The sequence below is a fragment of the Gordonibacter massiliensis (ex Traore et al. 2017) genome (assembly GCF_019731765.1).
In the GTDB taxonomy this organism is placed as follows: Bacteria; Actinomycetota; Coriobacteriia; order Coriobacteriales; family Eggerthellaceae; genus Gordonibacter; species Gordonibacter massiliensis.
On sequence record NZ_JAASIO010000001.1, the window covers coordinates 578,908 to 636,578 of the forward strand.

At 64.3% G+C, this 57,671-nt stretch carries 40 protein-coding genes (1 of these 40 running past the window's edge); 22 read left to right on the plus strand and 18 right to left on the minus strand.

Going from position 1 to position 57,671, the window contains the following annotated elements; translation table 11 throughout:
* The first annotated feature begins 50 nt into the window (after positions 1–50).
* On the plus strand, positions 51–2,198 hold the full coding sequence (locus tag HCH03_RS02420) for a molybdopterin-containing oxidoreductase family protein (protein ID WP_221688204.1): 2,148 nt from the start codon (positions 51–53) through the stop codon (positions 2,196–2,198).
* 85 nt (positions 2,199–2,283) lie between these two features.
* On the opposite strand, the gene HCH03_RS02425 is transcribed toward HCH03_RS02420, so the two are convergent.
* From HCH03_RS02425 to HCH03_RS02440, 4 genes are all read right to left on the minus strand, one after another.
* Positions 2,284–3,771: a YfcC family protein gene (locus HCH03_RS02425; protein WP_221688205.1), complete on the minus strand. Its 1,488-nt coding sequence runs from the start codon at positions 3,769–3,771 to the stop codon at positions 2,284–2,286.
* 103 nt (positions 3,772–3,874) lie between these two features.
* Positions 3,875–4,495 (minus strand): NUDIX hydrolase, encoded by a 621-nt coding sequence (locus tag HCH03_RS02430; protein ID WP_221688206.1) that lies wholly within the window; start codon positions 4,493–4,495, stop codon positions 3,875–3,877.
* A gap of 143 nt (positions 4,496–4,638) precedes the next feature.
* Positions 4,639–5,388, minus strand: a complete 750-nt coding sequence (locus HCH03_RS02435; RefSeq protein WP_221688207.1) for an NAD-dependent protein deacylase — start codon at positions 5,386–5,388, stop codon at positions 4,639–4,641.
* A gap of 758 nt (positions 5,389–6,146) precedes the next feature.
* On the minus strand, positions 6,147–6,611 hold the full coding sequence (locus tag HCH03_RS02440; RefSeq protein WP_080144348.1) for an Hsp20/alpha crystallin family protein: 465 nt from the start codon (positions 6,609–6,611) through the stop codon (positions 6,147–6,149).
* Positions 6,612–7,105: 494 nt separating this feature from the next.
* Here HCH03_RS02440 and HCH03_RS02445 point away from each other — a divergent pair, with 494 nt between their 5' ends.
* The 5 genes from HCH03_RS02445 (at position 7,106) to HCH03_RS02465 (ending at position 14,363) form a co-directional block, all read left to right on the plus strand.
* On the plus strand, positions 7,106–7,774 hold the full coding sequence (locus HCH03_RS02445) for a cytochrome c3 family protein (protein WP_221688208.1): 669 nt from the start codon (positions 7,106–7,108) through the stop codon (positions 7,772–7,774).
* The gene (locus tag HCH03_RS02450; protein ID WP_221688209.1) at positions 7,767–9,506 is read left to right on the plus strand and encodes an FAD-dependent oxidoreductase; all 1,740 of its coding nucleotides are present in this window, start codon (positions 7,767–7,769) and stop codon (positions 9,504–9,506) included. Before HCH03_RS02445 ends, HCH03_RS02450 begins: the two co-directional genes overlap by 8 nt.
* Before the next feature lie 1,026 nt (positions 9,507–10,532).
* Positions 10,533–11,954: a helix-turn-helix transcriptional regulator gene (locus HCH03_RS02455; protein WP_221688210.1), complete on the plus strand. Its 1,422-nt coding sequence runs from the start codon at positions 10,533–10,535 to the stop codon at positions 11,952–11,954.
* A gap of 413 nt (positions 11,955–12,367) precedes the next feature.
* Positions 12,368–12,901 carry a metallophosphoesterase family protein gene (locus tag HCH03_RS02460; RefSeq protein ID WP_221688211.1) on the plus strand — a complete coding sequence of 178 codons (534 nt, stop codon included), beginning with the start codon at positions 12,368–12,370 and terminating at the stop codon, positions 12,899–12,901.
* Between the two features lie 151 nt (positions 12,902–13,052).
* A complete protein-coding gene (locus HCH03_RS02465; protein WP_221688212.1) occupies positions 13,053–14,363 on the plus strand; it encodes a hypothetical protein in 1,311 nt (436 codons plus the stop codon).
* 510 nt (positions 14,364–14,873) lie between these two features.
* Here HCH03_RS02465 and HCH03_RS02470 read toward each other — a convergent pair.
* From HCH03_RS02470 to HCH03_RS02480, 3 genes are all read right to left on the minus strand, one after another.
* On the minus strand, positions 14,874–15,572 hold the full coding sequence (locus HCH03_RS02470; RefSeq protein ID WP_246599466.1) for a beta-class carbonic anhydrase: 699 nt from the start codon (positions 15,570–15,572) through the stop codon (positions 14,874–14,876).
* A 216-nt stretch (positions 15,573–15,788) separates the two neighbouring features.
* Complete coding sequence (gene ngr, locus HCH03_RS02475) at positions 15,789–16,397, minus strand: nigerythrin (protein ID WP_080144353.1); 609 nt, start codon at positions 16,395–16,397, stop codon at positions 15,789–15,791.
* Positions 16,398–16,585: 188 nt separating this feature from the next.
* Entirely contained in the window at positions 16,586–18,175 is a 1,590-nt protein-coding gene (locus HCH03_RS02480; protein WP_221688213.1) for a hypothetical protein, read from the minus strand.
* Between the two features lie 162 nt (positions 18,176–18,337).
* Here HCH03_RS02480 and HCH03_RS02485 point away from each other — a divergent pair, with 162 nt between their 5' ends.
* From HCH03_RS02485 to HCH03_RS02500, 4 genes are all read left to right on the plus strand, one after another.
* Positions 18,338–22,924: a hypothetical protein gene (locus HCH03_RS02485; protein ID WP_221688214.1), complete on the plus strand. Its 4,587-nt coding sequence runs from the start codon at positions 18,338–18,340 to the stop codon at positions 22,922–22,924.
* A gap of 799 nt (positions 22,925–23,723) precedes the next feature.
* A complete protein-coding gene (locus tag HCH03_RS02490; protein WP_221688215.1) occupies positions 23,724–25,211 on the plus strand; it encodes an aminopeptidase in 1,488 nt (495 codons plus the stop codon).
* A gap of 244 nt (positions 25,212–25,455) precedes the next feature.
* Positions 25,456–26,847, plus strand: coding sequence for a sodium-dependent transporter (locus tag HCH03_RS02495; RefSeq protein ID WP_221688216.1), 1,392 nt, complete (start codon positions 25,456–25,458; stop codon positions 26,845–26,847).
* Positions 26,848–26,953: 106 nt separating this feature from the next.
* The gene (locus HCH03_RS02500; RefSeq protein WP_221688217.1) at positions 26,954–28,300 is read left to right on the plus strand and encodes an RNA-binding domain-containing protein; all 1,347 of its coding nucleotides are present in this window, start codon (positions 26,954–26,956) and stop codon (positions 28,298–28,300) included.
* Between the two features lie 20 nt (positions 28,301–28,320).
* On the opposite strand, the gene HCH03_RS02505 is transcribed toward HCH03_RS02500, so the two are convergent.
* From HCH03_RS02505 to HCH03_RS02530, 6 genes are all read right to left on the minus strand, one after another.
* Entirely contained in the window at positions 28,321–29,352 is a 1,032-nt protein-coding gene (locus tag HCH03_RS02505) for a 4Fe-4S binding protein (protein WP_221688218.1), read from the minus strand.
* Positions 29,352–29,933, minus strand: coding sequence for a 4Fe-4S dicluster domain-containing protein (locus tag HCH03_RS02510; protein WP_221688219.1), 582 nt, complete (start codon positions 29,931–29,933; stop codon positions 29,352–29,354). Before HCH03_RS02510 ends, HCH03_RS02505 begins: the two co-directional genes overlap by 1 nt.
* A 148-nt stretch (positions 29,934–30,081) precedes the next feature.
* On the minus strand, positions 30,082–30,888 hold the full coding sequence (locus tag HCH03_RS02515) for a DmsC/YnfH family molybdoenzyme membrane anchor subunit (RefSeq protein ID WP_221688220.1): 807 nt from the start codon (positions 30,886–30,888) through the stop codon (positions 30,082–30,084).
* Positions 30,888–31,472, minus strand: a complete 585-nt coding sequence (locus tag HCH03_RS02520; RefSeq protein WP_080144362.1) for a 4Fe-4S dicluster domain-containing protein — start codon at positions 31,470–31,472, stop codon at positions 30,888–30,890. The genes HCH03_RS02515 and HCH03_RS02520 overlap by 1 nt, the downstream gene beginning before the upstream one ends.
* Positions 31,472–34,309: a molybdopterin-containing oxidoreductase family protein gene (locus HCH03_RS02525; protein ID WP_221688221.1), complete on the minus strand. Its 2,838-nt coding sequence runs from the start codon at positions 34,307–34,309 to the stop codon at positions 31,472–31,474. Before HCH03_RS02525 ends, HCH03_RS02520 begins: the two co-directional genes overlap by 1 nt.
* Before the next feature lie 68 nt (positions 34,310–34,377).
* Positions 34,378–35,088: a hypothetical protein gene (locus tag HCH03_RS02530; RefSeq protein ID WP_221688222.1), complete on the minus strand. Its 711-nt coding sequence runs from the start codon at positions 35,086–35,088 to the stop codon at positions 34,378–34,380.
* Between the two features lie 279 nt (positions 35,089–35,367).
* On the opposite strand from HCH03_RS02530, the gene HCH03_RS02535 reads away from it, so the two are divergent.
* The 3 genes from HCH03_RS02535 to HCH03_RS02545 all read left to right on the plus strand — a co-directional run bounded on the left by HCH03_RS02535 (position 35,368) and on the right by HCH03_RS02545 (position 39,587).
* Entirely contained in the window at positions 35,368–36,156 is a 789-nt protein-coding gene (locus HCH03_RS02535) for a TorD/DmsD family molecular chaperone (RefSeq protein ID WP_221688223.1), read from the plus strand.
* Between the two features lie 65 nt (positions 36,157–36,221).
* Positions 36,222–37,844, plus strand: a complete 1,623-nt coding sequence (locus tag HCH03_RS02540; RefSeq protein ID WP_221688224.1) for a helix-turn-helix domain-containing protein — start codon at positions 36,222–36,224, stop codon at positions 37,842–37,844.
* A 222-nt stretch (positions 37,845–38,066) separates the two neighbouring features.
* On the plus strand, positions 38,067–39,587 hold the full coding sequence (locus HCH03_RS02545) for an IMP dehydrogenase (protein WP_221688225.1): 1,521 nt from the start codon (positions 38,067–38,069) through the stop codon (positions 39,585–39,587).
* Between the two features lie 265 nt (positions 39,588–39,852).
* Here the strand turns inward: HCH03_RS02545 and HCH03_RS02550 are convergent, their stop codons facing one another.
* From HCH03_RS02550 to HCH03_RS02560, 3 genes are read right to left on the minus strand one after another with little or no spacing between them, the layout of a single operon-like run.
* Entirely contained in the window at positions 39,853–40,374 is a 522-nt protein-coding gene (locus tag HCH03_RS02550) for a hypothetical protein (RefSeq protein ID WP_185904166.1), read from the minus strand.
* 42 nt (positions 40,375–40,416) lie between these two features.
* On the minus strand, positions 40,417–40,758 hold the full coding sequence (locus HCH03_RS02555) for a 4Fe-4S dicluster domain-containing protein (protein WP_221688226.1): 342 nt from the start codon (positions 40,756–40,758) through the stop codon (positions 40,417–40,419).
* 2 nt (positions 40,759–40,760) lie between these two features.
* Positions 40,761–42,998, minus strand: coding sequence for a molybdopterin-dependent oxidoreductase (locus HCH03_RS02560; RefSeq protein ID WP_221688227.1), 2,238 nt, complete (start codon positions 42,996–42,998; stop codon positions 40,761–40,763).
* Between the two features lie 119 nt (positions 42,999–43,117).
* Here HCH03_RS02560 and HCH03_RS02565 point away from each other — a divergent pair, with 119 nt between their 5' ends.
* Entirely contained in the window at positions 43,118–44,737 is a 1,620-nt protein-coding gene (locus tag HCH03_RS02565) for a helix-turn-helix transcriptional regulator (protein WP_221688228.1), read from the plus strand.
* Here the strand turns inward: HCH03_RS02565 and HCH03_RS02570 are convergent.
* Positions 44,734–45,684, minus strand: a complete 951-nt coding sequence (locus tag HCH03_RS02570; protein WP_185904170.1) for a LysR family transcriptional regulator — start codon at positions 45,682–45,684, stop codon at positions 44,734–44,736. The two genes, HCH03_RS02565 and HCH03_RS02570, sit on opposite strands and share 4 nt — an antisense overlap.
* Before the next feature lie 438 nt (positions 45,685–46,122).
* Here HCH03_RS02570 and HCH03_RS02575 point away from each other — a divergent pair, with 438 nt between their 5' ends.
* From HCH03_RS02575 to HCH03_RS02590, 4 genes are all read left to right on the plus strand, one after another.
* Positions 46,123–47,403 (plus strand): MFS transporter, encoded by a 1,281-nt coding sequence (locus tag HCH03_RS02575; RefSeq protein ID WP_221688229.1) that lies wholly within the window; start codon positions 46,123–46,125, stop codon positions 47,401–47,403.
* Between the two features lie 338 nt (positions 47,404–47,741).
* On the plus strand, positions 47,742–49,085 hold the full coding sequence (locus tag HCH03_RS02580) for a phenylacetate--CoA ligase family protein (protein WP_221688230.1): 1,344 nt from the start codon (positions 47,742–47,744) through the stop codon (positions 49,083–49,085).
* Positions 49,086–49,297: 212 nt separating this feature from the next.
* The gene (locus tag HCH03_RS02585; RefSeq protein ID WP_221688231.1) at positions 49,298–49,954 is read left to right on the plus strand and encodes a LysR family transcriptional regulator substrate-binding protein; all 657 of its coding nucleotides are present in this window, start codon (positions 49,298–49,300) and stop codon (positions 49,952–49,954) included.
* A 521-nt stretch (positions 49,955–50,475) separates the two neighbouring features.
* Positions 50,476–51,759, plus strand: a complete 1,284-nt coding sequence (locus HCH03_RS02590) for an ATP-binding protein (RefSeq protein WP_221688232.1) — start codon at positions 50,476–50,478, stop codon at positions 51,757–51,759.
* Here HCH03_RS02590 and HCH03_RS02595 read toward each other — a convergent pair.
* Complete coding sequence (locus HCH03_RS02595) at positions 51,748–53,574, minus strand: lipopolysaccharide biosynthesis protein (RefSeq protein ID WP_246599468.1); 1,827 nt, start codon at positions 53,572–53,574, stop codon at positions 51,748–51,750. The genes HCH03_RS02590 and HCH03_RS02595 overlap by 12 nt on opposite strands.
* 684 nt (positions 53,575–54,258) lie before the next feature.
* On the opposite strand from HCH03_RS02595, the gene HCH03_RS02600 reads away from it, so the two are divergent.
* The 4 genes from HCH03_RS02600 to HCH03_RS02615 form a co-directional block, all read left to right on the plus strand.
* Positions 54,259–55,323 carry a 2-oxoacid:acceptor oxidoreductase family protein gene (locus HCH03_RS02600; RefSeq protein ID WP_221688233.1) on the plus strand — a complete coding sequence of 355 codons (1,065 nt, stop codon included), beginning with the start codon at positions 54,259–54,261 and terminating at the stop codon, positions 55,321–55,323.
* Positions 55,320–56,588 carry a transketolase C-terminal domain-containing protein gene (locus HCH03_RS02605; protein WP_246599470.1) on the plus strand — a complete coding sequence of 423 codons (1,269 nt, stop codon included), beginning with the start codon at positions 55,320–55,322 and terminating at the stop codon, positions 56,586–56,588. The genes HCH03_RS02600 and HCH03_RS02605 overlap by 4 nt, the downstream gene beginning before the upstream one ends.
* Positions 56,589–56,590: 2 nt before the next feature.
* Positions 56,591–57,511 carry a thiamine pyrophosphate-dependent enzyme gene (locus HCH03_RS02610; protein ID WP_221688234.1) on the plus strand — a complete coding sequence of 307 codons (921 nt, stop codon included), beginning with the start codon at positions 56,591–56,593 and terminating at the stop codon, positions 57,509–57,511.
* Between the two features lie 101 nt (positions 57,512–57,612).
* Positions 57,613–57,671 carry the beginning of a YaaA family protein gene (locus HCH03_RS02615; protein WP_221688235.1) on the plus strand. Its footprint extends 772 nt past the window's final position, so only the first 59 of its 831 coding nucleotides appear in the window; the start codon lies at positions 57,613–57,615; the stop codon falls past the right edge of the window.

The following is a 57,671-nucleotide window of genomic DNA, read 5'->3' on the forward strand; positions in this document are numbered from 1 at the left end:
CTGCCCATCAGGGGGTTGCGTTGACGAGATGCAACTCGTAAGGGGGAGTTATGGAAACCAAGTACGCGACCTGCGTGTTCTGCGACGGTCAATGCGCCGTCAAGGCTGAAATCGAGGGGGATCGCATGCGCGTGCTCCCCGCCAACCCGGATTTCCCCGCCCTGTGCTCCAAGGCGACCATGATCGACGAGTATCGGCTGCATCCGGATCGCGTGACCGTTCCGCTGAAGAACGTGGGCGCGCGCGGCGAAGCGCAATGGCAGGAAGTGACTTGGGACCAGGCGCTCGACGAGATAGCCGAACGGCTGCAAGCGGTGATGGACGCACACGGCCCCGAGGCCGTGGCGTTCGCGGAGATGCCGCTCAACATGGGGTTCGGCGGCATCACGCGCCGGTTCATGAATTGCTTGGGCACGCCCAATTACACGGCGCCCACGCAGCTGTGCATGGGCAACACCGCGCAGGTGAACCGGGCGACGTACGGCTGGTTCGTTTCCTCTGGCTGGGCGCAGGCCGACTGCATCGTCTACTTCGGCCAAGACCGTGACGGCGAGCGCTGGCCGCACGAGTATCTGGCGCTCAACGCTGCGCTCGAGCGTGGGGCCGTGCTCATTGAGGTCGATCCGCGCGAGACCGCCACGGCGAAACGGGCCGATTACCATCTGCGCATCCGCTACGGCACCGATGCGGCGCTCATGCTGGGATGGATCAACGTTATCATCGCCGAGGGCCTGTACGACCGCGCCTTCGTCGAAAACTCGTGCATCGGCTTCGACGAGCTGGCCGAACGGGTGGCGGAGTACCCGCCCGAGCGTGTGGCCGAGCTGTGCGGGATCGATGCCGAGCTCGTCCGCGAAACGGCACGTGTGTACGCGCGGGCGCAGGCGGCCATCATCCCGTGGGGCGTGGTGGGCGACATGCAGCGCAACTCCACGTCCATGGTGCGCTGCCAATGCATTCTGCGTGCCATCTGCGGTTTCCTGAACAAGAGCGAGACGGTGTTCGGCCCGTCGCTGGGCGGCGTGACCAACGCCCAGCTGGCGGCGTTCGACCTGCTGCCGCCCGAGAAACGCGCTTTGCAGCTGGGTGTGGACACGCATCCGCTGCTCACGTTCAAGGCGTCGAACCTCTACCGTTCCGCGCTCGAGCGCGAAGGCGTGCCCTACGAGCCCGACATCCTGGGCGAGTCGTGCGCCTGCGATCCCGCCACGCTGTTCGCCGCCATGCGCGGCGAGGGCCCGTACCCGGTCAAAGCCGTCTTCTGCGTGGCGAACAACACGGTCATGAGCTACGCGAACCAACCGGGCATCGTGGACGCGTTCATGAACCAGGACCTCGTGGTAGCCTTCGAGCACTGGATGACGCCTACGGCCCAGCTGTCCGACTACGTGCTGCCGGGCGACATGTGGGCCGAGCGCGACGTGCTGGGGCCGCAGTTCGACGTGGCGCCCGTGTTCTCGTGCAGTCAGGCGTTCCGCGAGCCGGTGGGCGAATGCAAGAACTGGTACTACGTGGTGAAGGGTTTGGCCGACCGCTTGGGGTTTGCCGAGCATTTTCCGTGGGCCGACGAGCACGAGCTGTACGACTTCCGGTTGGCGCCGCTCGGGCTCACGTGGGACGAGCTGGCTAAGCAGGGCAGGGCGACTACCAAGCCGGTGGCGCTCGGCCGTTTCGTCACGCCGTCCGGCAAGGTGGAGCTGGCAAGCTCCGTCCTGGCCGATCTGGGCTTCGACCCGCTGCCCTCCTACGAGGAGCCGGCCGATCCCGGGCGCGAAGGCCGCGCGGACGCGTTCCCGTATACGATATTCGCCGGCTTTCGCGAACGGCCGTCGTACAACACGAACCTGCACCAGATGGAGGCCTTGCGGGCGCGGCAACCCGAGCCGCAGTTCTTCATCAACCCGGCCGATGCGGCCGGCGAGGGCGTGGTCGACGGCGTGTGGTGCGTGGTGGAAACGGCGTACGGCCAGGTGGAGCTGCTATCCAAGCTGGACGAGGCGCAGCCGGCGGGCACGTTGCGCGTGCCGCACGGCTGGTGGAAGCCCGAAACGGCTCAGGGCGTCGCGGCGGGGTTGAGCTCCGCCAACCTGCACAACGACGGCATGCTGTTCCCCGACGCGGACTGGAACCTCGACCCCGCCCAAGGCGTGCCCAACCTGCGCGGCGGCATCCACGCCCGCGTGCGCGTGAAGGAGTGAGGACGGACGTACCGCACCGGGAGGACAGCGGCCTGCCCCTACGGAGATTTAGCGACAGCAGCCCGACCTGCAGGCCACCATACGTCTACAACACCATCATGGCCGCCGTGAGCACCACCACGCTGGCCACGCCAATGACGATGATGGGCACGAGCGCCCACTTCAGCCACGTGGAATACTCCACCTTCGCCATCATGAGACCGGGCAGGAACGCCGCCGTAGGGCTGAACAGGTTCGCCAGGCCGTTGGCCGCCACGAAGATCATCACCATGACGTCGGGCGAGAAGCCGAGCGATGCCGCCAACGATCCCATGATGGGCATGGACAGCGTGGCCAGCGCCGACGTGGACGTGATGATGAACGACAGCCCCAAGAATATGAGGTAACACACCGGCGCGAACACGATGGCGCTCGAGCCCGCCAGCAGCTGCGAGGCGTTGTCGAGGATCATGACGTCCAGATGCGTCGAGGCCATGAGGATGGAGATGGCGCGTGCCAGGCCAACCACCAGCGCCACGCCCACCATGTCGGCGGCACCGTCGATCCACGCGTTCACGATCTGGCGCTCGGACATGCGCGCCACCACGCCGATGACGATGGACATGATGAGGAACCACACGGAAGCGTCCTTGAAGTACCACTCGCCCAGCGGTGCGCCGGTTATCCACGCGCTCCACGGCAGCACGGCCCACGAGCCGTCTTCGCCCGGCACGCCGCCCAGCGTGAAGAAGTCCACGCCGAAGTTCTGCCACGGGATGAACCCGACGATCATGACCAAAAATGACAGGCCGAACAGCGCGAGCGCCACCCCTTGCGTGCGCGTCATGGCCGGCGTCGCTTCGCCCTCTTGGGCTTCCTCGCCTTTTTGGGCCTCGGTGCCGAACGCCTGCTCCATGGCATGCTGTTCCTGCAGCGAAAGGATGGTGGAACCCTTGTCGGCCTTGACTTTGCGCGCGTAGCGCATGACGAAGAACACGGCCAGCGCATAGGCCGCCGCGAGCAGCACCAGGCCGAGCACGATGGTGGTGCCCGGATCGGCCTCGATGCCCGCCGTCTTCAGCGTGTCGATGGCCACGCCGTTGGCGAACGGGTTCACGGTGGAGCCCAGGCAGCCCACGCCCGCGCCCAGCAGCACGGTGCCCACGGCCACCATGGTGTCGAAGCCGGCCGCCACCATGGTGAGCGACAACAGCGCGTAGAAGGGCACGGCTTCCTCGCAGAACCCGTACGAGCTGCCCAGCAGCGCGAAGATGGCCATGATGATGGGGATGAGCAGCAGTTCGTGGCCGTGCATCTTGCGCACCAAAGCGGTGATGCCCGCGTCAAGCGCGCCTATCTTCGTCACCATGCCCAGGCAGCCGCCCAAGATGAGCAGGAAGAACGATATCTCCGCCGCGTCGATCAGGCCCTCGACCGACGAATCCAGAATCTGGGGCAGGCTTGCGGCGGTCACGCTCGGCGTGATGAACGAGCACACCACGGTGGCCAGGCCCACCACGATAATGATGATGAACAGGATGCTGTAAGAAGAGAGCGGCTCGCGTTGCTTCTTCTCGCTTTTCGCTTTCGACATAAGGCCCCCATCGCGCTCAATGCGTCTCCGTGCAACCTTTACCAGTATAAAGATGCACGGAGAGGGACGGGGCCCGCAGACGTGGGTGAAAGAACGGTTGAAGCTAGCGCCGGCGCGCGAACGCCTCCAGCACCAGCTGGGCGCGCGTGCCGATGGGCGTGGCGTTCTCGGCAAGGAAACGGGGGACGTCGCTTATGGACAGCAGGAACGGCTCGATGAACTCGGCCGGCTCGGGCTGCGCGTCGGCGACGCGCTCCACCTGTGCGAACACCACGTGAACCGTCTCGTCGGTAAGGCCGGTGGACGAGAAGCCCGGCTGCGGCAGCGGGTCGATCGCCGCGCTGCCCAGGTCGGCGCGCAGGGCGAAGCCCGTCTCCTCGCGCAGCTCGCGATCGACGCAGCTGGCCAGGTCCTCGCCGGGGTCGACGAGCCCTGCCGGAAACGCGATGCACCAGCTGTTCAGCGGATAGCGGAACTCGCGGATGAGCAGCAGCTGCCCGTCGGGCGTTTGCGGCACGATGCACACGGCGTCGGCCGGCGGCTTCTTGCCCGCGGCGTTGCCCTCGAGCTCACGGCGGTACGCTTCGAGCGACTTGCGCGAGGCGCTTTCGTACTCGTACGTCGAGCCGTCGGGCATGGCGTAGGTCAGCACGTACTTCTTGATCCAGCCGTCGGACTCCTGGCGAAGGTCGACGAACGTGGGGGCGGGGGTGCCGTTCGGCATGGTAGGTGCTCCTTGCTGCTCGTGGTCTTGGTGGGCGCATGGTTCATACGGAACATGCGCCCTTATATGGAAGCGGGCGCATGTCGAAAACCAGATGCCTCGCTCCTGTTGCGGCGTGACGAAGATCGCTCTGCCGGCCGCGGTCAGAAATCGAACACCTCGCCCACGTTCGCGGCAAGGCAGAGGTCGGCCTGGCGGTCGCGCGGGGTGGGCGTGCGGTTGACGATGACCAGGTGGTCGCCTTGGAAGAAGTCGATGAGCCCCGCTGCCGGGTACACGGCGAGCGACGTGCCCGCCACCACTAAAAGGGCGGCGCGCGCGATGGCGTCGACCGATGCCTGAAGCGTGCGCTCGTCAAGCGCTTCCTCGTACAGCACGACGTCGGGCTTCACGATCCCGTCGCAGGCGGGGCAGCGCGGCACGCCGTCGTCGGCCCGGTCGCGTTGGGCCAGCAGTTCGTCCACCGAGTACGCTGTTTTACACTCCATGCAGTAATTCCGCAGAACGCTGCCGTGCAGCTCGAGCACGTTGGAGCTGCCGGCTTTCTGGTGCAGGCCGTCGATGTTCTGCGTGACCACGGCCGACAGCGTACCGGCGCGTTCGAGTTGGGCGAGCTTCCGGTGCGCCTGGTTCGGCTGCGCGTCCAGCGCGAGCATGCGGTCGCAGTAGAAGTCGAAGAATTCACGCGGATGCGCGTCGAAGAAGCTGCGGGATATCATCTGCTCGGGCGGATGCGGGTACTGCTGCGCGTACAACCCGTCGGGGCTGCGGAAGTCGGGAATGCCGCTCTCGGTGGAAACGCCCGCGCCTCCGAAGAACACCATGCCGCCGGGAGGCGTGTCGGCCACCCACTGGCGGAACGTCTCGATATCGCGTTCGGTTTGTTCGTCCATGACTTCTCCTATCGGGTTCGCACTATGATACCACGGCCTCAGATACGGGCGTTTCGCGCGGACATCCGCGCGAAATCGCTTGCTCGACGTGAGCGTGCTCGGCGGTGTGCGACGAACATTACGCGCAGGTTCATGCACGGAAACCGTTCTGAAAGTCACGAAATTCACCGCTGTGAAGCGATTCGGTGCGTTTGGGAAGCCTACGGCCGCTTTCGAGCGGGTATCTTTCCCTGCTTTGCGGACATCGCCCCAGGTCGCAAAATACGATAAGGGCACCAATCGTCCTCCCAGAGCTTCACAGCGGTGATTTTCGCGACTTCGAGGCGGCTTCCGCTGTTAGACCGCCGTTGACATTACGCAAACCAGCGCGCGGGATCCTTCGACTCCGGCGGCTCGCGCCGCCTCCGCCCAGGATGACAACCCGGTCGGGTACATGTCGATGCTGGTTTAACAGCGGAAGGCTGCTTTTCGTGTTCTTGCTTCTGTATGTGGCCGCCGAGGTGAGTGGGGTGAGGGGATGGAGGCAACGGGAGCGGGTTGTCGTCTCGTCGGAGCGTGCAGCGAGGAGGCGAAGAACGTTTTCGCCATCTGTTCGCTCTCGGCTCGATTTTTCGATTACGCGCCTGGCGCTCCGTCCAGGATGGCAAGAGGAGCGGGGCGAAGCAGGAAGGCGGCCGATCGGCCGCCTTCCGGGGTGGTTCGCGTTGCGCGCCGCCGAGTTTTCGGCGCGAAGCGGGTTTTGTGCCGCCTTTGAAGCGCTAACCCTCGATGGAGATGGTCTTCTTCTCTTCCAGCTTGGGCTGCTCCTGCTTTTTCGGCACGGCGATCTTCAGCACGCCGTCCTCGAACTTCGCCTTGATGTCGTCATCCTCGATGTCCTCGCCGACGTAGAACGTACGGCTGCATTTGCCGCTGAAGCGCTCCTTGCGCACGAACGTGCCTTCGTCGTCCTTGTCCTCGGTCTCGCTCTGCGTCTGCGCGGCGATGGTGAGGTAGCCGTCCTTCAGCTCGGCCTGCACGTCGTCCTTCTTGAAGCCCGGCAGGTCGATGGTCAGCTCGTAGCCGGCGTCCGTCTCTTTGATGTCGGTGCGCATCAGCGAGGGCGACATCTTCTGCATCGCCTGCATGGGTGCCGAGGCGGCGTTGAAGAACGCGTCGAACGGGTCGGTCATCAGCTCGCTCAGCAGGTTGCGATTCCTTCTCACGGGTACCATCATTGCCATACCAATCATCTCCTACGTGTTGTGCGGGGCTGGTTTTCCGCGTCGGGGAGAAAACCGATTGAGAAAACCTAAGCCTCTATCTATATGATTTTCTGTACGAGTACGTTATAAATCGTTACGTTAGCACTGTCAAGTCGAGAGTGCTAAAAAGTCACGTATTCGTCAACTTTCACAAGGCTTGCGCGCTACTTGCAGGAGCCTCGCGAAAACTCGCAGCGCGACTGCCCGCGCATGTTTCGAGCGACGCGCAAAACCGCAACCTTCACTGCATGGTATCCCCGCACGAACGCGTAGCACCGATGGGAGCCCTGCAGCTGCCAAAGCGAAAGGTCGTTGGAACGTGCCCGTTAAACGTGGCGCCGCCACAAGCGGCTCAAGGCTCGTTGCAAACTTCCCACCAGCGGAAACGGCGAAATGCCCCCACGGGGGTAATGGTCAGAACTCGACAGAGCGCACATGATGCGGGCGAAGGATTCACCGATCGAACAAGGAGAATGGAGGAGGACATGGTCGACAAGGAGAACGGCCTCGACGCGCCGGGCGCGGACCCGGCGGAGCCCGCGGCTTCCGAGCCGGGCGTCGGCGCGACCGGCCGCACGCCGGACATGCCGCAGGCGAGGCGCACGAAGCGCGGCTGGATCGTGGCCGGCGTCATCGTGGCGGTGGTGCTGGTGGCCGGCATCGGGGCGTGGGTGTGGCACGAGCAGCCCAGCTTCTGCAACGCCATCTGCCACAGCCCCATGGACAAGTACGTGGAAAGCTACGGCGAGGGCGATCCGGGCAAGCTGGTCACGCAGCACGCGGTAGCGGGAGAGGCGTGCCTGAGCTGCCACGAAGCCGAATTCACCACGCAGGTGTCCGAGGCCATGGCGTGGGCGTCCGACAGCTACCCCATGGACGAGGCCGCCGGCATGCTGGCCACGGGCAAGGAGTTCGCCACCGAGGAGTTCTGCGCGCGCAGCGGCTGCCACAGCATGGACGAGGTGGTGGCCAACACGTGGGGCTTCGAGGGCAACGACGAGAAGTACAATCCGCATTCCAGCCATCAGGACTTCGCGCTGGAGTGCGGCGACTGCCACAAGGTGCACGAGAAGAGCACGCTCGTGTGCAACGAATGCCACGCGCTGACCGCGCCCGAGGGATGGGAGGCCCCGAATGAGTAACGAGCGCAGCGGACTCTCGCGCCGCAGCTTCCTCAAGGGAGCGGGCATCACCGCGCTGGGTGCCGCAGCCGCCGGCGCGCTGGCCGGATGCGGCAACGGCTACGCGGTGGAGGCCGGCGCCGCCCCCGCCAACGCACGTGTGGGAGAGACGGGCACGCCCAGCTGGCTGGGAGCGCCGCCGGAGATGGCCGAGGCCGACATCGTCGAGACGCTGGACGTGGACGTGCTGGTGGTGGGCTGCCGCACGGGCGGCCTGCCGGCCGTGATCTCCGCCGCCGAGAACGGCGCGCGTGTGCTGGGCATCGACCGCGTGTCCAAGGTGGCGAACCCGCGCGAGGACATCGGCGCCATCGATTCCGCGCTGCAAAAGGCGTCGTTCGCGGAATACCCCCAGTTCGAGATCGACAAGATGGAGGCCGTGGAAGACATCGTCCGCTACGCCAACGGCTTCATCAACTACGATCTGGTGAAGCTGTGGGCCGACGAGTCCGGCGCCATGCTGGACTGGATCACCGGCATCGTGGAGCGCGACGGCCGCATGGTCATGAACTTCGAGGGCTCCATCGGCACGACGGGGCAGGGCGCGCGCGACAAGGCGTGGGCCACGGGCCACAGCCCCGCCAAGACCGACCTGTCGAAGGACGACAAGAGCTTCAGCTTCGGCGTGTCGCTCATGGAGTACGCGCAGGAGAAGGGCGCGGAATTCCGCTGGGACACCGAGCTCGTGAAGTGCGAGCAGGATGCCTCCGGACGCGTGACCGGCGTGATCGCCCGCGACGTGAAAGACCGCCACTACCTGCGCATCAACGCCGGCAAGGGCGTCATCCTGTCCACGGGCGGCTACGGCAACAACCTGGAGATGATGGAGGCGCGCCAGCCGTGGAACCAAGCGCTGCGCATCGCGGCTCCCGGCAAGGGCGGCAACCCAACGGGCGACGGCATCAAAGCGGCGCTGTGGGCGGGCGGCCAGATGGACCCGCTCGGCGCGGCGTGCACGTTCAACCGCGCGTGCTGCAAGCCCGACCAGACGGCCGGCGACGGCACGGTGGGCGAGTGGTTCTGGTTCGGCGAGCAGCCGTTCATGAAGGTGAACCTGAACGGCAACCGCTTCTGCAACGAGTCGGGCCCCTACGACTACATGCTTCATTCCGCCTACATGCAGCCGCACCACACGTACTGCGACATCTGGGACGCGAACTACGCCGAGCAGGTGCGCCAGATGAACGAGGTGGGCTGCTGCCGCCTGTACCCGTTCGACAACGGCGCGCCGTCGAACCGCACCATCGAGTCCATGGCACCCGAGTTCGAGAAGCTCATCGAAGCCGGCTACATCCAGCAGGCCGATACCATGGAGGAGCTGGCCGAGAAGCTGAACATTCCCGCCGACAACCTGGTGAAGTCGTGGGAGCGCTACAACCAGTTCGCCGAGCAGGGCAAGGACGAGGACTACAACAAAGAGGCGTACCGTCTGATGAAGCTGGACACGCCGCCGTTCTACGGCGTGCGCACCGGCGCCTGGTTCCTGGCCACGCTCGACGGCGTGATGATCGACACCGACCTGCACCCCGTGCGCGAGGACGGTTCGGCTATCGAGGGGCTGTACCTGACGGGCGACTGCTCGGGCGGTTTCTTCAGCGTGAGCTATCCGAACCTGTTCACCGGCTTGGCGTGCGGCCGTACTATGACGTTCGGCCGCCGCGCCGGTATGCTGGCTGCCACCGGACAGGCGTAAAACTTCTTTCTTGCGGCTTTCGGGCGGCGCGCTCCCCTTCGCGCCGCCCGTGCCCCCTGTCAACCCGCGCGGCGGTTCGGTCCCTTTCCCTCTTTCGTCCGAACCTGCCGCTTCCCTCCTCGAACGACGCCCCGGTGCTGCAACCGGGGCGTCGTTGCGCCGATGGGGAGGGCGATGCGCTTGTTCGTTGCCTATCTCGAGACGCCATAGGGAACAACATTGAACTTGCAAGCCCCGTTCTGCAAGGCTGGTCAGGGCTTCGTTATTCGAAGTCTCGAGCGCAGGAATCTCGCCGCATGTGCGACGTTCGCGATTTCTCAAGTTTAATGCTCTGCAAGCCCTCTTGTTGTTTCTCTCGATATAAGTGGCATTTCACGAATGATTTTGTTACAATACAGGCGGATCGCAGGGAGCTGTGAACTCCCCACGATCCTCGGATCGCTTAGGCGGTTTGGTTTTATTTGGGGAGCTCCTCGTCCTTGCGGATTGGGAGCTTTTCTATAAGAGCCGTGGCCAAGTTCACCACGCTGACGATCAGCTCGAGGATTGCTGCCGCAATAAGAACCAAATCGGTCATGGTTGCCACCTCCTCCCGTTTCGCCCTGCAAGAGGGGATAAGGTTGGAGAGGAATGTGGCACCGCGCCGCCTCTGCGTTCCGTTCGATCATTCTACAGCCGCGACCTTGCACGGCGACCGTATTTTCGCCGTCGCGGGATCGCCTCGAACGTGCGCCGATCTGGCGTTTCGACCGTCCCAACCTTGCACGAACCTTGCAGAAACCTGGCGCGTTCCCCGACCGGATCTTGCACGAGCTTTGCGCCGTTCGTCGCGCGGACCGTATCGGAGCCCTGCCGGCATCTTGCGCATCTGTCGGGAAGGGCTTTGATGCCTACGCCGGGCGCCGGGTCGGCTTTTCGCCCGCCTCGCGCCGCCTAGTCGATCACCGCTCCCTCGTCCTGCGCACCGCGCCGCCCCCTGTGCGCCATTTGCTTTTGAGCGTCGGCGCGCATGCTACAATGGCGAGCATGACCGCTTCCCCGCAACAAACTTCCCCGCTGTTCGCCGCGCCGTTTTGGCGGGTGTGCGCGGCGCTTCTGTGCGTGCTGCTCACTACGTCGCTTATGAACGTGGTGGTGTTCCCGCGCTTCGACGCGGTGTTCACGTACGCGCGCGACGTGTCGGTGCTGGCCAACGCCGTGACGCTCATTGCCGTGGGCCTCGCGGCCACGTTCAGGCCGGCGCTTCTGCACATGAGGACGCTCACGGTAGGGTGCCTTGCGCTGCTCGCGACCGGTTCGATGCTGCTGCCGGTGGGGCTGTACGGCGGCAGCGCGGTGGCGCTGACGGCGGCGGCGTGCGCCTTGTCCATCGGGCGCGGATGGGCCATCGTGTTGACGGGTGTCGCAGCCTCGCGCTTGGAGGTGGGCCAAGCGGGCGCGTGCATCGCGCTGGCGTTCGTGGCGGAGTACGCGGCCACGGCGCTGGTCTGGGTGATCCCGGCGGGTGCTGGCACGGTGCTGTTCGCGTTGCTGCCGTTCGCCACGGTGGCGCTGGTATGGCGAACGGCGCGACCCGTGCTGCAGGCCACGGAAAGCGGCGAGGCCCCGGCCGACTTCTCCGTCACCCAGCCTTCCACGTTCCTGCCGCTGGCCAGCCAGCTGTTCGTGTGCCTGTTCCTGTTTCGCGTGGCGTTTGGCTACTCGCTGCGCTTCGGCGAGGTGGGCGGCGTGCCGGTGTCCGACTTCCTGGGCATCGTACCCGTGGCGGCGGTGGCTCTGTACGTGCTGCTGTCGCGGCGGGCGTTTCCGGCCGACCTGCTGACGCAGGTGTCGGTGCTGCTGGTGGTGGCGGGCTTTTTGGTGGTGTCGTCGGGCAGCGCGTACGCGGCTGTGGGAAGCGTGACGCTGCTTGCGGCCGGCAACGCGCTGTTCGACATGGTGGCGTGGCTCGTGCTCATCGCCGTGGCGGGACGCAACCCGCGTGCGGCCGTGGCCACGTTCGCTTGGGGCCGCGGCGTGTCCGGGCTGGGCTCCACGACGGGCGCGGCGCTGGGCGTGTGGTCGAACGACCTGTTCGGTGCGGGGTCGCCGGCGGTTGCCTTCGTCACGGGCGCGCTCATCCTCGTGTTCGTGGGCTACGCGCTCATCGGGCTCAAGCGTTTCAGCTTTGCGGAGACCATCGCCGGCGTCACGCCCGTGGCCGAGGAGGTGGCGAAATCGCCCGAGGAGGAATTTGCGAAACGCTGCCAAGCGCTCGCCGAGCGCTACGGCCTGAGCCCGCGCGAGCTGGAGGTGTTCATGATGCTGGCGCGCGGACGCGATCGCGCCTACATTCAAGAGCAGCTGGTCGTGTCGCGCAACACCGTGAAGGCCCACGTCAAACACGTGTACGCGAAGCTCGATATCCACACGCACCAAGAGTTGATCGACTTGGTGGAACGCGGCTGACCTTGCTGTGCGGCGCACCGGGGCGTCTTCGAGCGTCGACGAGCAATCAGGGTGTTCGCGCACGTGTTCGCGCCCCCGTTTCGAGGCTTTGCGTATCGGATGGGAACGGCGGGGTGCCGGACGGTCGAAGCAGACAGGCGGCCATCGCCTCTCCGCGAGCTCCATGATTTGCCGATCTTGTGTTAGGTATATATAACCAATATTGTAAGGGACAAATATCGAGGCGATGGTCGATTTCGACGGCTACTGTTCGGTGCCGAATTTTCGCCATCGGGGGTTTCTTCATTTTGCGGCGATTGTTTACGCTAGAATCTTGCCATAGCTTTGAATTTTGTCCACGGTGCGTTCCGTTCGGACTTCGCGGCTGCCTTACCGATGACAGCCGAGGCGCCCGACCGGAGAAAGGCCTTCGCATGACCACCATCGGCATCATATCGGATACGCATGGGCAGCTGTCGGAGGCGGCGTACGCGGCGCTGGCCGACAGCGACCACATCATCCATGCGGGCGACATCGGCAACCCGGCCATTCTGCGCGAGCTGGAGACACTAGCCCCGGTCACGGCGGTGCTCGGCAACAACGACTTCGACGAGTACGGCGAAGCGGTCGGACGTTTCGCGCATCCCGTCATCGACGGCGTGCGCTTTCTGGTGGCTCATTATCCGCGCGACGTGAAGATCAACTTCGCCGGCTCGGGCGCGCTCGCGCCGGGCGATCCCATCCCGCAGGTGTGCGTCCACGGCCACACCCACGTACCTGAAATCGTGACCGGTGCCGATGCGCGTCCTGCAACTTACGTCGTATGTCCCGGCGCGGCATTCCGCCCTCGCGGCGGCTTTCCGCGTTGCATCGCCAAGCTCGACGTGTCCGGCGGTTGCGTGAACAGCGTGCGCGTGGAGACGCTCACCGGAGAGACGGTTATGGAAGCGGGCAGCGCGGCTCGCTGATCGACTCGTTCAACGCGTCGAGTCGCTCGCCGCTGAGGCGCGGGCGTGCCAGCGCCTCAGCGTGTGTCGGCCATGCGGGTTCCGATCGAATGCATGCGAATACGCGGCGGATCGAGACAGAAGCGATGCACATTACCTGAAAGGTTCGAGAATGTCGGAAAGCTACGAGACGATTCTGCGCACGGTGGCGCAGGTCATCAGGGAAGACTACGCGGGCCAACCCGAATGCGCGCAGCGCGACAACGCGCAGCGATGGATCGAGGCAGTGGCGGCTGCCGAGGCCGCCGGCACCCTGGACGACGAGTCGTTCGTTCGATGCATGAGCCAATATTTGGCGGCGTTCCAGGATCCGAGCCTGTCGTTCGAAGCGTCAAGCAAGGTGGCGTGCAAGCCAACAACCTGCGGTTTCTCGGTGCGTCGTTACGGCGATGAGCTGTACGTGGTCGAAGCGCGCGAAGACGCCCGCCTCGCGCCGGGGGATGCCGTCGTGCGGCTCGACGGGCTTGCGCCCGACGATTACCTGGCGCAGCTGATCGGCAATCCCGTCAACGGGGACGATCCCGAGCGCCAGCTGTGGGACGACGTGCTGGCCTCGTGCTCGCAACTGCTGGTGCGCCATGCGAACGGCGATGAGGAAACGGTGCCGGTGGAGCGCTTACCGAAACCGGGTTTCGCCGAAGGCCTGCGGCCTCCGAAGATTGAGGTGCTTGAAGGAGCCGGCCCGAACGGCGACGAGCGGGCGGTCGTCATCGCGGCGCACCATTTCGCGGACGCTTCGGTGCTGCAGGCCATGCAGCGGCATTTCGAGGATATCCAGCGGGCCGACCGCGTGATAATCGACGTGCGCGACGTGGAGGAGGGCATGATCGGCAACGCATTCGGCCTGATGGCGCTCTTCTTCGACCGCGAAACCAACTTGAAGGACCTTATGGGGCAGGAGATCGTGTACGCGCGCTACACCCAGCTCAACGCGCGGATGCGCGCGATGCAGCTCGCGCGCCTCATGGACATGAGCGACGAGGCGGGCAAAGGCTGGGTGCAGGCGGAAATCGAGCACGTGGCTGCCTGTGCGGGCAAAGGGTTCGTGATGGAGGCCGAGTTCGAGGAGGACATGCTGTTTCCTCCGGCGCCCGAGGGGCAGAAAACGCTGCTGCTCACGGACGTGCGCACGAGCGGTCCGGGAGAGCGTTTGGTTTGCTTTGCCCGGCGCGCGGCTTCTGCGGGTTGCGGCAAGGTGCGCACCGTGGGCCGTGCGACGCGGGGGAGCTTGGACTACGCGAACCTGCTGTCCGTGGCGCTCGACGAGCGGTTCTCGCTCGTATACCCCATGGCCAAGACGGAAGCGGCGCACAAGGGCCGCGGCACGCTCGGCCGGGGCATCGCCCCTGACGTCCACGTGCCGTTCACCCCGGCGGAATGCACGCAGGATCTGGTGCTGCGTGCCGCACTGGTTGAGCCGTAGGGGAGCGCTGGGTCTGCCGGTTAGCCTCGCTCGCACTGATCGAGCCGTAGGGGATGACCTGCCGATTGGTTTCGGCCGTTACTGGTTGAATCGCCGGGACGGGCTACCGATCGGCTTCGGCCGCGTTGGTCGAGCCACATGGGAATTTGCGATTGGCTTCGGCGTGCTGGTCGAGCCGTAGGGGCGGGCTGCTGCCCGTCCGGTGCAAAGGCGGCGCGAATGGCCCGAATCATGGGTTTGCGTCAAAAATCATCGCAACGCATGACTTCGGCGACCTTCGAGAAGGGGCTGTATCAAAAGCGCCGCCGAGTTTTTTCGTAGGGCAAGGGCTCTGCCCTTGCCGCTCGTAAAAGGGAGTTTCCGCGGGTCGTAGGGCAAGGGCAGAGCCCTTGCCCTACGGGACGGTTGCAGAGCACGTGCCTTGGCGACATTTGAAGCAGTCTCGCGACGCTTCTTTAGCAGACGATTTCCCTCCGGGCGGCTAGATGTTCTGCGAAGTCTTTCGGCCTGTTATGCGTCCACCGGCACGAGCTCGCCGGTGGTCGAGTCCATGACGAAACCGGCCACGCGCACGCGCGGCGGCATGACGGGGTGGTTGCGTATGAGGTCGACGCTCTTGCGCACGGACTCCTCGGTGTCGCCGAAGCCGGCGAGCCAACGGTCGAAGTCGATGCCGCAGTGGCGCGCGAACTCGATGCGCGCGTCCGACACGCCCAAACGCCGCATGTTCTCTATCATGTCCGCGCCGCTCATGTGCTGCGCGCCGCAGTTCGTGTGCGCCACGACCATGATGTCCTCCACGCCCAGCTCGCACACCGCGATGAGCAGCGAGCGCATAACGCTGCCGAAGGGGTGGGCCACTTCCGCGCCGGCGACCTTGATGATCTTGGCGTCGCCGTTCTTCAACCCGAGCGCCGCCGCCAGAAGCTCGGTGAGGCGCGTGTCCATGCACGACACCACGGCCAGCTTCTTGTCGGGGTACTTGTCGGTTTCGTAGCGCTCGTACTCACCGCCCGCCACGAACGCCCGATTGTGCGCCAAGATGCCGGCAACGGTGGGGGAGGCGCTTGCCTGCGCATGGCTCATCGTGTCAGCGCCCGCCGTCGGCGCTTCGCTTTCAGTCGTCATCGGAGCCACGCCCGTGCCGTCTTTGGCATCCCCTCGCGCTTCGGCTGCCGCTTCCCTTGACGTTTCCGCCTCTTTGCTCATCGTCCCGCCGCCTTCCGCTCGTTTTTCAACCTACTCATGGTAACGCAAGCTGTCCATGTTCGAATGACGAACGGATGTTTCACGTGAAACATCCAGCTAAATGCTGCCAGAAGCTAAACGTCGGGGGCCAAAAACGAAAGCAACCGCCGATCGGGGCGGTTGCTTTCGGGGAAAAGTCGCGTTCGGTGGGAATCGAGCGCGGGTGTTCGGCAGATCTTAGAATGCGGTGAACGTGGCCTTCGGGCAGAAGCAGATGGGGCACTTCTCGAAATCCTCGCCCTTGTGGATGTAGCCGCAGATGGGGCACAGGTAGAACTTGTCGTCGTCAGCGGCGTCCAGGTCGTTGTATGCGGCCAGGTAGCGCTCGGCGTGCACGGACTCGGCCAGCTTGGCGCGGGTGAACACCTGCACGGCCTTCGTGTTGCCTTCTTCCTGGGCCTTCTTGATGAAGGAGGGGTACATGTCGGACGTCTCGTAGATCTCGCCGCAGGCGCCGGAGATGAGGTTCAGGTCCGTGGCCTCGCCGGAGCAATCCGGGGCAGCGGGCTTCTCGTAGTCGGGCTCCGCCTCGGCGACCAGGGCGTACTCGAGGCCGATGTGGATCTGCTCGGCAGCCGAGGTGGCCTCGAACAGGCGGGCGATCTGGTCGTAGCCCTGCTCCTTGGCGGCCTTGGCGAACGCGGCGTACTTGGCGGAAGCGCCGGTCTCGCCGCCGATGGCGGCCTTCAGGTTCTCGAGGGTGGTGCCAACGGTCGTGGAGCTGTCGGACACGATGTCAAAGTTGGTTGAGTTTTCGACGGTGGGAACTGCGGAACGGACTTTCATGTGCAGGGCTCCTTCTTTTGGGAATCTCGTCTCTTCTTATTGAGAACAAATCTCAATAAGATCATCTTACGACTTTGTCTGACCTGATGCAAGAGGGTAATCGATTTAGCTTGCGCCTCCTTTGAACATTCACAGTTCGCTGGTGGAGAGGGGCTCGAAGGCTCGACCGAACAGGCGACGGCCCGCCCTTAGCCGTTCACCGCGTACCCGTACTTCTTGGCCTTCTTAAGCCACGTGTTGATCTTCCGTATCGCTATGGAGCGGCTTTTCAGCATGCCGGGTATCCGGTCCCAGATAGATTCGCAGAAACCGGTGAGCGCGTTGGTGTTCGTGTAGTCCTTGCAGGCGGTGCTTTTGCCTTTGGCTATCCAGCCGATGGCCACCACGTCGCCCCAGCAGGCGATCTGCATGGTAAGTCGTTTGAACTGGCTATCGGGCAAGAAGCACACCTCGAAGTTTTTGTGCTCCTCCAGCGTCTTTTTCAACAGAACCAGCTGGTCAACGAGCGTCTGGGTCGCCATGATCGCCCTGCGCCCGCATATGGCAGAAAGCTCGGGGCACACATGGCGGTTCTTCAAGAGCGCGTCTTCGATGTCGTTCTCGCAATACAGGTGCCGCACGGGAGTTTGCGGCTCGAAGAACGCGACCGGCACGAACAACGGGCCGAAGTCTTCCAGCAGCCGTTTTCTTTCCTCTGATGACAGACCGAAGTCCTCCTGCGTGCGATCCATTCCCGCAAGCCCGAAATGGGGGAGCCGGACGAATCGATAGTGCGCCCGGTCGGGCAACGGCGCGACGCCGCGCAGGTACGCGTCCGGCTGCTCGAACAGGTGGTAGTGAAACCGCTGTTTGGAGCGCTTTCGGTAGTCGGAGCACTCCTCCCACACCTCGGCCACCGTCGGTTCGTCGAAATAAATGGCAGTGTAGATGCCGCTGTCATCGCCTTGTTTGCTGTCCGTCGCCTTCATCGCCATGCGCCCCTCGACCACCGCCATCATCTTGTCGTCGTAGGACTTGTGGAACTCGTCGAAGTAGTAGCTTCTCACGTAACCCAGCAGATGAGCCACGAGCCACCGACCGGAGAACGCCGAGACGTCGGTCATCTTGTAGTCGGTACGCAGCACGACCGAAAGGGTGTGACCCGCCGCGAACATCTCCATCATGCGATCCATCAGCACCGCGCCGAACTTCTCGTCGCGCGTGTACATATCGAGCCCCTCGGGGCATGCGAACAGGATGTCCTGCGGCTCGGTTTGCTGCATGATCAGTTCGATGAATTGGAGAGCGCTGCCCTGCACGCCTTCCTTTCCGTACACCATGGCGTTTTTCATCGGCAGCGGCTGGTGCGGTTTTTCGGGCGCGGGCGCAGGCGACGATGCCGACCGGAAGGTCTCCTTCGTCGCCGTGAGCTGCGCCGCCTTCGCCATGACGAGGTCGGCAAGCCCGTTTTTGCCCGTTAGGTGCCGGGCCGGAAGATGCCCCACCGTCGCCAGCCATCCGATCAGGGCCTCCCTCCGCAACGCCGGCGTTTCCAGCGCATCGTCGGGATAGTAGGCCGAAAGCACGTCTAAGAGAACCGGCTCCTTCAGCCGCTCGTCCAGCGTTAACAGGTAGTCGGCCACTTTGCCCACCCAGTCGTGGCCAGGCATGAACTTCTGTTTGCCGTTCGTCCATCGGCTTACGAGGCTTTTGTCGGCGCCCACCGCTTCGCACACGTCCCGCGGGCGTGCTCCCAGCAAGCGCAACAGCATGGCGAAGTTCGTCTTCGGCTCAGACATGGTCGACCCTCCGTTTCGATGCGAGGGTCAGTATAGCGAGGAAGGCCGAAAAGCAGCAACTTTTTTCTCAAAACGGCTGCTATTCCAGTTCGAGACTCGCCCTATTAGACTTATTTCATAGCTTACCGATAGCCAATAATCGCGAAGGTTTCGAGGCATCCCATGAAGACGACTACGAGAAATCGACTGCTATCCCTCACGGTGACGCTGTGCTTGGTGTTCGGATCCCTGCCCGCGGCCGCCTTTGCCGCCGAAGAAGAGGTCGGGCCCTCTCGCCAACCCGAACAGGAGGAGATCGGTTCTTCGCCCGATGTCGAGCGCGCGGAGCCCGACATCGTCGAGCCATCGTCCGTCGCCGACGAAACGCTTCCCGCTGCGGATGCGGCTCCGTCCGCGTCCCCGATCGCCTCGCCCTCTTCGGTTTTGTTGCGCCCCGACGCCGACAAAGCAGCAGGTGGCGCGCTCGACCTGCTGAAAACGGCGATTATGCTCTCGGGAAAAGGCCTCGCTTTCGCCGAAGGCAAGGTGAGGGAGATGAACGACAACCCGAACCCGGGGATCTTGGAGAAGCTCTTCATGCCGACGAAGTACTGGAGCCTGACCATACTCAACGAGCTCGAGTCCGTCGAGACGATCCTGCACCAGATGGACTACGAGCTGGACGAGATCAACAACAAGCTCGACGACCTCAAGCATATGATCGAGCAGGACGAGGCGCAAGACCGTTTCGACGTGGCGCTCAAGGACATTCAGACGGTGACCGACCGGATCGAGCCCCTCATCTCGGGCGATAGGGGTAGCCTGCAATCCATCAGAGCGTTCTACGAAGACCCCGACCGCCAAGCGCGGTACGGGTACACCATAAACCCCGACGGCTCGATCAACTACAACGGCGACGAGGAAAGCAACCTGACCGAGGCGGACGCGGCCGCGCTCAAGGTGCTCACCGACGAGTTCCTCAACCATCTCATCCGCGTTTACGGATCGGGGCAGATCAACCCGGCCATCTCCTTCGAAGGCGATATGCTGGCGCTCTCGAAAGGGCTCTACACCGTCTCGGAGCTCAGCACGCCGACGCTGGTGGAGGCGCAGATGGAGTTGAGCTCGGTCGACGCGGTGTACGAGCACGCGCTGATCCAGGACGCCGACTACATCTTCATGTACGTTTCGCGCTATATGTACGAACTGGCGTTCCTCGATTCCCTCTACGCGAATTTCGTCGACGACTACTACCCGGAGTGGCTGCAGGACAATAGCGGCTCGTCGCCAGCCGACTACCCGTTCAAAGCCGAATACGATGCGAAGGATTGGTCGGATACGGAAGGCCCGCTCGCCCCCAAGGCCGACGAGGCGGTCTCCCTCCAGAACCTGGCGAACTATTACCTAAACGAAGCGTCGGAGAAGTGCGGCATTCTGGACCTGCTGCCCCTGTACGATTTCGGCATCATGTACGACGACCAAGGCAACGCCATCCTCGACCCCGATGGAAACCCCGTGCCGGCGCTTACGCAGAGCGGCAAGGACGGGCCCAAGGATCTTCTGACCGAGGACCTGGAGCTTCACGGCTACTTCTACGAGGGCAGCGCCACCCGGCCGACCATAGCGACGAGCATCAGCGTCATGCGCCTGAGAACGTATGCGAATCACCAGGAAGTGCTCATGCCGATGAAGGCGATGTACGGATGGCAGTTCTCCAACATCGGCAATTTCATACGCGACACCGACAGCCCCTCCGATCCCGCGTCCAGCATCGCCAACACGACGAACACCCCCTTCTACAACTCGACCTTGATGAGCAAGGACGGCAGGTTCATGCTCCCCACGAGCGAGGCGTCCCTGTACGGGCTGTGGCCCGGCACGCAGCATGATCCGGTGCAGTTCTACCACAACCTCGACGTGCCCGTTCCGGGCGACGCCATCGCGTTTCCTATCAACGACGTGTCCCTCAACGAGAAATCGCAGTACGACTATCGGCTTCTCGACGCCCACTACGCCGCGAGCGGCGACGCCGCCTCCGTTCCCATCGTCACCGACCTCTGCAATAACGGCACCGTCGCGCCGGGCACCTTCCCCGGCACGCCGGCCTGCAGCGGCTATGCGAACGAGGTGGCGCTGCTCCCCCTGTTCGTGGACGTCCGAGCGGGCATGGACGGCGATCGCGTGACGCCCGTCGACGATCACGGCAGCGCAGGCACGTTCGTCCCCAAGGATCCCAACCTCGGAATCGTCAGCCTGACGGACGGCGACACGCTCGACTTCACCGGGCTGCTCGGAGGCGTGTACGACTTCAAGAAATCGGTGCTCTACGTGAGCGGAAACGTGAGCGTCGTGGGAAATCCGGACGAAATGTACCGCAACCTCCAGTTCGAACTGTTGGATGGCGCGCGCCTGACCGTGCAGGGGCTCGACATCAACCAGGACTACGACGGCGGCGCCGGAGCCGCCATCCAGGCCTTGGGGAACAACGCGAGCCTGGTCCTCGCAGACGACCTGACGGTCACCGGAAGGCACTTCGGCGTCGCGATGGCGTCGAGCATCACCGATCACGGGCAGCTCGTCATGCACCCCACGCTTTCGGTCGATCTGCAGGGACACATGCTGTGGGCGGTCGGATGGGGGTGCCCGGTGTTCGCGGGCATCGCGTATCCGTTGGGCTCGAAGTCCGATGCGGAACTGTCGATCAGCGGGGGCAAGTTCAAGGGAAACTTCAACTCCGCAGGCGAGAATTCCCCGCGGGACGCGATCGGCAACGTGACGTTCACCGACTGCGTCCTCGATTTCGCGCGAGGGGTGCCCGATGCTTCCCGCATCAAGGAGAACTGCGAATCGATCGGTGCGAGCGAGTACCATATCGTCATTGGGAACGCATCCTATAAGAAAGCCGGCCTGGCCTTCCGCGACGACCTCGAGCTTTCGATCGTGATCTTCGACCAAGACGATCACCCCTCGTACACCACCATGCGCGGGAAAACGGATGATCCCTGGCAAGTGGGACTGTTGACCGAGGATATAGACGAGTTTGGCTACTCCTATTGGAACACCATGTTCACGGCTGGGTTTCCGGAAATATGCCGCGTCGAGATAACCTGCAACCACCCCGACAGCTGGATGCCGACGTCGTTCGAGTTCAGGAACCTCTACACCACCAAGGAAGACCTGAAAACCAAACCGTCCTTCGTCAACGGCACCTTCTACGACGACGGATGGGACGTCATCCGCCTCGATCAGCACGACTCCGTGTACGTCCTCCATATCGACTCGCCCCGATCCGATATGGTGGGTTTCAGGAACACCGAGAAGCTGAACGGCACGCTGAGGGCCACCTTGCTGGGCGACGGCACTGTTCCGAGCGTCTCCTACGATATCAGCAACTTCCTCTATTTCGGCCAGAACACGAGCGCCATAGTCGTGTTGCCGGGCGACCGCATGCCGCTTTCGGCGATGCAAGGGTTCTCGTTCAAATTCGACGGCGATTCGAAAAGCTGCAACTGGTTTCTCGGAAAACTTACGTCTTATTGGGAATCTAGCGGGTCGAAGAACGGGTCGTCGTACGGGGTTGTCTGGGATCAAGGCCCTACCGAGGACGTGAGAACGTGGGTGAGCGGAGACGCCTACGCCCGCGTCTACCGGGACGGTAAAGACGACGAGGCCCCTCTCTACGAATACGAGGTGAAGACGGCGGACAAGCACAACGGGGATGCCGAGCACACCAACATCCTGTTCGACCTGTGCGGGGACAAGGACATATTCATCCAGCCGATGAACGTTGGCGCCGGCAACGTGTGGTCCTACGCCCGCGGCGGCGACAGCTCCGCCTTCGAGAACGGCGTGGTCGACCGCTTCCGCGTGTCGTACGAAAAGAACGTCGGCCAGATCGACGAGATGACCGTCGACCTCGACGGCGACGACTGGTATCCCGAATACATCACCGTTTCGAACGCGAACGGCCGCGACGGCACCAAGCCGGTGACCTTCGACATCGGGTTCATGCTCGAAAAGAAGCATACGTACTATTTCGACGTCACCCGCACGGAAACCGAAGCCTGCTTCGACCAAAACGGCTTCCTGGACGCGCAAAAGGTCATCGACTTGCTTGCGGGCTCGAAGCAGGAATACGTGAGCTTCGACGTCAAGAGGACCGACGTCCTCGACAAAAGCGTGCTCGCCTATCTGAAGGAAAGCGGCAAGAACATCATCCTGAACATGAAGCTCGATGACGGCGACGCGCGGGCAAACGGCTCGCAGTCGATGCTCCGGTGGATTTTCAAGGGAGCGGACATAACCGATACGACACGCGACGTGCGCCTCGGCTTCTCGCTGCTCACCCCAACCGAGGCGGGGATATCCCATCTTGCCGCCGACGGTTCGGCCGCATGCGTTCGATTCGCCCACGAAGGGCCCCTTCCCGGCACGATCGAGGTGCATGCGAATCTGGTGCGCTTCGACTCGTTCGCACCCCGGCAGAAATTCTTCCTGTACCACTACGACGAAAGCAGCAACACGCTCGAATCGTGCAACCAAGACGCCGTTCTCGATAACGACCGTACCGTGCCTTTCTCCATCGATCACGCCTCGACGTACGTTCTGAGCACCAAAGATCGCAACGATCAAGGCAGCGGCCCTTCCCCGATGCCGAAATCCGGCGATACCGTCAATGCTCAAGCATGGGCTTGTCTGCTGCTCGTATCGTTGGTTGTGCTCGGTGCGGCGATGCGGGCCTTGGTAAGCAGAAGGAAGGTTCGCCGCTGAGAAGCGCCGCGCATGATCGGGGCCGATGAGAATCATGGTCACGGCGAGGATGACGCACGCAGGGCCGATTGCTTGACGATCGGCCCTTGAAGGATGGGGGGCGTCTTGCGGCCCGATGGCTTGAACTGCGATGCCCTTCGATTCGCCCATCGCCTCCCCGTCGCTCATCTGCGATCCGGGCCGTCGCAGGCGCATCGTGCGCGATGCGCAAAATGCTTGCGTTCGTCTGCTGTTAACCAGCATCGACACGCACCCGGTTGTCATCCTGAGCGAGCGGAGCGAGTCGAAGGATCCCGCGCGGTGCCAGCTGAAAGCGCCTCGGCTGTCGCCGTGCGGGATCCTTCGACTACGGCGGCTTTCGCCGCTCATCGCTTCGCGACGCCTCCCTGCGCCCGCTCCGCGTGCTCGGGAGTGCAACAGTCCACCGGACTGTTGCATGCTCAGGATGGCAACCCGGCCGGGTACATGTCGATGCCGATTTACCAGCGGCCGCGTTCGGGAAACGCACGTTTTTCGCCAGATTGTTGCATATCCGACTTCATTTGACGGCGGCGGGGCGGGGATGGGCCGGCGTTGACCGATCTTCGCAAACTCCCACGCCTATGATCAGGGGTTTTCGCAACGGGAATTGCTTTGACCTTTTCTGGCGTCCGTGCGGATGCGACATTCTTATGAATAGTGTGCAAATTGGAGCTCTGCTTTGCATAGAAACGATAGCGAACGGCGTGCTGGCGGCACGTTTGGTGGATAATAGGCTCGACCAAAGAAAACCCGCATACCCGATGCGAAAGGAAGCGGCATGGAACACGAAACCGCATGGAAGAAGTACGACGAGGCCGATCTCGAGGCGCTCGAGCAGTTGGCGGCCGAGTACATCGAATTCATCTCCGACAACAAGACGGAGCGCGAATGCGCCGCGACGGCTATCGCGCTGGCCGAGGAGCGCGGCTACCGCTCGCTTGACGAGGCGGTGCGCGAGGGGCGCGCGCTGCGCGCCGGCGACAAGGTGTGGGCGCTCGCGCACGGCAAGGCGCTCATCCTGGCGCACCTGGGTTCGGCACCGCTCGTGGAGGGCTTCAACATCCTGGGCGCGCACATCGACTCGCCGCGCCTGGACCTCAAGCAGAACCCGTTCTCGGAGAGCAACGGCTTGGCGCACTTGGACACGCATTATTACGGCGGCATCAAGAACTACCAGTGGGTCACGCTGCCGTTGGCGCTGCACGGCGTGGTGGCCAAGAAGGACGGCTCCGTGGTGGAGGTCAACATCGGCGAGGACGCGGGCGACCCCGTGTTCTGTGTGACCGACCTGCTGGTTCACCTGGCCAACAAGCAGATGCAGAAGAAGGGTAACGAAGTCATTGAGGGCGAGGACCTGGACATCCTCATAGGGAATCGGCCCTTCGCGGCCCCTTGCCACCCTGAGCAAGGCGACGAAGCCGCCCTTCCCGCTTGTCATCCTGAGCGGAGCGGCGAAGCCGCGGAGTCGAAGGATCTTTCCGCGTCCGAGGATTCCGAGAAGGAGCCGGTGAAAGCGTTCGCCCTCGAGCTGCTGGCGGACAAGTACGGCATCGAGGAAGAGGACTTCCTCTCGGCCGAGATCGAGGCCGTGCCGGCCGGCCGCGCCCGCGACCTGGGGATCGACCGCAGCATGGTCATCGGCTACGGGCAGGACGACCGCGTGTGCGCCTACACGTCGCTCGCGGCCCAGCTGGCGCTGGCCGACGAGGTGCCCGCCGCCACGTCGCTCACCGTGCTGGTGGACAAGGAGGAGATCGGCAGCGTGGGCGCCACGGGCATGGCCTCGCAGTTCTTCGAGAACACCGTCGCCGAGATCATGGAGCTGGCCGGCGAGGGAGGCCCGCTGCCGTTGCGCCGCGCGCTGGCGGCGTCGAGCATGCTGTCGTCTGACGTGTCCGCCGGTTTCGACCCAGCCTACGCGGCCGCCTTCGAGCCGAAGAACTCCGCCTATCTGGGACGTGGCCTGGTGTTCAACAAGTACACGGGCTCGCGCGGCAAGAGCGGCTCCAACGACGCGTCCGCCGAGTACGTGGCGCGCATCCGCCGCGTCATGGACGACGCCGGCGTGTCGTTCCAAACCGCCGAGCTGGGCAAAGTCGATGTGGGCGGCGGCGGGACCATCGCCTACATTCCGGCGAAGTACGGCATGGACGTCATCGACTCCGGCGTGCCCGTGCTATCGATGCACGCCCCCTGGGAGGTCACGAGCAAAGCCGACATCTACGAGGCCTTCAAGGGCTACGAGGCGTTCCTGAAGAACGCGTAAGGTGCCGAGGTGCGGCCGTCTGCTACGGCGGTCGGCCGCACCCGATCTTCATATTCGAGGAAAAGACACGCCTCGGAAGGCCGAGGCGTGTCTTTTCCTCGAATATTGATAGCAGGTAGGTGCGCCACGCCTCCCCTGCTCCGGTACGCGGTTGGCCGCTTTTGGGTTTTCCGTTACACTGCTCGCATTGCTCACACGCGCCCTTGGCGGCTACGCGGGGCGCTTTTCCATAAAGCGAGGCGACATGGCTCGAGAAAAATTCGGATCCCGATTCGGGTTCATCCTGATCAGCGCAGGGTGCGCCATCGGACTGGGGAACGTGTGGCGCTTCCCCTACATAACGGGGCAGTACGGCGGCGCGGCGTTCGTGCTCATGTACCTGCTGTTCTTGGTGGTGTTCGCGCTGCCCATCCTGGTTATGGAGTTCTCCGTGGGGCGCGCAAGCCAAAAGGGCGTTGCGCGCAGCTTCGACGAGTTGGAGCCGGCGGGGACGAAATGGCATCGGTTCAAATGGGTGGCGCTTGCGGGCAACTACCTGCTGATGATGTTCTACACCACGGTGGCCGGGTGGATGCTGGCGTTCATGGTGTTCAGCGGCATGGGCTCGTTCGAGGGGCTGGACGCCGGCGCCGTCGAAGGCGTGTTCAACGGCTTGCTGGCGGACCCGCTTTTGATGGCGGCGTTCATGCTGGCGGTGGTGCTCATCGGCGTGCTGGTGACGCGGGCGGGCCTGCGCAACGGCGTGGAGCGCATCACGAAGGTGATGATGGTGGCGCTGTTCGCCGTCCTGGCCGTGCTGGTAGTGCGCGCGGTCACGTTGCCGGGTGCCGAAGGGGGCCTGTCGTTCTACCTGATGCCCGACTTCGGCAAGCTGTTCGAAGGCGGATGGGGCACGTTCGTGGACGCGGTGTTCGCCGCCATGGGGCAGGCGTTCTTCACGGTGTCGGTGGGCGTGGGGTCCATGTCCATCTTCGGCAGCTACATCGACAAGCGCTACCGCCTGACGGGCGAGGCGCTGCGCATCGCGGGGCTGGACACGCTCGTGGCCCTCATGGCGGGTCTCATCATCTTCCCGGCGTGCTTCGCGTTCGGGGTGGAGCCGGGCAGCGGCCCGGGGCTCGTGTTCATCACGCTGCCGTCGGTGTTCGGGCAGATGCCGTTCGGCCAGCTGTGGGGCACGCTGTTCTTCCTATTCATGAGCTTTGCCGCGCTGTCCACCATCATCGCGGTGTTCGAGAACATCATGAGCTTCAGCATGGACCAATGGGGCATGTCGCGCCACAAGGCGTGCCTGGTGAACGGCGTGGCGCTGGCGCTGCTGTCGCTGCCGTGCGTGCTGGGCTTCAACCTGTGGGCCGGTTTCGAGGTTCCCGGCATCGGCAACATCCAGGCCATCGAGGACTTCCTTATGTCGAACAACGTGCTGCCGTTGGGCGCGCTGGTGTTCCTGCTGTTCTGCACCGTGAAGCGAGGCTGGGGGTGGAACGCGTTTCTGCGCGAAGCGGACACGGGCGAAGGCGCCCGCTTCCCCCGCTGGGCGCGCGGATACGTGCGCTTCGCGCTGCCCGTGCTCATCGTGGCGGTGTTCGTAGCCGGCTACGTGCCCATCGTGCAAGTGTGGCTGGGGATGGGGTAGAAGCGCGCTTTCTCGTCGAATCTAACCGAATCTCACCACCGCGATGGTTAGAATCGGTTAGAATGGTGAGAATCGACAAGCAGCAGTGATGGGGAAGGGGCATCCCATGCACGAAGGCCCGATGCTCGAACTGAAAAGGGAATGGTCCGACGGCATCAAGAAGACCATTGTCGCCTTCGCCAACAGCGAGGGCGGAACGCTGCTCGTGGGCGTCGATGACGAGGGCCGGGTCGTTGGCGTCGAAGATTGCGACCAGTGCATTGTTCGCGTCATGCAGGCTGCGGGGAACGCGATCAAGCCGGATGTCACCATGTTCGTGCATGCGGAGGTGGAGGAACGGGAGGGAAGACCTCTTGTGCGCGTTGAGGTTCGCCGCGGGACGGCCCGTCCCTACTACCTTGCCGAGAAGGGGATTCGTCCGGAAGGCGTGTACGTGAGGCACGGCGCGCTTTCCGCTCCGGCGTCGGAAGCTGCCATCCTTGCCATGATCAAAGAAGCTGCCGGAGACTCGTACGAGAACGAGCGCTCGCTCGTGCAGGAGCTCACGTTCGAGGTGGCTGAGAAGACGTTTTGCGATGGCGGGGCGCCTCTCGAGGCCCAGCACATGCGGACGCTCGGTTTGACGGACGAAGACGGCCTGTTCACGAACCTTGCCTTGCTGCTTTCCGATCAGTGTTCGGCTACGGTGAAGGCGGCCGTGTTCCAGGGAGCGGTCAAAACCACGTTCTTGGATCGATTCGAATTCGAAGGGTCGCTTTTCCGACAGTTCGAAGAGGTGCTGCGCTTCGTGGACCGCTACAACGCCACGCGCTCGGAGATAGGGAGCGACCTGCGGCGTGTCGATGTGCGCGACTATCCTGAAGTGGCGGTGCGCGAAGCGTTGCTCAACATGTTCGTCCATCGGGAGTACGCGATACCCGGGCCGGCTTTGGTGAGCGTGTTCGACGACCGCGTCGAGTTCCTCAACATAGGGGGCCTTCGCCCCGGCATCACCGAAAACGACATGAAAGCGGGGGTTTCCGTCTCGCGAAACCCCCGTTTGGCGAACGTGCTGTATCGTTTGAAATGGGTCGAAGCGTACGGGACGGGCGTGCAGAAGATCATGGACAGCTACGCTGGCTCGGGGCAAACGCCGAGCTTCGAGGTAAGCGACAATGCGCTCAAGGTGACACTTCCCTCAATGCGAGAGGATCGCCATCCACCTGAAGCCGATCGGTTCTCCGCGGCCGGGCCTTTCTTCGACACGTCGCCTTCGTCGCCCGAGCCTGCGATCTCGCGCGTCGAATACGCCGTTGTGCAGCTTGCGAAAGAGCGCGGCGAGATCACCCGCAAAGACGTGGAGAACGAACTCGGCACCTCCCAATCGGCTGCCATCCGTCTGTTGTCGCGACTGCAGGAGCGCGGCTTGCTGTCCCGCGTAGGCAAGGGAAAGAACACGGTGTACCTGGCGTAGTCGGATAGGAAGTAGGGTCGCTATCTTTTTGGCAGCAGTTTGATGTCGATGGCGCCGGCAGGGCAGGCTTCCACGCAGGCTCCGCACTTCGAGCATTCAGGGATGCGGGGGCTATGGGGGTCCACCTGCTCGGGGCATGCGTCGACGCAGACGCGGCAATCCTTGCCTGACGTGCGCAGACACGCTTCGCTGCGCACACGGGGGCGCAGCGTGCGGTTCGCGCTGGCAATAAGCGATACGAGGGCGCTCACAGGGCATATCTTCGCGCACCACTTCCGCAGGAACACCACCTCTAGCGCGAGGATGGCGGGGAAGATGACGAGCCCCCACGACGTCTCATTGAACTGGAACAGGTGCCAGAGCCCTATGAACGTGGCGAACGTGAGGCCGATGGGGCATACGAGGCAGAACACCGGGAAGCCGAATACGGCCGTGGCACCCAGTGCGCCCAGCAACGTGGCGTGGCGCGTGTCGAGGCGGACGCCGTCGCGCTTGCCACCCACCGGGTCGAGCGCGCAGGTGGGGCAGCGGCGGGTATCGGCGTTAGTGCAGGAGCAGGTTTCGTATGGGGCGCCCTTGTCGACCTTCGTTTTCGCCTTCTTTCGAGGCCGAATGAGCCGCTGCAGCCAAGGGGCCGGGCACATCCAGGCGCAGAAGGCCTTGCCTACCACCGCCACAACCACCACCATGCCGGCAAGCAGCAGCAACGGATGCAACATGACCTCGCGCGCGCCCAACATGGTTTCGAGGGCTCCCAGCGGGCAGAGCGCGGCGACCGCGTCCCATCCGAACGACGAGGGCGTGTCCGTGCCGGTTCGGAAGGCGAGCCCGGCCGCCACAAGCGCGACCACGGCGGCGAAGGCTAGGGCGCGCGCCCTCTTGAAGGAGAAGGGGTGCGCTTTCCCGCCTGTTTGCGCGCGGTTGTCGCCCCCAAGTGTTTCATGCGAGATATCGGTTCGGTTTTCGGGCAAAGCGGCTGCCGTTTCCGCCGCATCGCCCGCGGCGCCAGCGGGGCTTTGCGTTGCCTCGGGCCGCTCTTCGAAGCCGTCCATCAGGCGCTCCTTTCCACGTTGATGCCGCGTTTGCTGCCGCCGGCGAACGACCGATACGTGTTCGACGGGCAGCGGTACTCGCACACGCCGCATCCGTTGCAACGCTTCTCGTCCACTACGGGACGGCCGGAGGCGTCGGCCGACAACGCATCGTAAGGGCACGCGTCCACGCACACGCGGCAGCTTCCCTGGATCCAGGCGATGCAGCGCTCCTCGTCGATGACGGCCGTGCCGATGCGGCTCGCGATTGGATCGACGCCCGCGACGGCCTCGGTGGGACACACGTCCTCGCAGCGGCCGCAGAAATCGCAGAGCCCCCGATGGAAATCCATGATGGGCGTGCGCCAGTTCAGCAGGCCGTCCTCCAGAAGCCCAGTGCGGATGCATCCCTGCGGGCACACGGATCGGCAGCGGTCGCACTTCAGGCAGAGGGCGCGGAAACGATCCTCGTCCTGCGCGCCGGGCGGTCGCAGGGGAGTTGCGCCGCCGTCGAGCGCCGAGGCCGCTCCGCCCACGGCAAAGCTCGCAGCGGCAAGCGCGCTGCCGGCGACGAGGGATCTGCGGGAGAGCGATGGGGACATGACGTAGCTCCTTGGAACGAGGGAGGTTGGAAGGGGGAGAAGGAAAGGTGGGGGCTCGCTGCGAGGCGTTGCCAGGGGAGGGGGAGGGAGGCAACGCCCCGCAGCGAGCCATCTCCCCGGCAACGATCACCGGGGAGATGCGGGTTTGCTAGATCAGCCCGAAGAAGTCGTAGAGCCCCGCGCCGATCACCCACATGGCGCAGCGGAACGCCACGGAACCGGCGAGCGCGGCCACGAGGGCCACCGCGCCTCCGGCAACCGCGCTGCCCGGCTTCTTCCACACGAAGGCGCCGCAGACGGCAGGCACCGCGCCGCCGCACAGCGCGGCCGCGCCAACCAGTAGCGCGGCGTCGCCGGCGAACGCGCCGGACGCCGCACCGTAGGCCAACGTAGTGACGAGCGCAGCGCAGCCGCCTGCCAGCGTCATGAGGCCCGCGAACGACACGGCCGCCTCATCGGCCTTCTGCACGGCGATCAGCAGCAGCCAGGCCGCCGCACCCGAGGCGGCTGCCGTGCCCAAGTAGCCGAGCGGCAGCAGCTCGGTGTTCCAAGCCGCGATGGCCGGCATGAGGTAACTCTGCCCCGCCATGAACGACATGAGCGCGCCCAGCGCCATGCCGATGACGGCCACCGCCTTGAGCGGCGTGCCCGTCAGGGAGCGCTTCAGCATGACCAAAAACGCCACCAGCACGATGCACAGCAGGCCCACGAGCGCGGCCTCGGTGAAGATTCCCGATGTGGGGTGCTGCAGCGCGCCCAGCATGCGGTCGGGATGCGACAGGTGCGTGACCGAGGCGCAACCGCCCACCACGGTCAGCGCGAGCGCCGCCACGGTTCCGGCGAACGCGCCCTTGTCGGTCTTTCCCACGAGCACATTCAGCCCAACGAAGAAGAAGAGCCAGCCGCCCAACCCGGTGAGGGCGGTGAAGAGCACCAGTGACCATTGGATGTCCATTAGTCAATCTCCTCCTTCCATGCAGCGTACTTAGAAGACAGGATGTAGGCGGTCTGCGGAGCGTTGCCCACGTCCTTCAGGCGGTGCACCGCGTTCGCACCGGCCGCCGCGAGCGCCTTCGACGCGTCGGAGGCCGGATCGTCCAGGTCGCCGTAGAAACGTGCCGACCCGCAGCAAGCCGCCACGCACTTGGGCTGCTCGCCCACGCTGGTCAGTTGGCCGCACAGCGTGCACTTCTCCACCACGTTCTCGGACGGGCTCCACGAGCGAACGCCGTAGGGGCAGGCCATCATGCAATACTTGCAGCCGATGCACTTCTCTTTGTCCACCAGCACCACGTTGTTCTCGTCGCGGTACGACGCGCCCGTGGGGCATACGTGCGTGCAGGGGGAGTCGGCGCACTGCTGGCACATGACCGGCAGGAAGTACTGTTGCAGGTGCGGGTAGTCCCCGAACGGGCCCACCTGCACCACCTTGTTCCAGAACGAGCCCAGCTCCACCTCGTTCTCGTTCTTGCAGGCGATCTCGCAGCCGTGGCAGCCGATGCAGCGGTCGAGGTCGACGACGATAGCGTAATGCGACATTATGCGGCACCTCCTCCGGTGTTCTCAGACGGTTGCGGCAGCCAAGGCGCGAAGTCGGTCGGCTCGTACCACACGCCGTCGGGGCGTGCGGCCTTCTCGATCTTCACGTTGATGCCGCGCAGGGTGTACGTGCCGAACTCGGGGTTGTAGTAGCCCGTGTTCTTCGTCAGCACGTTCATGTTGCAGGTGGTCCAACTCATGCGGGGGTCTTGCCCCTCTTCCAGGAACTCGGGGTTCCAGAAGCGCTCCATGTACGCGCAATCCTTCGCGATGCCCTCCGTTATGTGGGCTACGCCGTAGACGCCGTCGGCCACGATGCGTTGCCCCTCGGCCGTGAGCTCCTCGCCGGTGTCCAGGTTGCTGAACACGTCCAAGCCGTCGGTGCGGGGCGACTTCACGTTCACCCAGTCGCCGTTGGCGATGCCGTGCTCGACGGCGTACTCGGGGCTGATCCACACCTCGGGCGCAGGGTAGATCTCGCGGATGTAGGGGTTGTTGCGCAGCGTGCCGTGGTGGAAGTACGGAATGCGGCCCTCGGTGAGCACGAGCGGGTAGTCGTCGCCGTACTCCTGGATGTCCTCCGGCTCCCGATAGTAGGGCATGGGCAGGTACTCGGTGGAAGCGGCCGGCATGTCGAACTTCTCGGCGCCATGGCGGCCGATGTAGGTCATGGTGTCGCCGTAGGGGCCGCACTTCTTGGGGTTGTCCTTGATGTCGCCGGCGGCGCAGCCGGAAAAGCCCGCGTACGTGCCGTCGCCAGGTTCGCCGTTGCGGCCTTGCGCGAGGCCCTTGTACGTCTGCTCGTAGGCGGCGTTCCAGTACTCCTCGGGCTCCATGTCGTTGTACGGGGCCTTCGCCTTCAATTCGTCCCAGGTCATACCCACGTTCGAGGCCACCCACTCGTAATACTCGTCCATGGTCTCCCAGTACGTGGGCGTGGAGCCGCACGCCTCGGGGTCGAACGCCTTCTGCATGCCCACGTGGCCGCGCTCCGCCAGCGCCTTGGCAAGCATGGACCAGATGAACGTCTCGTCGATGCATTCGAACAGGTTCGTCACCGGCTGGCGCAGCAGCACGGCGTACAGGCGGCCCTGGATGAAGGCCGTTTCCAGCCATTCGGCCGTGGGCAGCAAGATGTCGGCCGCCTCGGTGGAGAACGACGTGGGGTACATGTACATGTGCACGATAAGGTCGAGCTTGGGGAACGCGTCCACCCACGAAGCTGAGTTGCCCAGCATGGCCATCTTGTTGCCGGAGCGCTCGATCCAGATGTGCGGCTGGTAGGGTTCGCCCGTGAGGATGGCGTTCAGGATGGTGGGGATGTGGCTGTGCATCCAGCCGCCCAGCCCCTTGTGCTCCACGTAGCCCAGGCGGTTTGTGATGTTCTCGGGCGTTTGGAACTCGTAAGGCGCCTCGCCCATGAAGCCGGTGGGAAACACGGTGGACTCCGCCGCATGCGGGAAGCCGTTCGCGGGGCTACCCGGTTTGTAGAGATAGCCCATCATGGAGTCCAGCGCCGCTGCGCCAATGGCGGCTTGCGTGGATTGCGGGTATTGATCGGTCGCCACGCCCAGGCTGATGCCGCCGGATTCGCATTCGGCGTACAGGCGGATGGCCGCCTCAAGATCGTCGGCGTCGACCCAGCAGATCTCGGCGGTGTGTTCGAGCGTGTACTCTTCAACCTGCTCTTGATAGGCCGTGAACGCCGTCTTTGCCTTCACGGTGCTGCCGTCGGCCAACGTCACGTCGAACGTGCCGAACAGCGCGGGGCGGTAGGACGCCTCGTTGTCGGGGGCCAGCGCGAACGCCTTCGCCACTTTGCCGGAGGCCTCGTCGTAGTAGACATAGCCCTCGTTCTCGGCGGTCACGTCGGAGAACACCTTGCTTGCACGCAGCAGCGCTCCGGCAGGGTCGCTCGGATCCACGAGGAACGGCAGGTTCGTCCACGTTGCGCAGAAGTCCTTGTCGTAGAGCTTGTTCTCGATAAGGTAGCGCATCCAGCCCAGCATCATGGCCACATCGGTGCCGGGGCGGATGGGCAGCCACACGTCGGCGCGCGCAGCGTCGGGCGTGAAGCGCGGGTCGATGACCACGGTCTGCGTGCCTGCGGCGCGCAGCTCCACCACAGCGCGGCCGGCCGATGAGGGCGCGTGCTGCGCGGGCCCGGTGCCCCACATGACGTAGGTGTCGATGGACACGTTCGGGTTGTACAGCTCGGCGCAGCCCGAGTCGGCGATGGACGTGTCTCCCACGCCGTTGATGAGCGGCATGGTGTAGTTGCGCGGCAGGTAGCACTGGGCGCAGCCCGGTTCGAACACGTTGCCCGCGCCCCAGAAGTTGCGGAAGCGCGGAGGGCTGAAGAACTGCGGGTTGCCGCCGCCTCCGGTGGAGAGGAGCAGGCCCTCGAGCCCCGTCTTCTCCTTCATGTCCATGAGCGCGTCGGCAATGGTGTCGATGGCTTCTTCCCAGGTGATGCGCTCCCACTGGTTGCCGCCGCGATCGCCCACGCGCTTCATGGGGTACTTGTTGCGGTTGGGGTGGTAGAGCGCTTGAATGCCCGACAGGCCCTTCGGGCACACGCGGCCCTCCGACATGGGGTCGGCAGGGTCGCCTTCCAGTTTCACCACGCGGCCGTTGCTTACGTGCGCGATGATGCCGCAGTTCGAGATGCAGGCGCGGCACGACGTGTGAACGAGTTTGACCTCGTCGGCCGCGTACGCCTTGTCGCTTGCCGCCAGATTGCTCACCGTGGCGACGCCGCTGCCCAAGGCCGCCGCGCCGGCGGCGAGGGCCGAGGCCTTCACGAAGCTGCGTCGGGTGAGGTTCGTACTCGACATGTTCCCTCCTTCTTGTTTCTCTCGTCTCGCATTGTTGCTATGAGGACGGGCGCTGTGGCCCATCCCTGTCAAACCGAGGCCAGAAAGCGCTTTCCGGCTTCGGTGGTGACCCAGGATCCGTCCCAGACGAGGCCCCCGACCTCGTTCAGGCGGTCGATGAAGTAGACGGCGTGCAGCCGCTGCCCGCCGGAGCGCGCGGTCGGCTCGAGCGCGGGATGTTCGTCCAGCAGCTGCTTCACGCTGTCGAGCGAGCGCGGCTCGCGGCAGTGCTCCAGCAGGCGCACGAAGGCGTCGCGGCGTGCGGGCCCCGCGTTCACGCAGGCGGCGATGCGACGTTCGGGGTCGAGCAACGCCACGGCTGCGTGGCCGGCGGGGGTCGTCGTCACCGTGCGACGCACCGCGAGCGCGGCTGCGGCGTCGTCGTCGAGCCCTTGGGCGGCCAGCTCGGCCCGGCGCGTGCTGTCGAGCACGGCGCCGGCGGCGTCGTAGCGCGTTTGCGCGAGGCCGCCGGCGGCCACGAGGGAGCGCACGAGCGCATAGGGCGTTTGCAACGCCTGCGCCTGCTCGGGCTGGGTCTGCAGATAGGATTCGACTTCGCTCTCGTCGCGCTCCTCGTCGCAGAAGGCAAGCGCCTTGTACAGCAGCTCGCGATGGCGCGGGTGGTTGCAGATGCAATCGACGACGTGCGCGATGGCCTCCTCGGCGGGCTGGTTCTTCAGGCAAGTCGAAAGGCCGTCGGCGGCTGTAGCCGCGGTTGCGTTGGCGTGTGGTGCGTTCATGGTGTCGCTTCCCCCTTCTTGCTTGCAGGCCCGGGCGGTCTATCTGCGTGAAGCCCGGCGGCACTGCGGTTTTGACGTTCTTCAGGCTACGGCGCGCCCGGCGGCGGCGCATCGTCAGCGGCGTTCTAAATCGCGGAGGGACGGGGGGAGCTTCTAGTCAATCGCTGACTAGTCTTTGTGCAAGGGGCAGGCAAGATAGAACGAAACAACCGATTCGCCGCCGTTGCGGCGGGGCTACCATGGGAACCGTCGAAAACGCAGAATCGAAGGGAGAGGGCAATGGACGAGAGTATGCTGGAGGAGCTGCGCGTCGCCGCCGAGGCACGCGCAGCGTTCTATCGCACGCTGGCATCGCTGTACTTCAAGGAGTTGGACCAGCAGGGGATCGACCGCTTGGCGGCCGCTGGCCTCGCGGCCGTCGATGGGGACGACCCGCTCATGAACGAGGGCTACGCCGACATGGCCGCCTATTTGGCGCGCCGCGACGGCGGCACGCGCCAGGAGCTCGCGAGCGACTTCGCGGGCGCCATCCTGGGCGCCGGCTCGTACGAGGAGCGGCGGGCAACGCCCTACGAGAGCGTGTTCACGAGCGAGTCCGGGCTGCTCATGCAGGAGGCGCGCGACGACGTGTACCGCCTGCTGTGCGAGGCGCATCTGGCGGTGGACGAGGGGCTGCGCACGCCGGAGGACCACCTGAGCTTCGAGTTCGAATACATGGCCGTGCAGGCGGAGCGCCTGGCGGAGGCGTTGGCGCAGGGCGACGTCGGGCGCGCCGCCCGTGTGCTGGACGAGCAGCGCGCGTTCCATGCCGCGCACCTGCTCAACTGGATAGACGCGTACTGCGACTGTCTGGACGGCTGCGCGCGCACGCGGTTCTACCGGGGTGTGTCGAAGGTCACACGAGGCTTCGTTCACGCCGATGAGGCGCTCATGGCCGAGGCGGCCGCTGTGCTGGGCGTTGGCGAGGACGGGCCGACGGAGGATGCCGTGCGTTTCGATGCCCGCGTCGAGGGTGTGGGCGCCGTTGCGGACGGCGTCTGCGGCGGCAGGGCGGCCGCAGTGTGCTAGGATTGCTGCAAGGAGCCTGTTGAAATGCGGCAGGAGGGCCGCGTTGACGCAAAGGGGAGGAAGCCATGCCGGCAAGGGAGGGGCAGGATGAAAAGCGCCGCGCCGAACGCCTCGGCGCGCGCGGCCGCATAGCGTTGCTTGACGACCGCATGCCTCTGTTGAAATTTTTCGGGTTCGGGTTCTGGGTTGCGTGGTTCAGCGTGGCTTACAAGAGCTCGGTGTGGGTGAACGGCGTGGAGGCCACGGCCACCGTCGTGTCGAGCATGTTCTTCGCATCTACCATCTCGCATGCCTGCACACTGCTGGTGATGGCCGTGTTCTACCGGCGCGTGGCTGCATTTGCACAGCGTTTGTGGTTCGTGGTGGACGGCGGCTTGGTCGCCGCGCTCGGATGCGTGCTCATCATCGCGGCGGGACCCGCTTTTCTGCCGTCTCAAGCGCTGTTCTTCGTCGGCTCCGCCTTGACGGGCATCGGTACCGCGGCGCTCGCTTTGAACGCCGGATTGCTGTTGTGCTCGGTGCGCCCGCGCCGGGCGCTAAAGATCATTTTGTACTGCGAGCTGGTGGCGGCTCTCATGCAGTTCATGGTGCTGGGTCTGCCGCAACCGTGGAGCGGAGCGCTGTTCGTGCTGTTGCCGCTCGTCTCGGCTGCCTGCTTCGCGGTGGGCTTGACCAAGCGCGCGGTGCCGGCCGTGTCCGAAAGCCAGCGTCTGAAGCCGGCGCGGGCATTTTACCGGTTCTTGGTGGTGGTGGGCATTCTGGGCGTGACGGCCTACTTCGGCAAGGGCATGTACCAGGTTGTGGTGAGCCCCGCTCAGCTGGCCGAAAACGGTAGCGTCACCGCGTTCGTCACGGCGGTTTGCTTGGTGGTGTTCGTTATCGCGGCCGCGTTGAAGTCCAGCGACTTCAACTTCGGACACCTGTTCTACCCCATGGCCCTCGTCATCATCTTCTCGCTGTTGCTGACGCATTTCTTTCCCAGCAACGTCAGCGCGAGCGTGGTGTTGTCGGGCGTGGCCTTCGAGCTGTTCGATGTGCTCATGTGGTACTTGTTCTCCTATATCGTGTTCCAGTCCAAGGCATCGGCCGTGCTCGTGGTGGCGTTGGGCCGTGCGGTCATCGCCCTCGGCGTGACCGTGGGCAACGCCCTGGGCGCCGTGAGCATGACGGCGGACGCGAATGCGCTGCCCGCCTCCACGGTGGTGTTCGTCATCCTATTCGTGGCGGCTGTGGCGGTGTTCTTCCTGTTTCCGGAGAAGCAGGTCGACCGGCTGCTGCTGCCCATTCCCGACGAGGACGAACCGAATGCTACCGTTGACGATGCCGCTGACGGCTCGCTTGACGGCGCGAACGATGCTGCGACTGCGAATCGGCACGCAAGCGGCGCCAAGCCCACGGACGGGGGTGAGGGCGATGGGGGCACGGATGGCACCGCGCGCGTCGGCCGCTGGAAGCGGGCGTGCTTGCGGTTGGCCGACGAGGCCCAGCTCACCGAGCGCGAGCGGGAGGTTTTGGTGCTGCTGGCGCGGGGCAGGGGCTCGCAGTCCATCTCCGACGAGCTCACCATCTCGCTGTACACGACGCGTGCCCACACGCGCAACATCTACGCGAAGCTCGACGTGCATTCGCGCCAAGAGCTGGCCGATCGCGTGAGGGCGTGTGCCGAAGACGAAGGATCTTGCGCTTGACGCTCTGCCCCGCGTCCGCCCAGGGACGCTGCGCCTGGCTCTCGCGCGAATATTTCTTCACATTCGGTGCTCTTGCTCCCGCTCGCCGTGTGTCCGTGGCTATAATAGCGGATAACACCTGAGCAACGGATGCTTGACGGGGGAGCCTGCGGCTTGACGCCGCGCCGATCGCATCCGCGCACCCACCCGCGCAGACCGCGCCGACCGCAGATGGAGGAGTTCATGGCCTACTATTTCGAAGAGCCGTCCCGCACGTTCAACGAGTACCTGCTTGTTCCCGGTTACTCGTCGTCCGAGTGCATCCCGCAGGACGTGAGCTTGAAAACGCCGCTCGTGAAGTACAAGCGCGGCGAGGAGCCGACCATCTCGCTGAACATCCCCATGGTGTCGGCCATCATGCAGGCCGTGTCCGACGACGGCATGGCCATCGCGCTGGCCACCGAGGGCGGCCTGTCGTTCATCTATGGCTCCCAGACCATCGAGGACCAGGCGGCCATGGTCGCTCGCGTTAAAGACTACAAGGCCGGCTTCGTCACGAGCGACGCGAACCTCTCGCCTTCCATGACGCTGGCCGACGTGGTGACTCTCAAGGAAGAGCACGGCCACTCCACCATGCCCGTCACCGAGGACGGCTCGGCGCACGGCAAGCTCGTGGGCGTGGTCACCGACCGCGACTACCGTCTGTCGCGCATGTCCATGGACGAGAAGGTAGAGAGCTTCATGACGCCGCGCGAGAGCATGATCGTGGCGCCCATGGACACTAGCCTGAAGGTGGCCAACGACATCATCTGGGACAACAAGCTGAACTCGCTGCCCATCGTGGATGACGAGGACCACTTGATGTACCTCGTGTTCCGCAAGGACTACGACTCGCACAAGTCGAACCCCAACGAGATGCTGGACTCCCACAAGCGCTACCAGGTGGGCGCGGGCATCAACACGCGCGACTACGCCGAGCGCGTGCCGGCGCTGGTGGAGGCCGGTGCCGACGTGCTGTGCATCGACAGCTCCGAGGGCTATTCCGACTGGCAGAAGTTCACCATCGAGTGGATCCGCGAGCACTACGGCGACTCCGTGAAGGTGGGCGCGGGCAACGTGGTTGACGCCGAGGGCTTCCGCTTCCTGGCCGACGCGGGCGCCGACTTCATCAAGATCGGCATCGGCGGCGGCTCCATTTGCATCACGCGCGAGCAGAAGGGCATCGGCCGCGGCCAGGCCACCGCTACCATCGAGGTGGCGAAGGCGCGCGACGAGTACTTCGAGGAGACGGGCGTGTACATCCCCATCTGCTCCGACGGCGGCATCGTGTACGATCATCACCTCACACTGGCCCTTGCCATGGGCGCGGACTTCGTCATGCTGGGCCGCTACTTCGCCCGCTTCGACGAGAGCCCCACGAACAAGGTGAACATCAACGGCTCCTACATGAAAGAGTACTGGGGCGAGGGATCGGCCCGCGCGCGCAACTGGCAGCGCTACGACCTGGGCGGCGACAAGAAGGGCATGTCGTTCGAAGAGGGCGTGGACAGCTACGTGCCCTACGCCGGCTCGCTCAAAGACAACCTGGACATCACGCTGTCCAAGGTGAAGTCCACCATGTGCAACTGCGGCGCTTTGACGATCCCCGAGTTGCAGCAGAAGGCGAAGCTCACCGTGGTGTCGTCCACGTCCATCGTGGAAGGCGGCGCGCACGACGTGGTGCTGAAGGACAAGACCCCCTACGTGAGCAACACCATTCACTAAGACTCTCTGCTTGAAAGAGACACGCATCCGAAGCGCCGCCCGCTCATGCGGGCGGCGCTTCGTCGCGAGGGGGGGGGTGCCGCTCTTGCGGCGGGCTCGGGCGGTGCTCGTCGAACGCGGCGCGGCCCATGCTCATGCTTTCGCCCCCTCCCGTCGAGCGGGATACGGGCGCTGCCCGATTGTGCGCATGCGCCCGGGAGCGCACCACGAGGATGCACGCCGGGGCGATGACGCCCGTTCGGCCGTGGCCAAGCGGAATCGCAGCTTACGCCTTTTCCCCAGGTGCGAAACTCCCGCTTTCTCCGACACCTGCCGACGCCGCGACGGGCTTCACGAAAAGCTCGGTGAGCCACTGGCACAGCGGGTAGACGATCACCACGAATACCACGACGATAGGCGTGAACTGGACGATTCCCACAACTACGCGGTCGAACAGCGTCGATCCTCCCATGACCTCGAACCCGGTGTTGTAGGCGATCATCGCAAAGCCCATGAACACCAACAGCAAGAAGCCCATGAGCATTGCCGCGAACAAGTTGGCGGCGAAGCTTCCCGGCTTCGCCCCGAAGCGCAGGGCCGCCTTCATGCACAGCATCCCCAACGGCAGCACCGTGGACACGAGCCATCCGACGACCAAGCCTATCCCGAACCCGACGAGCCAACCGTGCGGCCCTAGGAACTCAACCGTCGGAGCTCCCTGCATGAGCGGCATCACGAGGCTGAACGCCGATGCCATGAAGACGGACATCCAGAGATTGAACACCATCGCGTACTTTCTCGAAGGCATAGGGGCCTCCTTTCATTCGCATGCCCGGTTGAGCAGGCGATCCTAAAGCGCGTACAAGGCCTGCTTCCTTTTGCTCGCCATTTGCTTGCCCAGCTCCTCGATCGTGCCGAAGGAAAGGCATTTCGCCTGACAGTGCTTCACGCAGGTCGGTTCCTTGCCGGAGGCGCGCCGGGCGGCGCACGTGTCGCACTGGTCGGTCGGCACGGCGAGGTAGTCGATCTGCCATGCGCCCTTGTCGTTATCGCCGATGGGCCAGGGGCCGATCTTCACGACTTCGATGCCGGTTTGCCCTGCGGGGAATCCGTGTTCCATCTGGCAGGCGATCTCGCAGCTATGGCAGCCGGAGCACCACTCGTGGTCGCATATCATTCCGTATGCAGACATGCCTATTCACCGTCCTTGATCTTGCGCAGCGTGCAGAGAGAGCACTTGTAGTTGGCGCCCATGCCGCTTTTGCCGGGTATGCCTTGGATGCAATTGTTGATATTGACGTCGAACACGTCGAAGAAATTCTCCGGGTCGTTCTCGGGAAGCCACCAACCGTGGTCGCACGAGACCATGCGCGGATCGACGGTAGCTGTGACCTGCACCTTGCGCTTGGCGTGGCCGGTGGGGTTCTCTATCCACACCCAGTCGCCGTCGCGCACGCCGAACTTCTCGGCGGTTTTGGGATGCACTTCCACGATGGGGTCGGGGCGCATGGCGCGCATGCGCGGGATCTGGCGATGCTCGGAATGGAAGCTATTCCAATTGCGGGCGCCCGTGGTGAGGATGAGCGGGTAGCGGTCGAGCAGCTCGGGGGTCGATCCCGGGCCCGGCTCAGGCTCCTCGAAATAAGGCAGCGGGTCGAGCCCTGCCTGGTTGTAGAAGTTGCTCCACAGCTCGATGCGGCCGGTCATGGTGTTGAAACCGGGTTGCCCGTGGGCCCGCAGCTTGCCTTTTCGGTAGCGGTGATATTCGAACGGCTGGTAGGCCGGTGAATGCGTGCGCAGCTCGTCGAACGTCAAGCCGGTGTCGGCGAGCATGTCGGTGAACATATCCTCGACGTTGTCCCAAGGCCACGCCTCGGGGTTGAGACGGCGTCCGAGCTCCAAATTGATCTGCATATCCGATTTGGTCTCCCCGTTTTGAATGACCTTGTTGATGGCCACGCCGCGCTGGACGCCTGCGATGAAGCTGATACCCTCGCGCTCGGGGTACGCAGCGGCGGGAAGCACCACGTCGGCGAGGGCCGCGGCCGTCGGCGTCATGAACATGTCCACGACCGCAATGAAGTCCAGATCCTTGCACATCCGGTAGAACTCCTGCGGTTCGGCCGCCATGCAGGCCATGGGATTGGTCGTTTGGAGCCACAGCCCGTGGATGGCATAGGGCTCCCCGGTCTTCATGGCCTTGATGGTCATGTCGGGCTGGCTGCAGGGGAAGCCGAAGTTGTACAGCGGGTATTCGGCGAGGCCGATGCGCTTGGCCCACTGCTCGTCGCTGATGAACTCGCGGCCCCATCCGCCCGAGTAGGCCAGTATCTCCGGAGGTGCGATCATCCCTCCCGGATTGTCGATGTTGCCGGTGATCTCGAAAAGGGCAAGCATCGCCTGGCCGGCGGGAACGGCTTCGCGCGTCATGTCCACCGCGACGCCCCACTGCAGGCACGCCGATTCGGCCCCTGCGAGCAGGCGCGCTGCCTCGCGGATCTGATCGGCGGGGACCCATGTGGTTTCCTCCACGGCTTCGGGAGGATATTGGCGGGCGCGTTCGGCCAGCTCTTCGAAGCCGTAGCACCAGCTCTCGACGAACTCGCGGTCGTAGAGCCCTTCTTCGATGATGACGTCGATCATGGCCAAGGCGAGCGCGGCGTCGGTGCCGGGGCGCACGCGCAGGTGCATTTCAGCCTTGTTGGAAAGCCAGGTGACGCGCGGGTCTATCATCACGATCTTCATGCCGCGTTTCATGAGATCGATGACCCAATGGCCGAAGAACCCGTCGGCATTCGACTTGAGCGGGTAGTTGCCCCAGACGAACATGATCTCGGGCACGTGGTAGTCGGGATTGTCGTAGCGGTCGAGGAACTGCTGCGAGCAGTCGCACACCCACATGGCGCCGGTCGTGGCCGCGCATCCGGCCACGCGCGGCAGGTAGCATGCCTGGCCGGAAAGGAAGCCCGTGTAGTTCGGCGAGCCGAACGACCAGGCAAGGCGCGTGATGTACGCGGAGATGTCGCGCGCGGTGCCTTGGGCGAACACGACGGACTCAGCGCCGTGCTCTTGCTTTATCTTGTTGAAGTTCTCTGCCACGAGATCGTAGGCTTCGTCCCAGCTCGCTTGCTTCCAGCGGTCCTTGCCTCGGTCGGCGCGGTCGCGAACGAGGGGGTGCAGGATGCGGTCTTTGTTGTACACGACTTCCGGCGCATCGAGGCAGCGCATGCACAGTCTTCCCCCGGTGGACGGATCCTCGGGATCTCCCTCTACTTTGACGAGCTTCCCCTCGTCGTCGGTGTAGAGCAACACGCCGCATCCCAAGTGGCATCCCGGCCCGGACCATGCGCCGCCGCGCGTGACCGTCAAGTCCCCCTCTCGATACTGGTAGGGCTTTTGGTGGCTGACGATCTGATAGCCCTTGTCTTTCATAGCCTCTCCTTTCCCGCGCCCAAGGCGTTCGGTTCGCCTGGGCTTTGTCGCTGGCAACGATAGGCGCTGTCGCCGCGTTGGAAATCGAAGGAAACCGGCGATGTTTTCCGAATGGGTGGATGAAACGCTGCCATTTCTCGGTGAACGCACTCAATGAAAACCATGTAGATGGCTTTCACCTGCCGGTTTGCAGGCAGAGGGGGCTCGGGCTCGCCGGCGGGACGAATCGAGAAACGCTATACTTGCGAGGAAGGTTTGGTGCTGGATCGATGAGGGGGCGAGCCATGCATAAGCTGGTATTCGAGGGGGATCGCGCACTCGCCTTTGCGGCGTTCTCGTTTTCGATAGGGGTGTTCTGGGCGCTGCTGTTCACCGTTTTGCTCGAGAACAACCTGTTCGCGTTCGCATCGTCCTGCCAGGGGGCGTGCTCGCCGTTTCGCGTCGGCTCGTTGCTGACGGGCGCGCTTGTCGCAGGAGCGGCCCCTGCCGCATGCCGAAAACATCCCGTTCATTTGAGCAGGGGCGTGGTGCGGAAAGTTGCCCGCGGCTCGTTCTTCGCAGCCGTGCTTCTTGACGTTGCCTGCACGCTGGCGTCCTTCGAGGGCCTTTGGTTGCAAGGGATCGTCTGGGTGCTTTTGGGGGTTACGCTTGCGTGCCTCTTTCTTTCCTTGGTCGGCGTGTCCGCTGGTTTCGCGCGGCGGGAGCGCATCGTCATGGTCGCGAGTTCGACCGCGGTGGGAGCCGTGCTCTATTTCGCGATGAACGCTTTGGGCCCCATTGAAGGTCTGCTCGTGTTCGCTCCTTGCGTTTTCGCCGGCGCGTGGATAGCGCGGTTCGGCGACGAGGGTGCGCGGGAAGAAGGCCGTCGAAGCGAGACCGATGGCGACTCGTTCGTCATGCCGAAGATATTCTATGCCTCCGTTGCCATATACTCGTCGGTCTTCGGGCTCATGTTCGCCCAAGTCGTGCAGATTCGCGAGCCGTTTTGGGTGGGACTTACGGCGCTGGCCCTTGGCGCTCCGGCCCTTGTCCTGTGGTTCGCGGCGCTTCGCCTTCCGCAGGTGCAGCATTGGATTGCGAGCGGCGTGCTTCAGAGATCGATCGCTGCGCTGGTGGTTGCCGGCGTGCTGCCGCTTGCGCTGCTGGGCGAGAGCGTTGCCGCTCCGTGCTGCCTTGTTATAGTGGCGGCTTTCTCCCTCTACTGCATTGCCGACTTGGCCAGTCGATTCATCGTCGCTGCCGATGGTTGCGCCACCCCGTTGCCGTTCGTGGCGAAGCGGCAGGCGTTTCTTTTCCTTGGGCTCGGCGTCGGCTATGCTTTCGGGATCGCCCTTCCTTTTGTTGGCGACGTTGGCAGCGCGCGGCCCATCGCCATTGCTGCGTTGGCTTTCACGGTTCTGCTCGTGATCATCGTTGCCGCAACCCCTTATCCTTCATCTCGAGACCAATCGGTGCCGCAGGCGGCTGAGAAGGGCATCGAGCGTCCTCGCCGATGGAGCGTAGCCTGCGACGCCGTGGCTTCCCGCTACGGCCTGACGAAGCGGGAGAGCGAGGTGTTCGGGCTGCTGTCGAAGGGGCGAAGCACGCGCTACATTCAGGAGAAATTCGTGATTTCGCCCCATACCGTCGAGACGCACATACATAACATCTATACGAAGATGGGCATCGGGTCACGCGATGAGCTGGTGAAGCTTGTAGAAGACGAAATGGGCGCCGACGATGGGGGCGGGCGCGACTAGCGCCGGGTTTCGGCTTCGTCGTTTTTCGTGCGCGCCGACACGTTGGGATTCGCGCTGATGATGGCGTGCAGCTCGTCGATGTAGCGCAGCAAGAGCGGGCTCGGGCGACGTTCGTTGTGCATGATGTAGCCCACCTGCATGCGCTCGTCCACGTCGAGGGGGATGCTGGCGATGCCCGACTGCATTTCGGCGGACAGCACGCCGGTGGATAAGGTGTATCCGTTGTGGCTGGTCAGCAGGTTGGTGAGCGTGCCCCGATCCGAGATGCGGATATTGCGGGCGTGCGGCAGGTAGCTCAGGGGCTCCTCGGAATAGTAGAACGAGTTCGCCGTGCCCTGTTCGAACGAGTAGCGCGGGTAGGGTTCCAAGTCCGCGGGTTTGAGCAGCGTGCGGCTGGCTAGCGGGTGATGCTCGCCCACGAACACGTGCACACGCGCGTCGAACAGGGGGGCGTAGGCCACGTCGGCGTCATCGAACGCCTTCTGCAGCACGCGGCGGTTGAAGCCGTCGGTGTAGAGCACGCCCACCTCGCTGCGGAACGTGCGCACGTCGTCGATGATCTCGCCGGTGGCGCTTTCGCGCAGGATGAACTCGTAGTCGTCCCCCTCGCATTGCTCCACCACGTTCACGAACGCCTGCACGCTGAACGCGTAGTGCTGCGTGGACACGGCGAGCCGCAGGTGCTGGTCCGTGCCGGTGGCGTAACGGTGCTCCAGCATGTCGGCCTGCTCGATGACCTGGCGCGCGTAGCCCAGAAGCTCCGTGCCGTCGTTCGTGAGCGTGACGCCGCGGTTGCTGCGCGTGAACACGGTGATGCCCAGCTCCTGCTCCAGCTCCTTGATGGCCGTGGACAGGTTCGACTGCGAGGCGTACAGGTTCTGCGCGGCCGCGTTGATGGAGCCGTATTCGGCGATGGCGATGAGGTAGCGAAGCTGCTGAAGGGTCATGAGGCGCTCCGAAGGTTTGCGGGGATCGGTGTTTCCGTCATTGTACCCGGTTATCGCTTGGAACGATAGCCTCGTAGGGGCGGGCTGCTGCCCGCCCGGTGCAGTTGGCCGCAGTCATCGAAAACGCTGCGGCAAGCGCACGTTGCGCTCGCCGCAGGGCATACCTACTCCGGGTGCTTCGGCGCCGGGCGGGCAGCAGCCTGCCCCGATGGGGGCTTCCTCATCCGACGATGCGGTCGTGCGCGGCGCAGCGTGTACTCACGATGCCGGTATGAAAGCGGAGGATATCACTCGGGCAGCCATACGGATCGGCGCGGGTTTCGGCGACAATGCATGCGAAGAAGTGTCGTTCTGCAAAGGTTGTCGGCGCGCGTCGCTGCGGCCACGAGCGAGGGGGCTCGAAGGGGCGGCATCAACTCGCAACGGAGGGGGAGCTCCATGTCCGAAACGACGGTTGCCCGCGTAAAGTCCGAGCGCATGCGCACGTTGGCCTGCTCGACGTTTGCCCTGCTGTTCCTGGGGCTCATCTACGCGTTCTCCATGTTCGCGGCGCCTATGAGCGCGGCGTTCGAGCTGGAGAAGGGCGCGATCGGCCTCACGTTCAACATCATGATGATCGCGTTCTGCATCGGTGCCGTGGTGGGTTCCCAAGTGGAGCGGCGCATCGGCGTGAAGGGGGCCATCGTCATTGCGGCGGTGCTGTTCTTTGCGGGCTTCGCGGGAACGGGCCTGCTGGCGAAGGGGAGCATTGCGGTGGTGTACCTGTGCTACGGCGTGCTGGGCGGCCTGGGCGTGGGCATGGGGTACAACACCATCGTGTCCACGACGAACCTGTGGTTTCCCGACAAGGTGGGCTTCTCGTCGGGCGTGCTCATGATGGGGTTCGGTTTGGGATCGCTCATTCTGGGAACGCTTTCGGTGAACCTCGTTCCGCTGTTCGGCTTGGGAACCGTGTTCGTGGGCGTGGGCGCGGCGGGTGGCGTGGTGGCGGTGGCTGCGGCGTTCATGCTGCGCCGTCCGCCGGAGAACATCGTGGCGCTCATGGCGCCCGAACAGGCGGTCGGCGCCGCAGCGAGCGGGGGCGCCACCGACGAGCGGTTCCTGCTCAAGACCCCCATCCTGTACCTGTTCTGGATATGGGCCGTCATCGTGGTGGCCACAGGGCTGGCCACCATCGGCAACTGCGCGGCCAACGCCCAGCTCGTCGGCCTCGACGCGGCGTTCGCCACGCTGCTCGTGGGCCTGGTGTCCACGTGCAACGGGTTGGCGCGCGTGGTGGTGGGCATGATCTACGACCGCACCAACGTGAAGGTGACCATGTTCGTGGACGGCGCCGTGGCCGCCGTGGCCTGCGCCTGCATTATCGGCGCCTTCGCCACCGGCACGCCGGCGCTCTACATCGCCGGTGCCCTGTGCTGCGGCTTCGCCTACGGCGGGGAGCCTGTGGTGGCGTCGGCCTTCGCGCGCCAGCGCTACGGTTCCGCGAAGTACCCGCTCAACCTGTCCATCATCAACACGTCCATCATCTACGGTTCGCTGCTCAGCATGGCCGCGCAGGCCGCGGCGGGCGGGGCGGACAGCCCGCTGGCCGTGTTCACCATCTTGGGCGTGCTCTCGGTGGTGGCGCTGGTCGACGTGCTGCCGTTCTCGAAGAAATGGAACGCCGATCTGCGCGCGAACGGTGCGGGTGCTGCCGCGCTTCCGGCCAAGGACGCGTAGCCGTCCTGCGTGTTCGACGGAGGCCATAAGCCCTTGCTGTTACCGTGCCCTCCGTAGGGGCGCTCTCCAGAGCGCCCGCTCGCGCGCAGCGCGAGAACGCGGTCCTCGGCTGCTTTTCCGGCTTCGCCGGAACGGGCGCTCTGGAGAGCGCCCCTACGGGTTTCCCAGTGTCCCATCTCAGGCATCGATTCGGGATATTCGCTTCCTCATTCCGCCGAGTTATCTAATGGAGCGATAGCAAAGCATCAAAACATCGAATGACGTGCATGGTTGTATTTGGCGCCCGTTAGTGGTTTCATGCTATACGCTGCAAAAATGGAACCGAGCAAGGAGCAACCATGGCGAAGGACATCCCCGTATCCCAGAAATACTACGATCCGGAGATCGAGTGCATGCCGCGGCCCGAGCTGGAAGCGCTGCAACTGCAACGTCTGAAGGACATGGTCGCCTACGCATACGAGAACACGGTGTACTACAAGCGCGCGTTCGACGAGGCCGGCGTGAAGCCGGGCGACATCGAGACGCTGGCCGATATCGCGAAGTTCCCGTTCATCGACAAGAAGACCGAGCGCGAGACCCAGCACGTGGGCTCGTTCTTCGGCGAGATGTGCTCCGTGCCCGAGGAGGACGTCATCTTCATGGCCACCTCGTCCGGCTCCACGGGCGTTCCCACGGTGAGCCCCTTCACGCAGGAGGACTTCGACCTGTGGCAGGACACCGAGGCGCGCCTGTTCTGGCAGGCCGGCATGCGGCCGAACGACCGCTACGTGCACGCGCTCAACTTCGCGCTGTACGTGGGCGGGCCCGACGTCATCGGCGCGCAGCGCCTGGGCGCGCTGGCCATCTGGGTGGGCGCCGTGCCCTCCGACCGTCTGCTGTTCGTGTTGAAACAATACCAGCCCACCGTCATCTGGACGTCGCCGTCCTACGCTTGGCACCTGGGCGAGGTGGCGAAGGAGAAGGGCTACGACCCGAAGGTCGACTTCAACATCCACACCATCATCGTGGCCGGCGAGGCGGGCGGCTCCATCCCGTCCACGCGCGAGGCCATCGAGAACCTGTGGGGCGCGAAGGTGGTGGACTTCTACGGTCTGTCCGACATCTACGGCGCGTGCGCGGCCGCCTGCGAGGCGCACGACGGCCTGCACATCGTGGAGGACCAGATACTCGTGGAGACGGTGGACGTGCGCACGGGCGAGGTGCTGGCTCCCGGCGAGACGGGCGAGCTGGTGTACACCACGCTTTCCAAGAAGGCCCGTCCCATGATCCGCTTCCGCACGGGCGACATCGGCTACGTGTCCACCGACACGTGCGAATGCGGCCGCACGCTGGCGCGCATCCACGTGACCGGCCGTAAGGACGAGATGTTCATCGTGAGCGCCGTCAACGTGTTCCCCACCGACATCGAGTACGTGGTGCGCGGTTTGGACGGCTTGACCGGCGAGTACTCCATCCGCGTGTACGAGCAGGACTTCACCTGCAAGTACGAGGTGTCCGTCGAGCGCGCGCTGGGCAGCGACGAGCCCTACGACGAGGTGGCGAAGCGCACGATGGCCGCCATCAAGGCCCACGTGGGCGTGCGCCCGCAGAAGGTTATCGTGTATGATGCGGGCAAGCTGGGCACGTCGTCCGAGCACAAGGCCAGTCGTTTCATTGACGAGCGCGGCTGCCAGACGAGGTAGGGAAGCGGCCGGCCGAACCGCACCGGCCGCCTAGCCTGACGCATCGCGCCGGCTGCTTCGTTTGCCGGTCTGCAACGATCGTTTCGCTTGCTGACCTGCACCGACCGCCTTGTTTGTTGCTATTGCACCAACTGCTTTGCCTGTTGAACCGTAGGGGCGATCTCCAGATCGCCCGCTTGCGCGAAGCGCGAGCACAAGAAAGGACCACGCGCATGACCACTACCACCTTCGCCGTTTCCGGCCAGCACTACCTGTTCAACGTGCAGACGTTCGCCCACACCGTGCTGGCGCTGGGCGGCGACTCCTTCGCCTACGCGCTGCGCGACCGCACGACCCAGGGCGTCATCGACGACGTTGCGAGCGGAAGAAGCGAGCTGGGCGTGCTGTTCGAGACGTCGGCCACAGCCGACGAGGTGAACGCCGCGCTCGACGCCGCGGGCCTCGAGTTCGTGGAGCTCATCCGGTCCGCCCCGCGCGTGGCGCTGCCGGCGAGCCACCCCATGGTGAACGCCGCGAGCCTGACTTTGGAGGATATGGAAGACTATCCGTACCTGTACTTCGAGCAGGACGAGGACTCGCCGGTCGCCTTCGCCGAGGAGGCTCTGGCCTCCACGCCGCGCGCCAAGAGCATCGCCTGCACCGACCGCGCGTCGCTCTCCGAGCTCATCGTGGCGCTCAACGGCTACACGGTGACGAGCGGCATCCTCGTGGGCATCTCCGACGGCGCCGGCCTGAACACCGTGCCCTTGGACACCGACGTGAAGCTTCACCTGGGCTACGTGGGGCGCAAAGGCGAGCAGCTGGGCGAGACGGGCCAGCGCTTCGTGGACACGCTCAAGAAGAACCTGACGAAGTACGCGCGGTTCTAGGTTTCGCGGGCCGTAGGCCCGCGAAACCTGCCGACGTTCGGGTTCCGCCGGCCTGACGGCCGTCGGAACTTGCCGACGCTACGAAGCCCCCTCGCGCCGATCCTCGGCCCTTTCTCGCTTGCCCTCGCGTACCGAAGTACGCTCGGCCGCGAGACGGACCGATTATCGGCGCGAGGGGGCTTCTCGCTGACTTACTACGCCAACTTGGGCGGCAGTTTTCGCGCTGCGCGCGAAGCGCGGGCCGCTCCGCTCCCGCGCGGTGCAACCTGGGCGGTCGTTATGCGGCCTGCGGCCGCATGGCAGACGTCGCTGCGCTTGCCTGCCGGGGAAACCTACACGGTTGTTTTCGCGCTTCGCGCGAACGGGCGCTCTGGAGAGCGCCCCACGGTTGAACCGGACATCGTCCTTCGCCCTTCATCTTTTCGTTTAGGAACTTGTTGCGCACGGATGGTTAAATTTTGTCCATTGTAATTGACAAAAATGCATATGCAGTGTAATTTGTCGATTGAAATGGACAAAATTTGGAGGCATCGATGATCGACCGTCCGCTTTACCTCGACAGGATTCGTCCTTTTATCGGCAAACCAGTCATCAAAATAGTCACGGGAGTGCGCCGGTCGGGAAAATCGACCCTCCTTCAGCTCGTCCGTGCGGAGTTGAGATCGCGAGGCGTGCTCGGGACGGATATGCTCGATGTCAACTTGGAGGTATACGCGAATCGTCATCTCAAGAACCCGGATCTGCTTTACGAACAGGTAAAGGCATGGGCAGATGAGCTAGACGGTCGAAAAGGCTACCTCTTTCTTGATGAGATTCAAGAGGTCGAGACTTGGGAGCAGCTTGTTCCCGGCTTGCAGACGGAATTCCAGATAGACATCTACCTTACCGGTTCAAATGCTCATTTTCTCTCAAGCGAGTTCGCAACCTATCTCAGTGGACGTTACGTAGAAATATCGGTTTTTCCGTTCTCTTTTTCCGAGTTCGTGCGGCTTAGGATGAACGACGGGATACAAGAGACTGTCGACGAGGCGTTCGACGTCTATCGGGTGTTGGGCGGATTCCCATTCCTTTCCTACCTCGATTACGCGCCCGACCCTTGTCGGGAATATCTGCTCAGCATTTACGACACCGTGGTTTTGAAAGACATGGTGGAGCGCGAGAGCATAAAGGACGCATCGCTGTTAGGGGAACTTCTTCCGTTTTTGATCGCGAACATAGGTCACACATTCAGCGGGCGCAGCATCGAGCGCATGCTGGAAGGCGAGAATATCTCCATTTCCGTTGGCTCGGTTTTGAAGTACGTGCAGGTGGCTTCCGATGCAAACCTGTTGTATCGCGCATCGCGCGTTGATGTGATGAGCAAGAAAGTGTTCAAGAGCCAAGAGAAGTACTATCTTGTCGATCAGGGCTTGAGAGAAGCGGTGTACGGAAACAACGACCGCAATATCGATCAAGTCCTTGAGAACATCGTTTTCCTCGAATTGCTCCGTCATGGATGGAAGGTGACGGTGGGAGATAAGCCTCTCGTTGTTTCCGGCACCGACGAAAGCGCGTCCGCGCCGGGAGGCGCTTCACGCGAGATAGACTTCATCGCTTCGAAGGGATCGCGCAAGCTTTACCTGCAAGTGTGTTATCTGCTGGCAGATGAGTCAACGATAGAGCGTGAATTCAAGCCGTTGGAGGAGTTGCGGAGCGATTACCCGAAGTACGTGCTGTCGCTGGACAAGGTTGATCGGAGTCAGAACGGTATCATGCATCGGGACATTCGCACGTTCCTCTTGGAATCGGACGACTTACTGCGGTAGCATCCCCTCGTCGTCGCCATTCGGCCGGCCGGAAGGCTCTTCCGCGCGGGCGCGCGCTTTCGCGTGGGCGGCGGCGCGGGCTGGCGACATGCCGTTGGTCGCTCCGCCTTCGGCTTCCAGCTCGGCCTCGATCGCGCGCACGCGCGCTTTCTCGTGGGCGGCGGCGCGTGCGGTCGTGGAGCGTCCGTGCGCGCTCGGGCTGGGAGCGATGGCGCTGGCCTCGGTCTCCGTCTCCTTGGAGAAGCCCAGGCGGATGCTCACGTACTCGCTCACCAGCAGCACAAGCAGTATGCACATGACGATGAGGTAGCCGATCACCGCGCCCGGCAATCCGGTGAAGTTCACCAGTAGAAGCGGCACGAACAGCGAGAACCCGAACGTGATGATGTAGAGCTTCGTCACGGCGCGCTGTCGTCGCAGCACGGTGATGACCTGGTACAGGAAGTCGATCGCCGCCGTCACGCCGCCCGCGGCGATCATGATGTACAAAAGCCCGCGGAACTGCTCGAAGTCGAGCCCGTACAAAAAGCTCATGATGGGGATGCCGATCCATCCCATGACGAACGCCGTAGCCCCCGTGTACGCCACGATAACCACCATGATGGCCACGATGATCAGATCGAACTTCTTGCGCTTGGCGGGGTCGCCCCACGCCTCGGCCATGCGCACGAGCAGCGGCTTGTAGATGAGCCCGATGGTGAGCAAGATGCCCTGCGCGGGAAAGTACAGCGCGTTGAAGTACAGCTGGTTGTCGTAGCTCAGCACGCCTTCCATGACGAACTTCGGCATGTTGTCGATGAGCGCGTACAAAAACAGCGCCAAGAACAGCGGGAAGCACTGCTTGAACAGCCTGCCCACGCTGGCCGGGCTCACGCGGCGCGACTTCGGCGTCTCGAACATTGCAAGCGGGAACGTGAGCACCACGAACGTGAGGGCGGCGGCCACGGCCATCACGATGCAGGACACCGGCAGGTTGCGCGTGATGAGCAGGCACAGCGAGAACGCGACGAGCACGATCACCGAGCGGAACGCCTGCGACACGCCGGCCAGGTAGAGCTTGTCCACCTGCTGCAGGCGCCCCTCGTACACGTCGGCCAGGCCGTCGACCATCTTGTACACGTACACGCCCAGGCTGATGGTGAACATCTCGTCCGAATAGCCTCGGATCATGCAGTACGCCACGCCCACCGCCACCATGATGGCACACGTGATCCAGCGGTTCGTCTGGTAGTCCGAGAACGAATGGGCCTCGTCCAGGTCCGACACCTGATAGGTGCGCACGCCGTAGTTGGCCAGGTACATGAGCAGCATGCCGGTGACGAACGCCATGGAGAACATGCCGGCCTGCTCCACGCCAACAAGCTGCGTGACCACGACGGTGAGCACGGGGAACACCATGCCCCACGCCCCGATGCCGATGGAGTTCCACACATAGTCGCGCGTGGTGCGGTGCGCCGCGTACTCCTCTTCCTGCTGGGCGAGCGAGCGTTCGGACACGGCTCCCAGCAGGCGGTTGCACCAGTGGTTCACTTGACGCGTGACGAAGTTGGGCTTGCGGGGTTTGCGCGCCTTGGCGTCGCGGGCTCCCCGTCCGGTTTGGTCGCGGTCGTTCTTGCCGAGCGATGCATCGTTGCGCGACCGGGCGTGATCTCCCTTGGCGGCGTCCTCCGGCGAAGGCCGGCCGTGCTTGCCGCGCGCGACGTCCTCGCCGGATGCCGGCGCGGCGCTTGTCGTCTCGCCTGAATCGACGGGCGGCTGGCTCGTTGCCGGGTGTTTCCTGCCGTACGCGGGGCGGTCCATCACGGTGTTCGCCAACTCCTTCGCATGCCTCTTCGTCCGATCTCTCTTCGAGCATTATATAGTTCGCACAAGGCCGCGCCCCTAAGATTCATAGCAGCAGCAAACGCGAATTTCGCGCTCTCGTGACCGCCTGTCGGGAGTTCGGGCACGGCAAAGAGGTGGGGAGGTGCGGGCGCGCACTGGCTCCGCGACTGCGGCACGCAGGTTCGCCGTGGCAAAAAACTTCGGCCGGGGGGAGGGGTTGGCTATTCTTCGGCGGGTTTCCGTGGTTCTCCGGCGTTCGTGGAAGCGTTTGCCCAGGCAAGATTTTCCAATGCGCACGACCGATTGCCACAGATCGACTTTTGCCACGACTCCCTCCCCGTGCACAAAAATCACCGATGTCCCCCTCTGGCGGCCGCCCCGTCTTCCCTCGCGCCCGCGCTCGATTAGCGTGACTTGGGCAAACGCCCCGCAAGAGCGCGCGGTGCCGAGCGAGCGGGCCCTTCCAGCCCGGATTCTAGGGGGACATCGGTGATTTTTGTGCAGCGGCGACCCTGCCGGAGGACTGCTGGGACCGGAAATCGGGCAGCAGGTTCGCGCCGCGCTTTGCCCAATTGGGGGAGATTGGCGGCACGTGGGCGGAGCGAGCGCGTCCTCCTCCCAGCGGCAGCGGTATACTTGCCTGACCAACGTGCGAAGATGCGAAAAGGATAGCTCATGATCGAAGTTCTATGGCACGGCCGCGGCGGCCAGGGCGCGTTCACGGCGGCGCGGCTGCTGGGAGCGGCGGCGTCGCTGGCCGACGGGCGGCACGCGCTCGCGTTCCCCGCGTTCGGGCCCGAGAGACGCGGCGCTCCCATCAGGGCGTTCACCAAGATGGCGGACGAGCCCGTCGGCAACCGCAGCGCCATTGCCAAGGCCGACTACGTGGTGTACTTGGACGACACGCTGCTCGGCGAAGGATGGGACGGCGAACTCAAGCCCGGCGGCATGGTGTTGGTGAACAGCACGCGAACGTTCGACGACGAGCGCATCGTGGCGCTGGACGCTGACGGCATCTCGAGCGCCGTCCTGGACCGGCCCATCCCCAACACCGTGTTCCTCGGGGCGTTGGCCGCGCTGTGCGACCGGGTGAGCATCGAAGACGTGGAGGAGGCCATCCGCCAGTACATGCCCGCGAAACTGCACGAGAAGAACCTGGCCATCGCGCGAAAGGCTATGGAGGCGGTAGGCCACCGCCCCGAGCAAGCGCAGCTCCCCATCTGTCATCCTGAGCGAGCGCAGCGAGTCGAAGGATCCTCCGCGTCGGCAACCGAAAGCGCCCCGACGGAGCCTCGGCGCCCTGACGCGCACATCCCCACGCTGCGCACGGGCGCGCTCGATCCCGAGAAGTTCGCCCGCTCCACGTGCTTCGAGGCGGGCTACCTCACGGTGAAGAACGCAGGCTGGCGCAACATGCGTCCAGTGATCGACGCGGCCTCCTGCACGGGCTGCCTGCAATGCTACCTTCTGTGCCCCGACGGCACGGTGTTCAAGGTGGGCGAACCTGCTGCCGAAGGCGCTCCGGTGGCCATCGACTACGACTTCTGCAAAGGCTGCGGCGTCTGCGCGAAGGCGTGCAGGTTCGGCTCCATCACGATGATCCCCGAAAGCGAGGCGGATGCCCAGCCTCCCTGTCATCCTGAGCGGAGCACCGAAGGTGCGAAGTCGAAAGATCCTGCGCGGCGACAGCCGGCAGATCAAGGGACGCAACGGCAAGAAAGCGAGGCGGATGCCCGATGAAGCGGTTCCTTTCCGGCGATGAGGCGTTCGCCGAGGGCGTGCGGCTGGCGCGCCCGCAGGTTGTCAGCGCGTACCCCATCACGCCGCAGACGGTGGTGGTGGAGCGCCTGAGCGAGATGGTGGAGGACGGCTCGCTGGCCGCAGAGTACGTGCACGTGGAGTCCGAGCACTCGGCGCTGTCGTGCGCCATCGGCGCGTCGGCCACGGGAGCGCGCACGTTCACGGCCACGTCGAGCCAGGGTTTGCTGTACATGGCCGAGTGCCTGACCTACGCGTCGGGCGGCCGGTTCCCCATCGTCATGATGAACGCGAACCGCGCCACGGCGCTGCCGTGGAACATCTACGGCGACCAGCGCGACTCGCTGTCGCTGCTCGATCACGGCTGGATCCAGGTGTACGCCGAGAACAACCAGGAGGCGCTCGATTTGGCTCTCATGGCCTATGCGGTGGCCGAGGATCCGGCGGTGCGCACGCCCGTCATGGTGAACCTGGACGGCTTCGCGCTCACGCACACCTACGAGACGGTGGACGTGCCCGCGCCCGAAGAGGCCGACGCCTTCCTGCCGCCCTACGACGGGGCGGGCAACCGCTTCGACTTCGAGCATCCGGTGAACATCGGCTTCTCGGCGGGGCCGGAGTACGACCGCTACTTCAAGTACTGGGAGCATCGCGACATGCAGGAGGCGGCGCCGCGCGCCATCAAGCAGGCGGAAGAGCGCTTCGCCGAGGTGTTCGGGCGGCGCTACACCGGCATGATCGAGTGCGTGGACTGCGACGATGCCGACGTGGTGTTGGTGACGCTCGGATCGGTGGCGGGGCTTGTGCGCGGCGTGGTGTCCAAGCTGCGCGCCCAGGGCATACGGGTGGGCCTGCTGCGCATCCGCTACCTGCGTCCGCTGCCGAGCGTGCTCATCGCCTGCGCGCTTCAGGGCGCGAAGGCCGTGGGCGTGCTGGAGAAGGACGTCTCGTTCGGCGCGGAGGGCACGGTGTACACCAACGTCAACTCGGCGCTGCACCAGGTGGGCGCGCATGTTCCCACGTACAACTTCATCGGGGGCTTGGGCGGCGACGACATCTCCGAGGCCCAGGTGGAAGGCATGTTCCGGGTGCTCGTGCAAGCGGCCGAGGGCGAAGCCGACCTGCCGCATGTGACGTTCTTGGGCATCGATTCGCCGGCGGATTGTCATCCTGAGCGCAGCGCGCAGCGCGGAGTCGAAGGATCCCGTGCGGCGTCAGCCGAAGCCCTATCGGAAGGGGGGCGGTAGCCATGGCCGTGAACGCCAAGAACATCAGCGACGACGAGTTCTTCTTCGGGCACAAGGCGTGCGCTGGGTGCGGCGGGTCGCTCGCCGTGCGCGCGGCGCTCAAGGTGCTGGGGCCGAACGCCGTGGCCGCGCTGCCGGCTGGTTGCATGAGCGCCGTCGGGTTCAACTTCCCGCAGCTCGCCTTCGCGAACAACGCCATGATCACGCCCTTTGCCGCCACGGCCAGCGTGCTCACCGGCATCGAGGCCGGCTTGCGCGCGCAGGGGAAGAAGCCCGACGACTGCACGGTGGTGGGCTTCGCCGGCGACGGCGGCACGGCCGATATCGGCCTGCAAGCGCTCTCCGGCGCCATCGACCGCAACGACGACGTGCTCTACATCTGCTACGACAACGAGGCGTACATGAACACGGGCATCCAGAAGAGCTCGCTCACCCCGTTCGGCGCCAAGACCACCACCACGCCGGCGGGCGCGAACGTGCGCGGTTGCCTAACGCAGAAGAAGAACCTGTTCGAGATCGTGGCCGCCCACGGCATTCCCTACGCCGCCACAGCGTCTATCGGCTACCTGAACGACTTCATCCGCAAGGTGGAACGCGCCCGCGACATCCGTGGCACGCGCTACATCCACGTGATCGCCCCGTGCCCCACCGGCTGGGGTTGCGGCGTGGACGAGACGGTGGACATCGCGAAGGACATCGTGGACACGGGCCTGTGGTATTTGGCGGAATACGAAGGCGAGCAGGTGAGCGGCGTGCCCGGCGGCCGCTTCAAGCTCAACCGCGACCCCAAGGAGTTCGCGAGCGTGGACGCGTATCTGCATCGCCAAGGCCGCTTCAAGGCCCTCACCGACGAGGACGCGGCCGCCGTCGAGGCGGGCCGCGACGCGAAATGGGAGGCCATGCGTCGGGATTGGCGCGGCTAGTGCATGCTCGGCGTGCGGACGGGCGTGCGCCCTGTCGCAAGGCGGTGCGGCGGCCTTGCGACGGCCGGCACCGACAGGTTGAGATCGAGAAGGGGAAAGCCGTGCGCTTCATCGTATCGCCCGCCAAGAAGATGAACGTCGTGGACGACGCGTTCGCTTG

Bases quoted from the DNA above. Each gene is read 5' to 3' on its own strand.
- HCH03_RS02420 (WP_221688204.1), top strand. From the start codon at position 51: ATGGAAACCAAGTACGCGACCTGCGTGTTCTGCGACGGTCAATGCGCC.
- HCH03_RS02425 (WP_221688205.1), bottom strand. From the start codon at position 3,771: ATGTCGAAAGCGAAAAGCGAGAAGAAGCAACGCGAGCCGCTCTCTTCT.
- HCH03_RS02430 (WP_221688206.1), bottom strand. From the start codon at position 4,495: ATGCCGAACGGCACCCCCGCCCCCACGTTCGTCGACCTTCGCCAGGAG.
- HCH03_RS02435 (WP_221688207.1), bottom strand. From the start codon at position 5,388: ATGGACGAACAAACCGAACGCGATATCGAGACGTTCCGCCAGTGGGTG.
- HCH03_RS02440 (WP_080144348.1), bottom strand. From the start codon at position 6,611: ATGGCAATGATGGTACCCGTGAGAAGGAATCGCAACCTGCTGAGCGAG.
- HCH03_RS02445 (WP_221688208.1), top strand. From the start codon at position 7,106: ATGGAGGAGGACATGGTCGACAAGGAGAACGGCCTCGACGCGCCGGGC.
- HCH03_RS02450 (WP_221688209.1), top strand. From the start codon at position 7,767: ATGAGTAACGAGCGCAGCGGACTCTCGCGCCGCAGCTTCCTCAAGGGA.
- HCH03_RS02455 (WP_221688210.1), top strand. From the start codon at position 10,533: ATGACCGCTTCCCCGCAACAAACTTCCCCGCTGTTCGCCGCGCCGTTT.
- HCH03_RS02460 (WP_221688211.1), top strand. From the start codon at position 12,368: ATGACCACCATCGGCATCATATCGGATACGCATGGGCAGCTGTCGGAG.
- HCH03_RS02465 (WP_221688212.1), top strand. From the start codon at position 13,053: ATGTCGGAAAGCTACGAGACGATTCTGCGCACGGTGGCGCAGGTCATC.
- HCH03_RS02470 (WP_246599466.1), bottom strand. From the start codon at position 15,572: ATGAGCAAAGAGGCGGAAACGTCAAGGGAAGCGGCAGCCGAAGCGCGA.
- ngr (WP_080144353.1), bottom strand. From the start codon at position 16,397: ATGAAAGTCCGTTCCGCAGTTCCCACCGTCGAAAACTCAACCAACTTT.
- HCH03_RS02480 (WP_221688213.1), bottom strand. From the start codon at position 18,175: ATGTCTGAGCCGAAGACGAACTTCGCCATGCTGTTGCGCTTGCTGGGA.
- HCH03_RS02485 (WP_221688214.1), top strand. From the start codon at position 18,338: ATGAAGACGACTACGAGAAATCGACTGCTATCCCTCACGGTGACGCTG.
- HCH03_RS02490 (WP_221688215.1), top strand. From the start codon at position 23,724: ATGGAACACGAAACCGCATGGAAGAAGTACGACGAGGCCGATCTCGAG.
- HCH03_RS02495 (WP_221688216.1), top strand. From the start codon at position 25,456: ATGGCTCGAGAAAAATTCGGATCCCGATTCGGGTTCATCCTGATCAGC.
- HCH03_RS02500 (WP_221688217.1), top strand. From the start codon at position 26,954: ATGCACGAAGGCCCGATGCTCGAACTGAAAAGGGAATGGTCCGACGGC.
- HCH03_RS02505 (WP_221688218.1), bottom strand. From the start codon at position 29,352: ATGGACGGCTTCGAAGAGCGGCCCGAGGCAACGCAAAGCCCCGCTGGC.
- HCH03_RS02510 (WP_221688219.1), bottom strand. From the start codon at position 29,933: ATGTCCCCATCGCTCTCCCGCAGATCCCTCGTCGCCGGCAGCGCGCTT.
- HCH03_RS02515 (WP_221688220.1), bottom strand. From the start codon at position 30,888: ATGGACATCCAATGGTCACTGGTGCTCTTCACCGCCCTCACCGGGTTG.
- HCH03_RS02520 (WP_080144362.1), bottom strand. From the start codon at position 31,472: ATGTCGCATTACGCTATCGTCGTCGACCTCGACCGCTGCATCGGCTGC.
- HCH03_RS02525 (WP_221688221.1), bottom strand. From the start codon at position 34,309: ATGTCGAGTACGAACCTCACCCGACGCAGCTTCGTGAAGGCCTCGGCC.
- HCH03_RS02530 (WP_221688222.1), bottom strand. From the start codon at position 35,088: ATGAACGCACCACACGCCAACGCAACCGCGGCTACAGCCGCCGACGGC.
- HCH03_RS02535 (WP_221688223.1), top strand. From the start codon at position 35,368: ATGGACGAGAGTATGCTGGAGGAGCTGCGCGTCGCCGCCGAGGCACGC.
- HCH03_RS02540 (WP_221688224.1), top strand. From the start codon at position 36,222: ATGCCGGCAAGGGAGGGGCAGGATGAAAAGCGCCGCGCCGAACGCCTC.
- HCH03_RS02545 (WP_221688225.1), top strand. From the start codon at position 38,067: ATGGCCTACTATTTCGAAGAGCCGTCCCGCACGTTCAACGAGTACCTG.
- HCH03_RS02550 (WP_185904166.1), bottom strand. From the start codon at position 40,374: ATGCCTTCGAGAAAGTACGCGATGGTGTTCAATCTCTGGATGTCCGTC.
- HCH03_RS02555 (WP_221688226.1), bottom strand. From the start codon at position 40,758: ATGTCTGCATACGGAATGATATGCGACCACGAGTGGTGCTCCGGCTGC.
- HCH03_RS02560 (WP_221688227.1), bottom strand. From the start codon at position 42,998: ATGAAAGACAAGGGCTATCAGATCGTCAGCCACCAAAAGCCCTACCAG.
- HCH03_RS02565 (WP_221688228.1), top strand. From the start codon at position 43,118: ATGAAACGCTGCCATTTCTCGGTGAACGCACTCAATGAAAACCATGTA.
- HCH03_RS02570 (WP_185904170.1), bottom strand. From the start codon at position 45,684: ATGACCCTTCAGCAGCTTCGCTACCTCATCGCCATCGCCGAATACGGC.
- HCH03_RS02575 (WP_221688229.1), top strand. From the start codon at position 46,123: ATGTCCGAAACGACGGTTGCCCGCGTAAAGTCCGAGCGCATGCGCACG.
- HCH03_RS02580 (WP_221688230.1), top strand. From the start codon at position 47,742: ATGGCGAAGGACATCCCCGTATCCCAGAAATACTACGATCCGGAGATC.
- HCH03_RS02585 (WP_221688231.1), top strand. From the start codon at position 49,298: ATGACCACTACCACCTTCGCCGTTTCCGGCCAGCACTACCTGTTCAAC.
- HCH03_RS02600 (WP_221688233.1), top strand. From the start codon at position 54,259: ATGATCGAAGTTCTATGGCACGGCCGCGGCGGCCAGGGCGCGTTCACG.
- HCH03_RS02605 (WP_246599470.1), top strand. From the start codon at position 55,320: ATGAAGCGGTTCCTTTCCGGCGATGAGGCGTTCGCCGAGGGCGTGCGG.
- HCH03_RS02610 (WP_221688234.1), top strand. From the start codon at position 56,591: ATGGCCGTGAACGCCAAGAACATCAGCGACGACGAGTTCTTCTTCGGG.